The organism is Streptomyces sp. 6N223, assembly GCF_052246635.1.
Taxonomy (GTDB): Bacteria; Actinomycetota; Actinomycetes; order Streptomycetales; family Streptomycetaceae; genus Streptomyces.
In genome coordinates this window covers 1-54,422 of record NZ_JBQQCA010000007.1, presented here as the reverse complement: position 1 = coordinate 54,422, position 54,422 = coordinate 1, and the positions used below count along the sequence as shown (strand labels likewise).

Below are 54,422 nucleotides of genomic sequence, written 5' to 3'. Positions count from 1 at the left end.
GAGCCGTCACCCAACGTGGCAAGAGCATCCGCGTAACGTCGCCGATTCCGTCAGGTTTCCTGATCTGTCGGCCGCCCCGCCGCGCCGGTAGGCTCCCCGGCCATGGATGACGACCTGCTCACCCTCCTCATCGCGGTGGCGACGACCGCCGTGGCCGCCCTCGTCCTCGGCTGGATGGTGCGGAGCTACTTCTACGACCGCGCGCTGCGCCGCCTGCAGGACTTCTTCGGGCTGCCGGACAACTCCGAATGCGTGCTGGTCGTCAGCCGCGACACCACCGCCGACGGCTCGGTGGCCCGCAACGACGTCTTCGCGCTGCTGGAGCTGTCCGCGGTCGTCAAGAACTGCCGGGCCAAGGCGCAGATCATATCGGGCGAAAGCGCCCAGCAGAGTTTCGGTGAGCGCACCGAGTTCTGCATCGGCGGCCCTGTCGCGAACCGGCGGATGGCCGCCCACCTGTACTCGCTGCTGCCCGGTGTCGCGGTGAACACCGACACCGATCCCGGGCCGGACCGGGGGGCGTTCGTCATCGGCAGCGAGCGCTACCGGCTGGAGAACGGCTCGGTGGAGCACGTGCTCCTGGCGCGCCTGACGGCCGGACAGGAGGGCCGTCCGGTCTTCCTCGCCTGCGGGCAGCGGTCGATCACTCAGCAGGCCGCCGCCCGCTACCTCGCCAAGCACCACACGCGCCTGGCCCGCAAGTACGGCTCGGGCGGCAACTTCTGCCTGCTGCTGAAGGTCGTCAACTCGCAGGCGTACGGCCCGGACGTGGTCGAGCTGGTCAAGGACGTGACGAAGGCCGCCACCACGCCGCAGCCCAAGCTCACCGCAAAGGATCTTTGACATCGTTGACGCGGTGTGACCTGGTAGCCGCTGACGGGTACGTACGGCAGTGAGTCGTGCGGAAGGGAGACGGGGATGGGCGACGCCCGGCCGGTGTACCAGCGGATCGCGGATGACCTGCGGCAGCAGATCGACGAGGGGATGCTCCGAGTGGGGGCGCGGCTGCCCTCGCGCGCCGAGCTGAAGAGGACGTACGCGGCGAGCGATCAGACGGTGGACCGGGCGGTGCGGGTGCTGAAGGCCGCCGGGTACGCCACCGGGCTGTTCGGCAAGGGGGTGTTCGTCAGCGACCGCGCGCCGATCGGCTCGCTGCTGCGTTCCACCGACGCCGTGGACAGCCCGCTGGCCGCCCGCGTCAGCCTCGGACGGCGGGACGGGGCCGGCGGCGGGGGGAGGGCGAACGGCTCGTCCCCGGGCGGGCCGGACCTGGTGTGGGAGGCCACCTCGACGACGACCGTGGCGCCGCCGCTGATCGCCGAGCGGCTCAGGCTGCGCCCCGGGGACCGGGTGATGTGCACCCAGTACGAGTACCTGGCCGACCGGCGCCCGCTGCAGCTGGCCACGAGCTGGGAGCCGCTGGCCCTCACCGAGGGCACCGACGTGGCGTTCCCCGAGCGCGGCCCGTACGCGCGCCGGGGCGTGCGGGGGCGTTTCGCGGCGATCGGCATCCGCGTGGTGCGGGCCCGGGAGTCCGTGGCCTCGCGGCCCGCGACCAGCCCCGAGGCGGAGGCGCTGGGCTGCTCGCCGGGGCAGTGTGTGACGGCCGTGGAGCGCACCCACTACGACGCCGACGACCGCCCGGTGGAGACCTCGGACACGGTGGTGCCCGGCGACCGGTGGCGCCTGGAGTACGCCATCACCTTCGGCGAGTAGCGGCGGTGGAAGCGCCTGCGGCTGCGGCCACGGCTATGGCTACGGCGTGCGGCTACGGCTCGGAGGCCTCGGCGTAGACCTGGGACAGCTCGGGCGTGCCCGCCTCCGCCCACTCCTGGCCGGCGGTGACCACGTCGATCTCGCGGCCCGAGGCCATCACGACGATCGGATGGCCCTCGGGCCCGGGACCCCAGTGGGCGCCGGGCACGTGGCGCACGATGACCGTGCCCAGGTAGAGGCCCGCGTCGTTGCCGAGCCAGCGGAGCTCCTCGGGGTCGTCCCGCCAGCGGGGGAGCAGCTGGTCGAGGGCCTCGAGGGACTCGGGGGCGTCGTCGCCGAGGTCGACGCCTGCGCTGGTGGCGCGAGCCCGCAGCAGCTCGCACTCGGAGAGAAGCTGCGCCACCCCTTCGGGATCCGGCCACGCCTCGTCGGCCTTGTCGGCTGGGCGCTTGCGCCAGTTGTCCAGGAAAGGGATGTTCATAGCTCACAGGGTGGCATCCCCCACCCACTCCGCACCACCGGCGCGCTGCAACACACGGCAATCTCCGGCAATGTGCCGTTCATGTCGCCGGGTTGTTCACACGACGGTCAGGCGGCTACACATCCAGGTCGATGACGACCGGCGCGTGGTCCGAGGCGCCCTTGCCCTTGCGCTGCTCGCGGTCGACGTAGGCGTCCTTGACGGCCTCGGCGAAGGGCCGGTTGCCGTAGACCAGGTCGATGCGCATGCCCTTGTTCTTGGGGAAGCACAGCTGCCGGTAGTCCCAGTACGTGTAGGGCCGGTCGTACTTCAGCGGGCGCGGCACGACGTCGGACAGGCCCGCGTCGCGCAGCGCGGCGAGGGCCGCCCGCTCCGAGGCGGTCACGTGCGTGGCGCCCTCGAAGAGCGCTATGTCCCACACGTCCTCGTCGGCGGGGGCCACGTTGAAGTCGCCCAGCACGGCGAAGGGAACGCTCCCGGCGGCGTCGGCGGCGACGGTGGCGCGCAGCGCCTCCAGCCAGCGCAGCTTGTAGGCGTAGTGCGCGTGGTCGACGTCGCGGCCGTTGGGCACGTACACCGAGCAGACCCGCACGCCGCCGCAGGTGGCGGTCACCGCGCGCGGCTCGACGACGCCCTCGTACGCCGGGGCGTCGTCGAGGCCCGTCGACTCCCGCTCGAGGCCGACGCGGGAGAGCACGGCGACCCCGTTCCACCGGCCGGCGGCGTGCACGGCCGCCTCGTACCCCCGCTCGCGCAGCGCCTCGGCCGGGAAGGCCTCGGGCGGGCACTTGAGCTCCTGGAGGCAGAGCACGTCGGTGCCGCTGCTCTCCAGCCAGGCCAGCAGACGGTCGAGCCGGACCGTGATCGAGTTGATGTTCCATGTGGCGACGCGCATGAGGATTCCCAAGTCTTGGACAGCGGCCGTGGACGGCCTCAGAGGGCGGCGGACTCGCCCGGGGCCAGCCTCGCATAGTCCGCGCCGCCGAGCCCCGGCCCCTGCGGGCCGAGGTTGCGGCCGTAGACCGCGAGCCCGGCGTCGGAGAGCAGGCCGTCGTGGATGGCCAGGGCCCGCTCGGGCGCGAGCCGGCGGACGTAGTCCAGGATCTCGGAGAACTTGTTCCACGGGGCGTGGACCGGCAGCAGCAGGGTCCGCACCGGGCGGCCGGGGTCGGTCAGGGCGTCCCCGGGGTGGAAGAGGGCCCCGTCGTCCACGGCGTATCCGACGTTGGTGATGCGGGGGAGGTCGGGGTGGATGACGGCGTGGAGCTGGCCGTGGACCTCGACGTCGAAGCCCGCCGCGCGGAAGGTGTCGCCCTCGCCGACCTCGTGGACCCGGCCCGGGTAGGCGGGCGCCAGCCGCTCGGCGACGCTGCGCAGCGTCCACAGCTCGGTGGCGGCATCGGCGTCGAGGGCGGCACGCAGCCGCCCCTCGTCGAAGTGGTCCGGGTGCTCGTGCGTGACGAGCACCGCCTCGGCGCCGAGCGCCGCGTCCTCCTCGCTGAAGCCGCCGGGGTCGATGACGAGGGTCCGCCCCTCCTTCGTGAGCCGGACGCAGGAGTGGCCCTTCTTCGTGATCTCCATGCGGGCCATTCTGCTACGCGCCACCGACAGCGGCGCCGCCCGCTACACCCGCGTCGTGCCCGCCCGCGCCTCGCGGCGGTGGTCGCGGAAGGCGTTGACCCGGCGGGCGGTGGCGAAGAGGGGGATCACCGCGCCGAGCACGAGCTGGAGCGAGCAGCCGGTCTGCAGCAGCAGCTCGCCGCCGGGCGCGTCGAATGCCCAGGCCGCCAGCAGCGCCATGCTCAGCAGGATCCAGCACAGCATCGCCCCGGCGAGCGGGCCGCGGGGCTTGGGGTACTCCACGCGGCTCACCATCAGCCACGCCACCCCGATGATCGCCATCAGCGTCGGCGTGAAGGGGAGCTGGAGCAGCACGATCGAGACCACCGTCAGCGCCCCGAAGGGGCTCGGCATGCCCTGGAAGACGCCGTCCGGCGTGACCACGCAGGAGAACCTCGCCAGCCGCAGCACGACGGCCAGCAGCACGGTGATCGCGGCGAGCGCGGAAAGCGGCTCGTGCACGTCGCCCACGACCATGCCCCACACCAGGACGAAGTACGCCGGCGCCAGGCCGAAGCTGATCAGGTCCGAGAGGTTGTCCAGCTCGGCGCCCATGGCGGAGCTGCGCAGCTTGCGGGCGACCAGCCCGTCGAAGAGGTCGAAGACCGAGGCCAGCAGCATCAGCAGCACGGCGGTCGCGGCGTTGTTGCGCACCACACCGGCGTCGCCGCTGTGCGTCAGGTGCGGGATGAGCACGCCGGTGGTGGTGAAGTACACGGCGAGGAAGCCGCAGGTGGCGTTGGACAGCGTGAGCGTGTCCGCTATCGACAGCCGCGTCGAGAGCGGCATGTCGTCGTCCTCGTCGATCTCTCCGATCTCCCGCATGGCCGTCACGCCGCCGACCGGGCCGACGGCGCCCACGGCGCCCATCGAGCCGAAGTCGGCGACGTCGTCGTCCAGGCCGAACTCGCTCTCAGTCGCGGTCAAGACGCGTCACCCCCGCGGTGGTGCGCGCGCCGACCTCCACGGCCGGCTCGATGCCCTGCGGCAGGTAGACGTCGACGCGGGAACCGAAGCGGATCAGCCCGACCCGCTCCCCCTGCTCGACCTTGGTCCCCTCCGGCACGTACGGCACGATGCGGCGCGCCACGGCGCCCGCGATCTGCACCATCTCCAGCTCGCCGAGCTCGCACGCCAGCCGCCAGACCACGCGCTCGTTGTTCTCGCTCTCCTTGTCGAACGCCGGGACGAAGCCGCCCGGGATGTGCTCGACGGAGGTGACCGTGCCCGCCACGGGGGCGCGGTTGACGTGGACGTTGAGCGGGCTCATGAAGATCGCCACCCGCGTCCGTCCGTCCTGCCAGGGCGTGATGCTCTGCACCACGCCGTCGGCCGGGGAGATCACCCGGCCGGTGCCGATCTCCCGCTCGGGGTCGCGGAAGAACCACAGCATGGCCGCGGCGAGGGCGGTGGTGGGGACGGCGGCCGCGGCCCAGCGCCCGGAGCGGCGGGAGCGCGCCAGGCTGACGGCGGCGGCCGCCACGGTCGGCAGCAGCCACGGCGAGGCGCCGCGAGCCAGCCGCACCCGGCCGCCGGGTAGGGGGGATGAGCGGTGGGGCATGGGAGACCTTCGTTGCGGGGAAACCGCACCTTACGAAGCGGGGCGGCTACCGGAATGCTATAGGTGCGCCACGGCAACTGGGCAAGCCAGCGGGCCGGTCACGGTCACATCTCCCGCCCCTTTCTCCCCATCGCCGTGACCTGACCGGCGGCCGCGCCACCCGCCCGACACGGGGGCGACAAAGCCCGCAGCAGGCGGTGATAGGCGGATATTCGACGGCGGAGCATATAGGGAAATAGTGGTCATGCTGCCCGGTGTTCGGCGCGGCCCGCGCCCGTGGCCCGGTACTCCTCCAGCAGACGGCGCCCGATGATCATTTTCTGGATCTCGGCGGTGCCCTCCCCGATGAGGAGCATGGGCGCCTCCCGGTAGAGCCGCTCGATCTCGTACTCCTGGGAGAAGCCGTAGCCGCCGTGGATGCGGAAGGCGTGCTCCACGACCTCCTTGCAGAACTCCGCCGCCAGGTACTTGGCCATGCCCGCCTCCAGGTCGCCCCGGCCGCCCGCGTCCTTGGCCCGGGCCGCCCGGACGGTCAGTGCGTGCGCGGCCTCGACCCGGGTGGCCATCTCGGCCAGCCGGAACTGGATCGCCTGGTGCCCGGCGATCGGCCGCCCGAAGGCGCGGCGTTCCTGGGCGTAGGCGATGGCCAGCTCGAAGGCGCGCAGCGCGACGCCGCAGCCACGGGCGGCCACGTTGACGCGACCGACCTCGACGCCGTCCATCATCTGGTAGAAGCCGCGGCCGATCCCGGCCTCGCCGCCGAGGACGCGGTCGGCCGGTATCCGCAGGCCGTCCATGACGAGCTCGGTGGTGTCCACGCCCTTGTAGCCCATCTTCCGGATCGTGCCGGGAATGGTGAGCCCGGGCATGACCTCGCCGAAGCCGGGCTCCTTCTCGACGAGGAACGCCGTGAGCGCCCGGTGTCCGCCGGCGCTGTCGCCGGTGCGGCAGAGCACGGCGACGAGGCTGGCGGTGCCGCCGTTGGTGACCCACATCTTCTGGCCGGTGAGCAGGAACGCGTCTGACCCGTCCCGCGCGCGCACCGCCCGGGCGGCGATGGCCGCCACGTCCGAGCCCAGGCCGGGCTCGGACATCGAGAAGGCGCCGCGCACCTCGCCGGCCGCCATGCGCGGCAGGAGGTGCGCGCGCTGCTCCGGCGTGCCGTGGTGCTGGACGAGGTGGGCGACGATGAAGTGGGTGTTGATGATCCCCGAGACGCTCATCCAGCCGCGCGCGATCTCCTCCACGCACAGGGCGTAGGTGAGCAGCGACTCGCCCAGGCCCCCGTACTCCTCCGGGATGGTCAGCCCGAACAGGCCGAGGTCCTTCAGGCCCGCGACGATCTCGCCGGGGTACTCGTCCCGGTGCTCCAGGTCGCTGGCCACCGGGATGATCTCCTTGTCGACAAAGCTCCGCACGGTGGCGAGGATCTCCCGCTGCACGTCGGTGAGCCCCTCGGTCCGGGCCAGTCGGCGGTCGCTGCCCATGCGTCACACCCCCTCACGCGGCTCGGGGCGGCCGGGCTGCGCGCCGCCGTGCTCCGCCAGGTACCGCTCGGTCGGCACCATGACGCTGCGCCTGAAGACGCAGACCAGGGTGCCGTCCTGCTTGTGGCCCCGGGTCTCCACCGAGACCACGCCCCGGTCGGGCCGGGAGCGCGAGGGCGTCGTGGACAGGACGGTGGTCTCGCCGTAGAGGGTGTCGCCGTGGAAGACCGGGGCGATATGCCGGAGCGAGGAGACCTCCAGGTTGGCGATGGCCCGCCCCGAGACGTCGGGGACGGACATGCCGAGCAGGAGGGAGTAGACGTAGTTGCCGACGACCACGTTGCGGCCGAAGTCGGCGGTGTGCTCGGCGTAGTTGGCGTCGAGGTGCAGCGGGTGGTGGTTCATGGTCAGCAGGCAGAACAGGTGGTCGTCGGACTCGGTGACCGTCTTGCCCGGCCAGTGCCGGTAGACGTCACCGACGGCGAACTCCTCGAAGACGCGGCCGAATCTCATGGGCTGTCCTCCGGCGAAACGGTGGGTATGGCGCGCTCGTGAAGCTCACGACGCCGGGGGCTGGAAGGCGGACGTGCGGCTCAGGCCCGCCGCGCGGCCCTTCGCGGCGACGACCAGGGCCATCTTGCGGCTGGCCTCGTCGATCATCTCGTCACCGAGCATCGCGGCGCCGCGCGCGCCGCCCTCGGCGGAGGTGGTGTGGGCGTAGGCGTCCAGGATCAGCTCGGCGTGGTCGTAGTCCTCCTGCGAGGGCGAGAAGATCTCGTTCGCGGCCGCGATCTGGTCCGGGTGCAACACCCACTTGCCGTCGAAGCCGAGCGCCGCCGAGCGGAGTGCCACCTCGCGGAAGCCGTCGGCGTTGCGGATCTGGAGGTAGGGGCCGTCGATGGCCTGGAGGTCGTGGGCGCGGGCCGCCATCAGGATCCGCATCAGGATGTAGTGGTAGGCGTCGGCCGGATATCCCGGCGGCTGCTCGCCGACGACCAGGGACTTCATGTTGATGGAGGCCATGAAGTCGGCCGGCCCGAAGACGATCGTCTCCAGGCGGGGCGAGGCCGCGGCGATCTCATCGACGTTCACCAGGCCGCGGGCGTTCTCGATCTGCGCCTCGATGCCGATGCGGCCCACCGGCAGGCCCATGGTCTTCTCGATCTGGGTCAGCAGCAGGTCCAGTGCCCGCACCTGCGCCGCGTCCTGCACCTTGGGCAGCATCAGGCAGTCCAGGCTGGCGCCGGCGCCCTCGACCACGGTGACGACGTCCCGGTAGGTCCAGTGTGTGGTCCAGTCGTTCACCCGCACCACCCGCGTTGTGCCGCCCCACTCGCCCTCGTTGAGCGCCTTGACGATGGCGTGCCGCGCGCCCTCCTTCGCGAGCGGGGCGCAGGCGTCCTCCAGGTCGAGGAAGACCATGTCGGCCTCGAGACCCTGGGCCTTGGCGAGGAAGCGCTCGCTGCTGCCCGGCACGGCCAGGCAGGAGCGGCGCGGGCGCTGGGGGCGCTGCGGGAGGGGAGCGTGCTCGGTCATGAGGGGACCTCCGGGGGGTCGAGCCTGTGGGCGGCGCGGATCTCGTCGAGGACGCGGCCGATGATGTCCGTGATACCGAAGTCTTTCGCGGTGAACACCGCAGCCACCCCGCCCGCCCGCAGCGCGGCGGCGTCCGCGGCCGGGATGATGCCGCCGACGACGACGGGGATCTCGCCGGCGCCGTCCGCGCGCAGCCGTCGCAGCACCTCCGGCACCAGGCGGGCGTGGGAGCCGGAGAGGATGGACAGACCCACGCAGTGCACGTCCTCGGCGAGCGCGGCCGTGGCGATCTGCTCGGGCGTCAGCCGGATGCCCTGGTAGATCACCTCGAAACCGGCGTCGCGGGCGCGCAGCGCGATCTGCTCGGCGCCGTTGCTGTGCCCGTCCAGTCCCGGCTTGCCGACCAGCAGCCGCAGCCGGCCCGCGCCGAGCTCGCGGGCGGTGGCGGCGACGTCGCGGCGCAGCCCTACCAGCGCCGTCAGCGCCGGGCCGGGCGCGGCGACCGGGGACGGCACCGGGGCGCCGCCGACGCCGGTGGGCGCCCGGTACTCGCCGAAGACCTCCCTGAGGGCCCCGGCCCACTCGCCCGTGGTGACCCCGGCGCGGGCGCAGGCGAGGGACACGGGCATGAGGTTGCCGTCGCCCTCCGCCGTACGCCGCAGGCCGGCCAGCGCGACCCGCGCGGCGGCCCCGTCCCGGCCCCCGCGCCAGCGGTCCAGCTCCTCGATCACCCGCGCCTCGGCGCCGGGGTCGACGGTGAGGGTCGCGGCCTTCTGCCCGGCGGTCAGCGGGCTCGGCTCGGTCGCGGTGTGGCAGTTGACGCCGACGACGCGCTCGTCGCCCGCCTCGATGCGCGCGCGCCGCCGGGCGTGGGCGGCGACCAGCTCGGACTTCAGGTAGCCGGACTCGACGGCCGCGAGCGCCCCGCCCATGCCGAGGACGCGGTCGATCTCGGCGAGGGCGTCGGCGGCCATCGCCCCGGTGACCTCCTCGACGACCCGGCTGCCGGCGAACAGATCCTCGTGCTCCAGCAGGTCGCTCTCCTCGGCCAGCACCTGCTGGACGCGCAGCGACCACTGCTGGTCCCAGGGGCGCGGCAGGCCCAGCGCCTCGTTCCAGGCGGGCAGCTGCACGGCGCGGGCGCGGGCGTCCTTCGACAGCGTGACGCCGAGCATCTCCAGCACGATGCGCTGCACGTTGTTCTCCGGCTGGGCCTCGGTCAGGCCCAGGGAGTTGACCTGCACGCCGTAGCGGAAGCGGCGCTGGCGCGGGTCGGCGACGCCGTAGCGCTCGCGCGTGATGCGGTCCCAGACCCGGGCGAACGCCCGCATCTTGCACATCTCCTCGACGAAGCGGACGCCGGCGTTGACGAAGAAGGAGAAGCGGCCGACGACCTCGCCGAGGCGGTCGGCGGGGACCTCGCCCGAGGCGCGGACGGCGTCGAGAACGGCGATCGCGTTGACCATGGCGTAGGCGATCTCCTGCACGGGCGTGGCGCCCGCCTCCTGGAGGTGGTAGCCGCAGATGTTGACCGGGTTGAAGCGGGGGAGGTGGTGGACGGCGTGCGCGATCAGGTCGGTGGTGAGGCGGAGGGACGGGCCGGGCGGGAAGACGTGGGTGCCGCGGGAGAGGTACTCCTTGACGATGTCGTTCTGCGTGGTGCCGCGGAGCGCGGCGGGGTCGGCGCCCTGCTCCTCGGCGGCGGTCTGGTAGAGGGCGAGCAGCCACATGGCGGTGGCGTTGATGGTCATGGAGGTGTTGGAGCGGGCGAGCGGGATGCCGTCGAACAGCCGCCGCATGTCGCCGAGGTGGGCGACGGGCACGCCGACGCGGCCGACCTCGCCGCGGGCGAGGGGGTGGTCGGGGTCGTAGCCGGTCTGGGTCGGCAGGTCGAAGGCGACGGACAGGCCGGTCTGGCCCTTGGCGAGGTTGCGCCGGTAGAGCGCGTTGGAGTCCTCGGCGGTGGAGTGGCCGGCGTACGTGCGCATGAGCCAGGGGTGGTCGCGCCTCGGGGGCATGTCACGCGCTCCTGTGGTCGCGCGCCGAGGGGTCTTCCCCCACCCCGCCCCTTCCCGTGACCAAGGGGGCTCGGCCCCCCTGGACCCCCCGGTGGAGGGCCGGGGGCCCATCAAGGGCTTCGCCCTCGGGGCCCCGCCCGGGGCCGGACCCCGCTTCCGGGCGTTTCACGTCCCCGGGGGTCCAGGGGCCGGAGCCCTCCGGTGGGCCCTGGGGGGCAGCCCCGGCCTCGCGAAACCGGTTGATGGCGGCCAGGTGAACCTCGCGCAGCGAGGCGTCGCGGACGCCGAGGCCCTCGTGCGGGGCGAGGGCGAGGATGCCGACCTTGCCCTGGTGGCGGTTGTGGTGGACCTCGTACGCGGCCCGGCCTGTCTCCTCCAGCGGGTAGGTCCTCGACAGCGTGGGGTGGATGCGGCCCTTGGCGACGAGGCGGTTGGCCTCCCACGCCTCGCGGTAGTTCGCGAAGTGGGAGCCGATGATCCGCTTCAGGCTCATCCACAGGTAGCGGTTGTCGTAGGCGTGCTGGTAGCCGGAGGTCGAGGCGCAGGTGACGATGGTGCCGCCGCGGCGGGTGACGTAGACGCTGGCGCCGAAGGTCTCGCGGCCGGGGTGCTCGACGACGATGTCGACGTCCTCGCCGCCGGTCAGTTCGCGGATGCGGGAGCCGAAGCGCCGCCACTCGCGGGGGTCCTGGGTGTGGTCGTCCCGCCAGAAGCGGTAGTCCTCGGCGCTCCGGTCGATGACGGCCTCGGCGCCCATGCGGCGGCAGATCTCCGCCTTCGCCGGGCTGGAGACGACGCACACGGGCGTGGCGCCGCCCGCGAGCGCGAGCTGGGTGGCGTAGGAGCCGAGACCGCCGCCGGCGCCCCAGATCAGCACGCTGTCGCCCTGCTTCATGGCGGCGCCGTTGCGGGAGACGAGCTGCCGGTAGGCGGTGGAGTTGACCAGGCCGGGGACGGCGGCCTCCTCCCAGCTCAGGTGGCGGGGCTTGGGCATGAGCTGGTTGGCCTTGACCAGGGAGAGCTCGGCGAGGCCGCCGAAGTTGGTCTCGTAGCCCCAGATGCGCTGCTCGGGGTCGAGCATCGTGTCGTCGTGGCCGTCGGCCGCCTCCAGCTCCACCGACAGGCAGTGCGCTACCACCTCGTCGCCGGGGAGCCAGGCGGTGACGCCCGGGCCGGTGCGCAGCACGACCCCGGCGAGGTCGGAGCCGATGACGTGGTAGGGCAGGTCGTGGCGGGCGGCCAGCGGCGAGCGCCTGCCGTAGCGCTCCAGGAAGGCGAAGGTGGGCACGGGCTCGAAGAGCGCGCTCCACACGGAGTTGTAGTTGACCGAGCTGGCCATGACGGCGACGAGCGCCTCGCCGGGGCCGACGTCCGGCACCGGGACCTCGTCCAGGTGCAGCGAGGCGCGCGGGTCCCTGGCCTCGCCGGGCAGGCCGTGGAACATCCCGGCCTCGTCCTTGTGCACGGTGACGGCGCGGTAGGACTCCGGCAGCGGCAGCGCGCCGAACTCGGCGGAGTCCGCGTCCCCGGCGAGGATCGCGCTGGTGATCTCCTTCATGTGGTGCCTCCGAACGCACGAGGGGACGGCAGACGCCGTCGGTCCGGGGCGGTTACGTGTGACGCGGTCGTCCGGGCGGCACGCGGGTGCGTCGGGACAGCGCCCGGAACGGCCACCACGCTATGGCACGGTGTGCCGCCAAGCAAGGCACCCGGTGTCAACAATTGCGCTCTCTTGTCGTCGCCACCGCACAGATGAGCGCACGAGTTTATTGTGTGAATCTGTGAAAAATTACACAGCGCCGTCCCGCCGCCGCCGTTTCAATGCCGGGTATGGAGCCTTCGACACCCACCGGCCGCCACGACGCCACGCGGTACCTGTGCGTGGCCGCGCAGATCGACCCCCAGTTCAACGCCACGCTGCTCAAGGTGATGAGCGAGCGCCGCCGCGCCATCGCCTCCTCCCCCGAGGTCGACCTCGTCACGGTACTCAAGTACGGGCTGGCCGCCCGGCGTCGGCAGCTCGGGCGCGACGCGTGCCTGGCCGCGATCCTCCTGCTGTTCCTCCTGCTCCTGCCCTCGCTGGGCGTCGTCGCCCTCCTCTGGGGCGCGGTGCTGGGATGGCTGGTGGTCTACGGCGAGAAGCTGTGGACCTTCTACCGCGTCCTCGCCCCCGGCCTGCGCCGGGACGTCTTCGACCCCGCGCGGGCTCCCGCGCCGAACGCCCGCGCGGACGCCGCCCGGCTGACGGAGATCCGCGGCCAGACGCGGGGCAACCTGACCGTCTTCCCGCTGTACCGGCCCTTCGTCGGCTACGGCGGCACCATCCGGGCCTGGTCGCTCACCCTGAACGTCGCCACGCCGGGGGAGGGCAGGACGGTCGAGCCCTTCACCGTCCACGAGCTGTACGCCCACATGGCCACGGCGGCGGGAGAGATCGGCCTGCCCGGCACGGCGGTGGAGAACCGGCTCTTCGTGAACGGCAACGACCTGCTGCACCAGCTCGAACCCGCGCACGTGCGCGACGCCGTCCTGCCGGACCGGTTCGCCGCCCCGGCGCCCGGCGTCCCGGACGGCGTGCTCAGCTGGCTGCGCGACAACCCCCACCAGCGCACCCGCCCCTACCTCGTCGTCCGCCTCCCCGGCTGGCACGGCGAACTCGTCGTCACGCTCTTCCTCCGCTTCACGCTGCTGCCGCGCCGCGACCTGCTGCACGTGGAGGCCAGCGCCTCGCTGCTGGCTCCCGTCCGCGAGCGCTACCGCGTGGTGGACCGGCTGCTCGGGCAGCCCACCCCTCGGCAGATCCTGCGGCTCGCCCCGGGCCCGGCGGCGACGCTGGGGGGCATGGTCTCCAGCGTGCCGCGCCTGCTGGCGGCCGCGTTCGAGCCGCTGGCGGAGAACTCCAAGCGGCGCGAGGAGGAGCGCGCGATCAAGGACCGCACCTTCAACTACGGGGCGTCCGTCACCCCCCGCGAGGCGGCGAGCGACAACCTGTACTACCGGTACTTCCAGGAGCAGGATGTCGAGATGTACGACGGGCTGATCGAGCGGCGGATCTGGGACGCGCTGGTGGACTTCCTGGACGAGCACGGGGTCGACGTCAGCGAGCTGAAGGAGCGGCGGACCACCATCCTCAACAACGGCGTGTACATCACGGGGCAGGGCTCCCTCACGGCGCGGAGCGTCGCGGCGGGCACGGGCGCCCGCTCGGTGGCCATGAACTCCGTCAACCGGCTCGCCGGGCGCGTCGGCGGGGCGGGCGGTGGCCCGGGCGGTGGCACGGGCGGGACCACGAGCGGAGGCGGGCGGAGTTGAGCGGGAAACGCGATCCCATCGGCGAGAACAACGGCATCGTCATCAGCGGCGGCCGGGTCGACGCGGGCGCGATGGCGGCGGGGGAGAACGCCGTCGCCTACAGCGTCACCGGCGGAGCCGAGGGCCCGGACCGGCCGGTGGGCGGCCCGGGCGGCCCGGGGGGCGTTCCCGGCCGCCCGGACGGCGCCGCCGCCGTCCACCGCACGATCATGGTGGTGGACGTGGCCGGATTCAGCGACCCCGGACGCACCGACGCCCACCAGCTCGCCGTGCGGGAGGGCCTGTACCGCGTGCTGAGGCGGGCGTTCGACGCGGCCGGCCTCGCCTGGGACGACTGCTACACCGAGGACAGCGGCGACGGCGTGCTGCTGCTGGCGCCGCCCGAGGCGCCCAAGAGCCGCTTCGTGGAGTCCCTGCCGCAGGCGCTCGCCGCCGGGCTGCGGGAGCACAACGCCGTCCACGACGCGAGGGCGCGGATCCGCCTGCGGATGGCGCTGCACGCCGGGGAGGTCCGGCACGACCGGCAGGGCGTCGCCGGGCAGGCCGTCATCCGGGCCTGCCGGCTGGTCGACGCCGGCGTGCTGCGGTCCGCGCTCGCCGCCTCGCCCGGCGTCCTGGTCCTGATCGTGTCGCACCCCTTCTTCGACGAGGTGGTGCGGCACAGCGCCGCGGCCGACCCCGGCGCGTACCGCCAGGTCGAGGTGAGCGTGAAGGAGACCCGCGCCACGGCGTGGATCCGGGAGGCGGGGGGCTAGGGCCTGTCCGTGAGCGCTTCCTTGATGGTGCGCATGACCTCGCTCAGCGGCGCGTCGGTGCGGGCCACCGCCACCAGCACGTCGCCCTGCGCCGAGGTGACGACGGGCGGCGCCGTCGCCGGGGCCGCGGCAGGGACGGCGGCGACCTGGGGCGCGCCCCTCCTGGCCAGCGCCGGTACCGTCGCGAAGGTGTGACGCACGATCTCGAAGGCGTGGTCCAGCTCCGCCTCCACGTCCCCCTGCCCGTCGCGCCGCAGCCAGCGCCGCAGCACGTGGTTGTGGGCGGTCACCACGGCCGAGGCGGCGACCTCCGCCAGCAGCGGCTCGTCCCCGTTGTGGGAGTCCTCGTCGAAGCGCGCCAGCAGGTAGCGCGTGAACAGCCGCTCGTAGCGGGCGACCGAGGCGATCTCCCGCTCCCGCAACGCCGGCACCTCGCGCGTCAGCTTGTACCGCTCCACGGAGACCGCCGGGGCGGCGGCGTACATCTTCATGACCTCCTTGATGCCCCGGCAGACGGTGTCGATCGGGTTCTCGTGCGCGGGCGCGGCCTCCAGCACCGCCTCGGCGCGCACCAGCGTGTCGTCGTGGTCGGGGAAGATCGCCTCCTCCTTGGAGCGGAAGTGGCGGAAGAAGGTCCGCCGGGCCACCCCGGCCGCGGCGGCGATGTCGTCGACCGTGGTGGCCGCGTACCCGCGCGTGGCGAACAGCTCCATCGCGGCCGCGGCGAGCTGGCGGCGCATCTTCAGGCGCTGGGTGGAGGTCTGCGGGCGGGCGGTCTTCACGGGCTGGGCCATGCAGGGAACGTACTCCATGCCTCACACGGCCCGCTCGGGCTTTGTGCGGTCACGGCGTCGGGGCGCCGGCGTAGGCGTGGAAGCCCTGACCGGTCTTGCGGCCCAGGCAACCGGCGCGGACGAGCTGCCGCAGCAGCGGCGCCGGGGCGAGGGAGGGCTCGCCGAACTCGCGGTGGAGCGCCTCCTCGATGGCCAGCGAGACGTCCAGGCCGACGACGTCGAGCAACTCGAAGGGGCCCATCGGGTAGCCGCCGCCCAGCCGCATCGCGGTGTCGACGGCCTCCGGCGAAGCGTAGTGCTCCTCCACGAGCCTCACCGCGCTGTTGAGGCAGGGGAAGAGCAGCGCGTTGACGATGAAGCCGGCGCGGTCGCGGCAGTCCACCGGGTGCTTGCCGATGGCGGCGCAGACGGTGCGGACGGTGGCGTGGGCGGCGTCGCCGGTCAGCACGGTGCGCACCACCTCCACCAGCCGCATCGCCGGGGCCGGGTTGAAGAAGTGCATGCCGATCACGTCCTGCGGGCGTTCGGTGGCGCGGGCGCAGGCGATCACCGGGAGCGAGGAGGTGGTGGTCGCCAGCACCGCGCCGGGGGCGCAGACGGCGTCCAGGGTGGCGAAGACGCCCCGCTTGACGGGGAGTTCCTCGGCCACCGCCTCGATCACCAGCTCGGCCGGGGCCAGCTCGTCGAGGGATGCGGCGGGCGCCAGCCGCGCCAGCGCCGCCTCGCGCTCGGGGCCGGTGAGCCGGCCCTTGGCGACGGCTCGGCTCAGCGACGCGGCGATCCAGTCGAGGGCGGCGTTCGCCTTGGCGGCGCCGCGGGCCACGAGCACCACCCGGTAGCCGGCGGTGGCCATGACCTGGGCGATGCCGGTCGCCATGGTGCCGGAGCCGGCGACGCCGACCATGGCGACCGGGCGCGGGCTCACGCCCGTGGGCCGCTCGCGGGCGGGGGTGAGGCGGTCGGGCACGACGCGGGCGGCGTACGGGCGTTCGTAGGTGTAGAAGCCGCGCCCGGCCTTGCGGCCGGTCATCCCGGCCTCGGCGAGCTGGCCGAGCATGGGCGCGGGGGCGTGCAGCCGGTCGCCGGAGCGCTGGTGGAGCGCCGCCAGTACGGTACGGGCGACGTCGACGCCGATCAGGTCGAGCAACGCCAGCGGGCCCATCGGCAGCCCGCAGCCCAGCCGCATGGCGTCGTCGATGTCCTCGCGGCTGGCGTAGCGCGACTCGAACATGGCCGCCGCCTGGTTGAGGTAGCCGAACAGCAGCCCGTCGGCCAGCAGGCCCGGGCGGTCCCCGGCGGGCAGCGGCTCCTTGCCCAGCTCGCGGGCCAGGGCCGTGACGGCGGCGACCGCCCCGGGGGAGGTGAGCGCCGGGGCGACCACCTCCACCAGGCGCATCGCCGGGGCCGGGTGGAAGAAGTGCAGGCCCAGCACGCGGCCGGGGCGGGCGGTCTCGGTCGCCAGCCGCGTCACGGGCAGCGCGTTGGTGCCCGTGGCGAGGATGGCCTCCGGGCCGACGACGTCGTCGAGCGCGCCGAGGACGGCGGCCTTGAGGGCGTAGTCCTCGGGGACCACCTCGATGACGAGGTCGGCGGGCGCGGCCGCCTTGAGCGAGTCCGAGACCCGGAAGCGGGCGAGCAGGTCGCGCCGCTGGTGGCTTGTGATCAGGCGCCGGTCCACCGAGCGCTGGGTGGTGGCCTCCAGTGCGGCCACGGCGCGCCGTGCGGCGGGGCCGCTGGTCTCGACGCCGACGACCTCGCGGCCGGAGCGGACGAGCACCTCGGCGATGCCGGTGCCCATGGTGCCGAGGCCCACGACGGCGACGGTGGGCAGCAGGAGGGAGGGGGCTGAGGCTGGCTGGTGCAACGCGGGCTCCAGGGAGACGGCCGTGCGGGGGCACGGCCTCTAGTCCGCGGCGGGCCCTGTCCCGGGGCCCGCCGTGCCGACGCTGCGTCAGTAACCGCCTGAGCGGAGGTCCGCTCTCATGAGCAGATTAACTGGGCGGTAACGTCTTGGCCACCCCTCGTCGGCCGCCCATCCCTGTGGTCCGCGTCACGGCGTCCCGGCGAGCGTGCGCGCGTACCGGACCTCGGTCACCGGCACCCCGTCCATGTCCAGCACGTTCTCCGCGCCGTCGGGCCGGAAGCCGGCGCGCTCGTAGAAGCGGCGGGCGGGCGCGTTGTCGCGCAGCACCCACAGCCGCGCCCGCTCCTCGCCGCGCGCCGCCAGCCCGTCGAGGGTCGCGGCCATCAGCGCCCTGCCGACGCCCAGGCCGATGAACGCCGGGAGCACGTAGATCGCGTACAGCTCGCCCCAGCCGGGCTCCTCCCCGCCGTCCGCCGCGCCGCCGGGCTCGTCGAGGCCGTCGATCGGCCGGTACGGGCCGAAGTGGGCCCAGCCGATCACGCCCTCGCCCGCGTCCTCGGCGACGAGATGGATGCGGTCGACTGGCTTGCCGGGCAGCGAGTCGCGCAGTCCGGCCGAGACACGGCCGGTGTCCAGCCCGTCGATGACCTGCTGCGGGACGATGCCCGCGTAGGCGTGCCGCCAGCCCTGGACCCGGGCCTGGGCGACGGCGTCGGTGTCGGAGACGGTCATCTCCCGAATGGCGCAGCTCATGCCGCGCAGCCTACTTATCACCTCATCGGCGGTCACATGGGTTTTGCGCGCCGCCCGTCACCGAACGGACGCGGCCCGTCCACCCTCTCGTCGGCGCCGGTACGCCGCGGGCTGGCTTGATGGGCCACGCCCCGATCACAGGCTCACCCAGAGGTTTTGCCGACATGTCGACTGAGGTCACTCGGGTGGAGATCGCCGAGTATCTCGCTCCGCTCTTCGAACACGGCGCGGTGGACCGGGCGGACATGCTCGCCGCCGTCGCCGAGGCCCGCCCGCAGCTCGGCGACCTGCTGCGGCGGCTGCCCGAACGCTCCTTCACCTCGCTGCGCCAGGTCTGGGAACACCTGCCCCAGGTGCCGGTCGGCCTGTGAACGGCCCGCCCTCCCCTCGGCGTTCGGTCGCCACCGCCTAGGATGGCAGCGGTTCGCGAACGCAAGGTCAGAAGGACAGGAGGGGAGAGCCGTGTCCGTCGACGTCTCCGGCTGGGGGGAGCTGCCGCCCGCGTTCCTCGACCCGGGCCCGCCCTCGATCCTGGACTTCCTCGCCCGGCACGCCCCCGAGGTGCTGCCCGCCAACCGCCCGCTGCCGCCGGTGCCTGACGCCGCGTCGATTCCGCACGGCACCACGATCGTCGCCGCCGAGTACGCCGACGGCGTGATGCTGGCCGGCGACCGGCGGGTGACGCAGGCCAGCATGATCGCCCACCGCGACACCGAGAAGATCTTCGCGGCCGACGAGTTCTCGGCGGTCGGCATCGCGGGCAGCGTCGGCCTGGCCGTGGAGATGGTGCGGCTGTTCCGGCTGGAGCTCGAACACTACGAGAAGGTCGAGGGCATCCCCCTGACGCTGGCCGGCAAGGCCAACCGGCTGACGACGATGATCCGGGAGAACCTCGGCATGGCCATGCAGGGCCTGGCCGTCGTGCCGCTCTTCGCCGGCTTCGACCCGGCCGCCGGGCGCGGCCGGATCTTCTCCTTCGACATCACCGGCGACTGCCACGAGGAGCGCGCCTTCACCGGCACCGGCTCGGGGTCGGTCTTCGCCCGCGGGGCGCTGAAGAAGCTCTACCGCGAGGGCATGGCCGAGGCGGAGATCGCCACCGCCGCCATCCAGGCGCTCTACGACGCCGCCGAGGAGGACACCGCCACCGGCGGCCCGGACCTCACGCGGCGGCTCTACCCGATCGTCGCCTTCGTCACGGAGGAGGGCTACCGGCGGCTGCCCGACGAGGCCGTCGCCGAGCTCGCCCGGAACGTGCTGGAGGGCCGCCACACCCGGCCGGACGGCCCGGCGGCCCCGGCGCTGTAGGCGGCGTCCGCGGCGGCGGGGTCCGTCCCGGGCGTTCGGAGAGCCGGGCGTTCAGAGGCCGGCGCCGACCATGAGCGCGAGGTCGAGCAGACGGTTGGAGTACCCCCACTCGTTGTCGTGCCAGCCGACGACCTTGACCTGCGGGCCGAGCACCCGGGTGAGCTCGGCGTCGAAGACGCAGGAGGCGGGGTTGGTGACGATGTCGGTGCTGACGATGGGCGCCTCGGTGTAGCTGAGCAGCCCCTTGTACGGGCCGGCGGCGGCCTCGGCGTACGCCCGGTTGATCTCCCCCACGCCAGGTCGGCGGGGTCGCGCTCGGCCAGGACCGTGACGGTGGCGTTCCCGTCGGTGTCCCTGACCCGGATCGCGCCGGGCTCGGCGGCGATCTCGCCCCGGAAGGGGCCGAGGATGGAGTCGTACGCCAGCAGGTGGGCCATGGTCGCCACGTCGCCGAGGTCGTTGACCGCGACGATCTCCAGGTCGTCGTTCCGTGCGGCGGCGGCACGGAAGACGTTGCGCCCGATCCGTCCGAAGCCGTTGATGCCGAGGCGAACAGTCATGGCAACAGCATAAGCAGCTTAAATAAATTTGCGATGTATATAGTGGGTGGTGTGGACCGCACACCCGACGACGCCCTGGACGTGGGCGCCTTCACCGCGGCCGTCGAGGACTTCAACCGCTTCTGCATCCGGATCCCGGCGCTGGAGAAGCTGCCCTTCACGACGCTGTCGGTGCTGGACACCCTCGCCTTCCGCGGCCCGATGCGGCTGTCCGAGCTGACCAGGACCGAGCAGATCAGCCAGCCCGGCATCACCCAGCTCGTCACCCGGCTGGAGCGAGAGGGCCTGGTGGAACGCCGCCCCGACCCGAGCGACGGCCGTGCGGTCCTGGTCCACATCACCGAGGCCGGCCGGGAGATCGGCCGCTCGCGCCACGACGACCGCACCCGCCACCTGCGGCCGCTCCTCGCCCGGCTCACCCCCGAGGAGCGGCGGGCGCTCGCGGACGCCCTGCCCGCCCTGGCCCGGCTCGCGGAGCTCGGGCGCGGCGAGGCGTCGCCGACGTGATCTCTAGCGGTCCCTGAGGTCGGCGAGGACCGCCGTGTGGTCCGAGGGCCACACGCCGTCCACCGGCCCGTCCCCGGCGCGCCGCACCGCCCGCACCTGTCCGAGGCCCGGCCGGTGCGGCAGCCCGACGTGGATGTAGTCGATCCGGCCGCTGAACCAGGTGAAGTCCGCGATGTAGGGGTTGACCGCGTCCCAGGTGGCCCAGGGCTGGCCCGGCTCGGCGGAGCGCCAGGCGTCCAGCATCAGCTGCCCGGGCACCTCGGGCGCGGTGAGGTGGCCGCCGAAGAGCCGGAGCTCGTCGGAGTCAGGCTCGGCGTTGAAGTCCCCGGTGACGACGGGCGGGAAGGGCCCCGGGCCGCGGCGCTCGGCGACGAACCGGGCCAGCGCGCGGACCTGTTCGCAGCGCACCGCCGACCCGGCGGGCGCGGAGTGCAGGTGCGTGGTGAAGAAGGGCACCGGCAGCGGCTCCGCCTCGATCAGGGCGTACAGCGCGGTGCGCACCTCGTCCGGTCCCTCGCCCGTCGGCAGCCGCAGCACCGCGCTCTCCGCGATCGGCCACCGGCTGAGCACGGCGTTGCCGACGCCGCCGGGCACCTCGCCGAGCCGCTCGCGCCAGTGCGGCAGGAGCTCGCCCGGCGCCCAGGCCCAGTGCATGCCAAGCTCGTCGGCGAGCCACCCGGCGAGGTTCTCCCCGCCGAGCTCCCACACCTCCTGCAGCCCGACGACGTCCGGCCGCTCCTCGCGCAGCACGCCGAGGATCGCCTTGCGCCGCTGCTCCCAGGGCCCGAATCGCCACCACAGGTTCCACGTCATGATCCGCACGCGCCCGATGCTACGGTCCGGCGCATGGGGATTCGCGCGGTGGTGTGGGACATTGACGACACGCTCTACGACTACACCGGCAGCGACCGCGCGGCGGCGCTGCGGCACTTCGCCGAGGAGGGGCTGCTCGACGGCCCGGCCCTGGACGAGGCGGCCGAGGCCGCGCTCGCACGCTGGGACGTGGTGATGACGGAGACCTACCGGCGGTTCCTCGACGGCGAGCTGACCTTCGGCGCCCAACGCCGCGAGCGGGCCCGCGCCTTCCTCGGGCAGCCGCTGAGCGACGCCGAGGCCGACGCCTGGTTCGGCCGCTACCTGGACCACCGCGAGCGGACGGACGCCCTTTTCCCCGACGTGCTGCCCGCGCTCGACGCGCTGGCCGGCGGCTATCGCCACGGGCTGCTGTCCAACTCCAGCCACCCCATCCAGGACCGCAGGCTGCGCGCGCTCGGCGTCCGGGACCGCTTCGAGGTGCTGCTCTGCTCCGACCAGCTCGGGTGCGCCAAGCCCGCGCCCGAGGCGTTCCACGCCGCCTGCGAGGCGCTCGGGCTGCCCCCGGCGGCGGTGGCATACGTCGGCGACCAGCCGGAGACGGACGCGGCCGCCGCTCACGAGGCCGGGCTGCACGGCATCTGGCTCGACCGCGCCGGGCGGGGCGAGGGTGCGGGGGCGGGTGCGGCGTACGCCGACGGCGGGCCGCACCGCATCGACAGCCTGGCGGTTCTGCCGGAGCTGCTGCTCATCCTGGCCGGGCGCCCCGGGCCGCGCGCTCGGTCCGCCAGCTGAACAGCAGCTCGCCGAGGGTGCGGGACCGGTCGCGTCGCAGCCGCTCGCGCTCCTCGCGGCCCAACCCGCTCACGTCCACGGACGCCAGCGGGGTGGCGAGCACCTCCGGCCGCAGCACCCGCAGCCCGAACCAGCCGAACACCTCGGCCCAGGCCGGGGGTTCGCGGAAGCGCAGCTCGGCGGAGCCGGGGTAGGCGGGCGGCGCGGCGAACGCCACGTGGCCGGTGGCGGGGTGACAGACGATCCGGTGGCGCAGCCGCCGGTCGCTCATCGCGGCGGAGTGGAATGCCTCGGGCGCGCCGCACGCCTCGGTCAGCTCGTAGAAGGTGACGTCCGGGGTGCGGCGCGCCGCCTCGTGGCAGGCGCTCCGAAAGGTCTGCAGCGGGTCCGAGCCCGTCCTCGCGGCCACGCGCCCATCGTCTCACTCCAGGTGTTACGAAGGCGTGACGACGATGTACCTGCGCGTGACGGTCAGGCGCAGCCGCAACGGGCGGTGTCTCAGGGGCAGTCGGGGCAGCCCGGGGTGCGGCCGCCGGCGACCAGCGGGCGCTCGTCGGGGGAGGTGAGGGAGGTGGGGGAGTAGGCCATCCGGAGCCGGCCGCAGCTGCAGCGGCTCCAGACGACGGTGCCCCGGCTGGTGCGGTGCCGCGAGATCTCCACGGCAGCGCGGGGAGTTGTGGTGGGTGTCCCGGTCGGTGTCGTAGGTGTCGAACGTGTCGCTGTGGTGGCTGCTGTAGGGGTCATGCGTCCAGTGTTGGCCAGCAGATCGTTCGCGTCCATTTCACGTTTGTGGGTATGACCGTGTAAATTGACTGCATGATTGATCTGCGGCGCATCCAGGTCCTCCGCGCGGTCCACCAGCACGGCACGGTCACCGCCGCCGCGGCGGCGCTGCACCTGACGCCCTCCGCGGTCTCGCACCATCTCAAGGAGCTGGCCCGGGAGTTGAAGGTTCCGCTGATCGAGCCGCAGGGGCGGCGTATCCGGCTGACCGCCGCCGCGCTCCTGGTCATCGAGCACGGCGACGCGCTGCTGGCCCGCTGGGAGGAGGCGGACGTCGCGCTGGAGGCGTTCCGCGAGGGCGAGGCGGGCCGCCTGCGGATCTGCGGCTTCCCCAGCGCCGTCACCACCCTCATCTCCCCGGCCACGGCGCAGCTGCGCAAGACGCACCCCGGCCTGACCGTCGAGGTCAGCGAGTGCGAGACGCCCGACGGCTTCGACCTGCTGATGTCCACCGACGCCGACATCGCGGTCCTCGCCCCCTCCGAGGACTTCCCAAGTTCGGCGGACGCCCGCTTCGACTTCCAGACGCTGCTGGACGAGCCGCTCGACCTGCTGGTCCCCGCCGGACACCCCCTGGCGCAGCGCGAGTCCGTCCGGCTCGAGGAGGTCGCGGGCGAGGACTGGGTGCTGCCCGCGCCCGGGACCTGCGACCACCACCAGCGGGTCATGGTCTTCTGCGCCCTGGACGGCTTCACGCCCCGCGTCGCCCACCACGTCAAGGAGTGGGCCGCCGTCTCGGCGATGGTCTGCAACGGGCTGGGCGTCTCGCTCTACCCGCGGCTCAGTCGCATCCAGGCCGAGCACGCGGCGGTGCGCGTCCCCGTCGCCGGTGACCTGCCGCTGTACCGCCGCATCCTCAGCTGCGTACGCCAGGGCAGCCGCGAGCACCCGCTCATCCAGCGCGGACTGGCCGCGCTGCACGAGGTGATCGACACCCACCCCGCGCTCGGCGCTATGAGCACTCGGGCTACAGCCGCCCGGCCTTGACGGCGGCGAGCAGCCCGGCGAGCCGGGCGGGCGTGGTGGCGATGACGGTGGCGGGGTCGTCGCTCTCGCGGAGGAGGGCGGTGCGGTCCGCGGCGACGGCTATGTTCAGGCAGGCAGACCCTTCCTGGCAGTGCGAGGACTGCTGCCAGCGCAGCTCGACGGAGCTCGACGCTTCCGCGTTGTAGGACATCTTTTGCCAGCTCACTTCGAGGCAGTTGGACGAGTCCCCGCTGTACGAGGACTTCTGCCAGAGGCGCTGGTGTGCGTGGGGTGTCGCCGTCATCAGATACTCCGTGAGATTCGGTGAATGAGGTCGCGAGACGCTGCCTCGGGGAGGGCAATCGCCTCCATGCGAGCCAGCACCGTCCGGTACTTGATCAATTGAGCCTCGGAGTCAAGGAACTCACATCCGTGGTGCACATCCAGCTGAACGGTGTCCAGTTGAGGGACGGCTCCGTGGACATAGTCGAACGGCTGCCCGTTCCCTGGGAAGCCTCCCTGTTCGAAGGGGATGACGTGAACGGAGACGTTCTCCAGTCGGCTGACCTCAGTGATGTGAGCTAGCTGGGCGCGACTGACTTCTGCCCCGCCGAACTGCATCCGCAGCGCAGCCTCGTGAATGATCGCGGTGTAGGGGATGTGCGGTTCTTCGTGAAGGATCTTCTGTCGCCTGATCCGGAACGACAGCCGGTGTTCGATCTCGTCCTGCCGCAGTGCCGGTACCACTTCGCGGAACAGAGCGCGGGCGTGGTCCGTCGTTTGCAGAAGAGCCGGGATGTGGATCGTGAGGCCGACTCGCAGCCCGGCTGCGTAGTGTTCGAGTTCAGCGAGATCGATGAGTGCCGAAGGCAGGTACTCGCGGTACTCATCCCACCAGCCACGTGAGCGTCCCCCCGTCATGTCCGCAAGCGCGTCAACTAGTTCGGCATCCGTGCACGAGTAGTGCCGGGCCAGCGCTCGGACCCTGTCCGCGCTGACGGCGTAGCGTCCCGCTTCGATATTGCTGATCCGAGCCTGCGGACCACCCAGCAACTGCGCTGCGGCCGTGGACGTCAGCCCAGCGCGATCCCTGAGCTTGCGCAGCTCCACCCCGAGCCTCCGTTGCCTCAGCGTCAATCCCGCACTGCCTGCCATGCGATCCCATCTCGTCATCAGTGGACATCCGCCAACCACCCACACGAGTGATGCTAGAAGGTCTTCTCTTCAATCTATGGAAGATCTTACAACGCCTCTTCTATGCTGGCGTCAGCAAGCAACTCCGCTCCGTGATGGGAGATTTCCGTGACCACCGTATCGCCGGAGAACAGGGCACCCGGCCCCATCGAGCTACCGCCCTTCGACTACGACCAGGCAGTCCGCGATCTGGTCCTCGCCACCGCGCCCCGCGTCTTCGCGCTCGTCGGCGAGGAGACCGACGAGGACGGGGAACGGGACGCGTGGGTCGTCGCATGGGGGTTCGCGCACCCCGACGACGGGCCGGTGCAGGTGATCAGCGACGACGGACGCGAGGTGCTGCGGCTGAAGACCGCCGAGCGGGCCGTGTGGTGGTTCGCCCGCCTCACAGGCGGGCCGGTACGGCTGGAGTGGTTGGACGCGGTGGCGTAGGACACCCAGATCAGATCGGGGGCGAACAGACCGGTCACACCGGTCTGTTCGCCCCCGATCTCATCGCCGTCCCTCAGCCCTCGGGCGTAAGGCGCAGCAGCAGCGCCGTCGGCGTACGCGGCAGCGCGACCGTCAGCTCGCCGGTCGCCGCCGACCACGCGGCCGAGCCGGGCGGCGTGGCCGGGTGCAGGATCTCCACGCCGACGGCGCGGTCGCGAAGGTGGGGGAGTGGGAGCACCCGCTCCGGCCCGTCGCCCGGCTCGCCCGCGCGGTGCCACACCGTCAGGTACGTCACCTCGATCGCGCGCATGCCGAGCGCCAGCCACGGGTCCGTCCAGCCGGGCAGGCCCAGCGGCCAGAACGGCACCGCCCGCCGCAGCTCGCCACGAATCGACTTGTAGACCGCCACCGCGTCCCGCACCAGCGCGAGCTGCGCCTCCGACATGCGGTTCAGGTGCCCCGAGAGGTGGATCCGGCCCAGCAGCGCCCCCGCCAGCAGGAAGGCGTTCTCGTCGTCGCTGAACTCCGGCTGCGCGTACGCCCACACCGCGCCCTGCTCCGGCGGCACCGCCGTCGGCGCGGCGGCCGAGATCGGCGGGTAGTAGCGGAAGTCCTGCTGGTCGCTGGTGGACTGGAGCTGCGTGACGCGCAGCATCGCGCCGTCCATGCGCATCCCGCCCGAGGCGCAGTTCTCGATCACCAGGCCCGGGTGACGCTCCAGCAGCGCCTCCAGCCACGCCTGGAAGGCGCGGGCGTGCCCGAGGAGGCCGGCGCCGGGGCTGGTGGTGCCGCCGGTGTCGGTGCCGGGTGGCACGTTGATGTTGTAGTCGAGCTTGAGATAGCCCACGTCCCACTCGCCCACGATCCGGTCGACGGCCTCGTCCAGGTGCTTCACGGCCGCCGGGTGGCGCAGGTCCAGGTGGTAGCGGCCGTGCTCGCGCACCCGCACGCCGTCGCGCCGGAAGAACGCCGCGTCCGGCAGCGAGCGCGCGACGGGGCTGCGCACGCCCACCACCTCCGGCTCCAGCCACAGCCCCGGCACCATGCCGTGGGAGCGGATGCGGTCCAGCACCTCGTGGATGCCGCGCTCGCCGGGGAAGCGGCTGGGCGCCGCCTCCCACGCGCCGACGCTGTCCCACCAGCCGCCGCGTTCCTCGTCGTACCAGCCGGCGTCGATGACGAAGTACTCCGCGCCCGTCGTCGCCACCGCGTCGATCAGCGGCAGCAGCTTGGCGGTGGTGGGGTCGGCGCAGAGGGTGTTCATGTAGTCGTTGAAGATCACCGGCAGCCGCTCGTGGTCGGGGTGCGGGAGGCGCAGCGCCCGCCGGTAGGCGGTCAGCGCCGCCACCGCCGCCGCGAATCCTCCCTCGGCCACGGCCAGCGCGGCCGGCACGGTGGTGAAGGACTCGCCGGGCGCCAGCACCTGCGACCACTGGTGCTCGGTGTCGGTCGGGCCGAAGAGCGCGAGATACGTGCCGTGCTCCCGCTCGCCCGCCTCCCACAGCCAGCCGGTGGCGGACTCCACCTGCCACAGCCAGGCCAGGCCGTGGCCCTCCCCGGTGAGCTGGGTGAGCGCGCCCATCGGCAGGTGGCCGTCGCTCGACCAGCTGCCCCGGCCGGCGTACGCCACCCGGCCGCGGCTGTCGCGCTCGTGCGCCGCGCGGTGCAGGTCGGGCAGGCGTGTCCGCAGAGGCTCGTCGTGCCAGCGGCACTCGGCCAGCCAGTCGTTGTCGGCCCGGTGCAGCCGGAGCTCCCCGGGAGAGGGCAGCCCGCCGAGGGTGAGCGAGGAGACGGCGTAGAGGGTCTGCGGCGCGGTGCCGTGGTTGGTGACGCGGACCCGGCCGCTCACCACCGGCACGCCGTCGGGGGACTCCAGCAGCAGCTCGGCCGCCAGCCCGGTGGCGGCGTCGAGCAGGTCGACGCGCAGCAGGTGCCACAGCGTCCCGCCCCGCGTCTCGGTGGTGGCGGCGTGGCCGTTCAGCCGCAGCCGGCCGCCGACCGCCGTCTCGATGGAGCGCTGCCCGGACCAGTCGCTGCCGTGGCCGAGCGCCAGGATCTCCACGGCCGGGACGGCCGCCTCCAGCGGCAGCGGCGGCGTGCCGGGCGGGCCGAGCCGGACGGTGCGCACGGTGCCGTCGGGTGCCGGGGCGAACTCGGCGCTGAGGCTCGCGTGCCCCCAGCGGATGTGCTCGTCTGCCGCCCGTGCCGCGTGATCGGACAACGCCTGCTCCCTCGTCACTTCTGTCGCTTCGATCTCTTGACGCCCCTTGTGTGACCGGTCACAATCCTGGCATGTCTGTGACCGGTCACACAAGGCGGCCCGGCGGCAGCCGCCCGGCGAGCATCCGCGACGTCGCGACCGCGGCCGGGGTGTCTCACCAGACCGTCTCCCGTGTCATCAACGGGCACCCCAGCGTGAAGTCCTCCACCCGCGCCCGGGTGGAGGCCGCCATCGCCGAACTGGGCTTCCGGCGCAGCGCCACCGCGCACGCGCTGGCCAGCGGCAGGTCCCGGACCGTGACCGTGCTGACCTCCAACACCACGCACCACGGCTACGCCGCCGCCCTCCAGGGCATCGAGGAGGCCGCCCGCGCCGCCTCGTTCGGCGTGGGCATCGTGGTGCTGGAGTCCGACGACGAGGACGAGGTGCGCCTGGCGGTGCAGCGGGCGGGCGACGCCGGCGGCGGCCTCATCGTCATCGCCTACGACCGGCCCGGCGTGCGCGCGCTGCGTCAGGTGCCCGAGGGCCTGCCGATGGTGGCCGCCGTGGAGACCCCGGCCGAGCCGCCGCCGCCCGGCAGCCCGTGGGTGTGGACCGACGACCGCCAGGCGGCCCGCGAGGCCACCCGCCACCTGCTGAGCCTGGGTCACCCCACCGTCCACTACCTCGCCATCCCCTCCTCCACCCGCGCCCGGGGCGCCAGCCAGCGGGCCGCCGGCTGGCAGGACGCGCTGCGCGAGGCGGGCGCGCCCGTGCCCGAGCCGCTGCCCGGCGGCTGGGAGCCGGCCGACGGGTACGCCGCCGGCCGTCGCCTCGCCCGCGACCCGGACGTCACCGCCGTGCTGTGCGGCAACGACGACCTGGCGCTCGGCGTGCTGCGCGCGCTGCGCGAGGCGGGCCGCGAGGTGCCCGGCGACGTGAGCGTGGCCGGCTTCGACGACGCCCGGCACTCGGCGTTCCTCACACCCTCGCTGACGACCGTCCGGCTCGACTTCACCGGCGTGGGGCGCGCCTGCTTCGCCCTGCTGCACGGGCTGGTCGAGCAGGGCGACCCCATCACTCCCCACCCCGTGGCCACGCCGCGACTCATCGTCCGGGAGAGCACGGGCGAGCCGTCCGTCTCCCCTTGACACCCTTTCGACTTGCCGACTTATCAATTTGCCTCGGAGAGCCCGCGATGAAGAGAACAGCCACCGCAGTGGCCCTGATATGCGCCGCCGCGCTGACGCTGAGCGCGTGCAGCGACGACACCGCCAACCAGGCGTCGACCGGGGGAGGTTCCGGCGGCGCGGGCGGCGGCGAGATCGACCCGACGGCCCCGCTGGACGGCGTCGAGCTGACCTTCTGGACCGCGCAGAACACCGTCAACGCCGCCGACCAGGTCATCGAGGCGTTCGAGGAGGCCACCGGCGCCAAGGTCACCACCGAGGCCATCCCCGACCTGTACGAGCAGAACGTGCCGACCCGGCTGGCCTCCGGCGAGCGGCCCGACCTGATGTTCTGGCAGCCCAGCATCTCCACGCTCCCCTTCATCCAGCCGCAGCAGAACCTCCTCCCGCTCGACGACGAGCCGTGGGTGGATGACCTCGGCCCGATCGAGCAGTCGCTCGGCGTGATCGACGACACCCGCTACGCCGCGATCGTCACCAGCCCGGCGATGCTCGGCGTCTACTACAACAAGGACGTCTTCGCCGAGGCCGGAATCACCGAGGACGACTTCCCGACCAGCTACGACGAGCTGCTCCAGCTCGGCCACCGCGTCCAGGACGAGACCGACGCCGCGGGGTTCTACGAGGTCGGCGGCGACCAGTGGCCGCTGCAGTGGCAGGTGCAGGTGCAGCTGACCGACCTGCCCGACTCGTGGTGGGAAGGGCTCAACCGCAACGAGGAGTCCTGGACCGACCCGGCCGTCGTCGACGCGATCGAGAAGTACAACGACGAGCTGCTGGGGGCGGGCCTGGCGCAGGAGGGCTACCGCACCGCCACCTTCACCGGGCAGGCCGAGGCCCTGTGGGAGGGCAGCTCGGCGATGGCGCTGAACGTCACCTCCTTCCAGTCGCAGCTCCAGGCGCAGCACAGCACCGAGGAGATCGACGAGCGGATCGGCTGGTTCCCCATCGCCAACTCCGAGCCGCGCGGCCTGTACTCGCCGGACCAGACCAACGGCGTGGTTGCCTTCGCCACGGGCGACGAGGAGCGGCAGAACGCGGCGCGGCAGTTCCTGGCGTTCTGGCTGGGGCCCGACTACGCCGACTTCATCGACGCGCGGAAGATCCCGTCGGTCCAGCCGGACGTGCCGAACCCCGAGGGGATGCCGCAGACCGCGATCGACCAGGTGGAGGAGCTGGCGGACGCCCACGGCGTCTTCCAGGCCAAGGCGATCGTCGCGCCCAACATGCACATCGCGCTCGCCGAGATGATCTACGGCGAGCGAAGCCCGCGGGAGGTGGCGGAGTACGTGGAGAACGAGTTCGACGATGTCGCCGGGGCCCAGGGCGCGGAGGGCTTCTAGGCCGCGCGTGTCCGCCCGCGGCCCGCGTGCGGCGCGGGCGGCGGGCGCACGCCCTGAGAAGGCACCGAGACGAGAGAGGGAAAGTCCGTGGCGCACCCAGCCACCACCCCGACCGCGGCGAAGCGGGCGACGCCCGTGGCCCGGCCGCCCGCAGGGCGTCGCTCCGCTCGGCTGCCGGGGCGGATGTCCCGGGCCGCCGTGCACCACCCGTGGTGGTTCGCGCTGCCCGCGGTCGTGATCTTCGGCGGCTTCTTCCTGCTGCCCAACCTGCTGAACTTCTACTACCCGTTCACCGACTGGTCCGGCTACCACAGCCAGATCTCCTTCGTCGGCCTGGACAACTTCCGCGAGATCATCGACGACGGCACGCTGTGGCGGGCCATCCGCGTCACGCTCGTCTACGCGCTGCTCGCGGCGTTCTTCCAGAACCTCTTCGGGCTGCTGCTGGCCCTGCTGCTGGAGAAGGACACCACCTTCAACCGCGTCTTCCGGGCGCTGTTCTTCCTGCCGGTGCTGATATCCGCGCTCGCCGTCGGTTACGTCTTCCAGGCGCTGTTCGACACCGACGGCGCGGTCAACGAGACCCTCGGCGCCGAGATCCCGTGGCTGGGCTCCACCACCTGGACCATCCTGCTGGTCGCGGTGGTCCACGGCTGGAAGTGGATGGGCCTGGCCATGCTCATCTACCTCGCCGGGCTCAAGGGCATCCCCGGCGACGTGCTGGAGGCGGCGCGGGCGGACGGCGCCGGGCCGTGGCGGATGTTCTGGTCGGTGCGCTTCCCGATGCTCGCCCCGGCCGTGACCTTCAACGTCACCACCTCGCTCCTCGGCTCGATGAACACCTTCGACATCGTCCAGGCCACGACGGGCGGCGGCCCGGCGGCCTCGACCGAGGTGATGAACATCTACATGTTCCGCGTCTTCGGCCAGGGCCTGTACGCCCAGGCGTCTGCGATGAGCCTCGTCCTCTTCCTGGTCGTGGTCGCCATGGCCATCCCGCTGGTGACCGGCCTGCGGCGAAGGGAGCAGATCCTGTGACCGCCCCGACCGCCCCGACCGCCGTGAGCGCCCCCGACGTTCCCCTCGGCCCCCGCGTGTGGCGCTGGGCGCGTCCCACGATCGTCATCCTGCTGGCCCTGGTCACCATCGGCGTCCCGCTGTGGCTGGTGCTGGCCACCTCCGCCAAGCCGCAGGGCGAGGCGGTGCGCCCCAATCTCGAACCCCCCGACGCCTGGCAGCCCGCCACCAACTACGCCGACGCCGTCAGCGAGGGCGAGATGCTGCGCGGCTTCACCAACAGCCTGCTGGTGATCGTGCCCTCCGTGGCGCTGGTGCTGATCCTCGGCGCCGCCGCCGCCTGGGTCTTCGCCCGCCGGAAGGGCCGGCTCGTCGCCGCCGCCTACGCCGTGTGCATCTCCGGCCTGCTGCTGCCCCCGGCGATCATCACCATCGTGCTCCAGCTGCGCCAGCTCGACCTGGCCGGCACCCGGCCCGGCATGATCGCGGTCTACACGGCGATGTACCTGTCGACGTCCATCTTCTTCATGACCGGCTTCATCCGGGCCATCCCGTACGAGCTGGAGGAGGCCGCCCGCATGGACGGCGCCACGCCGACGCGGATCTTCCTGCGGATCATCCTGCCGCTCCTGCGGCCGGTCATCGCCACCGCGACGATCATGGTGATGCTCTACGCCTGGAGCGACATCTTCTACGCCTTCTTCGTGCTCGGCGGAGGCGACGCCGCCACGCTGCCGATCAACCTCTACCAGGTCGCCAGCGCGGAGCTCTACCTGAACAACTGGCACCTCATCTTCGCCTACGTGGTGGTGATGAGCCTGCCGATGATCGCGGTCTTCCTGGTCGCCCAGCGAAAGATCGTGTCCGGAATCACCAGTGGAGCCGTCAAGTAGCACCTCACCGAGCCCTCCGCGAGGAACCCCCACCATGCGCGGGACCCGAAAGAGAAGGAGACTGGCCCGCGCCGCCGTCGCGTTGGCGGCCGCCGGGGCCGCCGCCGTGGCCGGGACGAACCTCACCGCGGCGGCCGACGAGGACGCAGAGGCGGGCACGGCGCAGGCCGCACGTCTCACCGTCGACCTCGCCGCCGGCCAGGGCCCGGTCCTGCACGGCGCCAATGGCGCGCTCTAGGGCTTCAGCGACGACGGTGAGGGAGGGCTGCAGCACCCCAACGGCGACGCCCTCACCGTCGCCGAGTCCTTCTTCCGCAACGGCGGCGGCGACATCTACGTGAGCAGGACATCTACACCCAGTGGCCTCCGGCGTCGACGGCGACGCGCCGAACATCGACCGCGTCCAGCTCGCCCCGGTCGCACCCTGACGGGCACCTGATTCACAGCAGCGTCAGCTGCGACGCCCCGGGCGCCTCGGGCGCCCGGGAAGCGGCGGCGGCCTCCCCCCGCGAGGCCGCCGCCTCGTCCGGAATACGCCGGTGCTCGCCGGGCCGGGCCGGGCCCATGCCGTACTGGGCCGCCAGTTCGTGCACCAGCCCGGTGATCCGCCGCTGATACCAGCGCGGCGCGTACGAGCCGTCCCCGTACATCACCCGGTAGCGCCCCACCAGCTCCGGGTGGTTGCGGGCCAGCCAGCTCATGTACCACTCGCGCGCGCCGCCCGGCCGCAGGTGCAGCGCCAGCGGCGTCACCGAGGTGGCGCCCGCCGCGGCGACGGCGCGCACCGTGGCGCGCAGCTGCTCGGGGGAGTCCGTCAGGAACGGCAGCACCGGCGCCATCAGCACGCCGCACCCGATCCCCGCCTCGGCCATCGCCCGCACCACGTCAAGACGCCGCTCCGGCGCCGGGGTGCCCGGCTCCACCGATCGCCACATCGACTCGTCGACGAATCCGACCGACACCGAGATCCCCACGTCCGTCACGTCGGCCGCCTGCCGCAGCAGCGGCAGGTCGCGCAGGATCAGCGTGCCCTTGGTGAGGATCGAGAAGGGGTTGGCGTGGTCGCGCAGCGCCGAGATGATCCCCGGCATCAACCTGTAGCGGCCTTCCGCACGCTGGTAGGTGTCCACGTTGGTGCCCATGGCGATGTGCTCGCCCGTCCAGCGCCGCGCCGCCAGCTCCCGGCGCAGCAGCTGCGGGGCGTTGACCTTGACCACGATCTGCGAGTCGAACCCGGCGCCGGTGTCGAGGTCCAGGTAGCTGTGGCTTTTGCGGGCAAAACAGTACACACAGGCGTGTGAACAGCCCCGATAGGGGTTGACGGTCCAGGTGAACGCCATCCGTGAGGTGCCCGGCACCCGGTTGATGATCGAGCGCGCCCGCACCTCGTGGAAGGTGATGCCCCGGAACTCCGGAGTGTCGAACGTCCTGGTCACGACGTCGTTTCCGAAGAGCGCGGGCACGGCGTCCGCCGCCGTGTCGCTCAGGTTGTTCCAGCGCATGGGACCCTCCTCCATCACCGGGCGCAGCGTGCGCACAAGGAATAGAACATCTGTTCGCATCATTCTTGTCAACCCGATTCGGCACACCCGGCGTCCTGATGGTTGGCTTGGGGACCCGGCCCGCCCCCGGGCCGCCAGCACCACAGGAGGACAACGCCATGGCCCAGCTCGAAGCCGTCGCCGAACGCGAGATCGCGGCCCACCCGGATGACGTGTTCGACGCGATCGCCGACTACCGGGAGGTCCACCCGAGGCTTCTCCCCGAGCGCTACACCGACTTCGAGGTGCGCGAGGGCGGCGACGGCCAGGGAACCGTGCTCTTCTACCGCTTCCACGCCACCTCCCGCCGGGTGCGCGAGATGCTGCTGGATGTCACCGAGCCCGGCGAGAACGTCCTGGTGGAGACCGACCGCAACTCCACCCTCGTCACCCGCTACACCGTCACCGCGGGATCGGCCGAGGGCGCCGCCCGGGTCGCCATCCGCACCACCTGGCAGGGCGCGAGCGGCGTCGGCGGCTTCTTCGAACGCCTCTTCGCGCCCCGCGCCCTCGAAGGCACCCACCAGCAGTTCCTCGCCAACCTCGCCGCGGAGACCGAGAAGCCCGCCGGCGCCGGGACCGCCGGCGGGGAGTGAACGCCCCCCGCCCCGGCGCACGCACGCCCGCGCACGACCACTTTGGCCATTGCTTCTCCGTCCGGCGCCACCGGGGAGTAGCGTGGAAACGCTCCCCCCGGAAGGAAGGACAGATGGTGGCGCCTACGCCCGCACCGGGCCGGATCCCCCTCGCCGTGGCCATCGTGGACGGCGCGGGCGTGATCTCGCACTGGAACGCCGACGCCCACCGGCTCTTCGGCGTGCCGCCCGAGGACGCGAGGGGACGGTCGGCGTACGAGGTGCTGCCCGCCTCCAGCGTCGGAACCGCCGCCGTCGAGGTGCGGGTGGACATCACCATGGACAGCCTCGCCGACGCCGACGCGGCCGTGACCGCCGCGCTCGACGCCGCCGTGGCCCGCGCCGAGGAGCGCGCCCTCGACCGGGCGTTCGACGCCGTCGACGACGAGATCGCCCACCTCGACCCCGACCGCGGTGTGGAGATCCTCTTCGGCGCCGACGTCACCGACCTGACCGTCCCCAGCTCCGGGCGGTACTGGACGCAGGCGTGGGCGGCCGAGCCCGGCCCTCGCGACGTGCTGTGGTGGGTCTATCCGCTGCTCGGCCCCGGCGGTGCCCGCCTGCTGGCGATCGCCACGGACGGCGCCCGGATGGCCGCCCCCGGCGGCCCGGCCCACCAGGCGCAGAGCTTCGGCCCGACCTTCGCCCCGCACACGGCGTACGACCCGCCCCTCGACCGGCCCGAACCGCTCGCCGGGCGACTGCTCGCGATGCTGCCCGAGATGGGCGAGGCCGCGGGCGGGCGCGTCGCCGAGCAGGTGCTGGGCATGGGCTACCCGGCCCTGGACCTCGGCGGCGGGCGCATCGTGCCGCTCGCCCCGGGCGAGAGCTGACACACGCCGTCAACTGGCTGGCCCGCCGTGCCAGCCGGTAGCGTGACACGCCATGACGAAGATCTTGGTGTCCGCGGACATGGAGGGCGCCACGGGGGTCACCTGGCCGGCCGACTGCCTGCCCGGCACCCCCGAGTGGCAGCGCTGCCGCCCGATGTTCACCTCCGACGTGAACGCGGCCATCGCCGGGTTCTTCGACGGCGGCGCGGACGAGGTGCTCGTCAACGAGGCCCACATGACGATGCGCAACCTGCTGCTGGAGAAGCTCGACGAGCGCGCCACGATGCTGACGGGCCGCCACAAGGCCCTCAGCATGGTCGAGGGCGTGCAGCACGGCGACGTCGACGGCATCGCGTTCGTCGGCTACCACACCGGCGCCGGCGACGAGGGCGTGCTCGCCCACACCTACCTCGGCAACTCCATCACCGGCGTCTTCGTCGACGGCGTCCGCGCCAGCGAGGGCCTGCTGAACTCCCTGGTCGCCGCCGAGTACGGCACCCCGGTGGTGCTGGTCACCGGCGACGACCGCGCCTGTGCCGACGCCCAGGGCTACGCCCCCGACGCCCCCGCCGTCGCCGTGAAGGACTACGTCTCGCGCTACGCCGCCGTCTGCCGCCCGCCCGCCCGCACCGCCGCCGACATCCGCGCCGCCGCCGCCAAGGCCGTGGCGCTGGCCACCCGGCACGAGCCCGCCGAGCCCCGCGACCGCACCATCGAGGTCACCTTCGACGCCGAGCACCTGGCGGGCGCCGCCACCGTCGTCCCCGGCGTCGAGCAGACCGGGCCGCGCCGCGTCGCCTACGCCGCGCCCACCATGTACGAGGGCATCCGCTGCTTCAAGGCCGTCACCACCCTGGTCTCGGCCGCCGTGGAGGAATGGTATGGCTGAGCACGCCGACGCCCGTCCGGAGGGCATCGACGAGACGGCGCTGGCCGAGTCCGTGCGCTTCACCAGCGACCTCATCCGCGTCGACACCACCAACCGCGGCCACGGCGAGGGCCACGAGCGCCCGGCCGCCGAGTACGTCGCCGAACGCCTCACCGAGGCCGGCCTCGCCCCCGCCCTGCTGGAGAAGGCCCCCGGCCGCACCAACGTCGTCGCCCGCGTCGCCGGCACCGACCCCTCCGCCGGCGCCCTGCTGGTCCACGGCCACCTCGACGTCGTCCCCGCCGACGCCGCCGAGTGGCGCGTCCACCCCTTCTCCGGCGAGATCCGCGACGGCGTCGTCTGGGGCCGCGGCGCCATCGACATGAAGGACGCCGACGCCATGGTGCTGGCAGTCGTCCGCGCCTGGTCCCGCGCGGGCGTCAGGCCCCGCCGAGACATCGTGCTCGCCTTCACCGCCGACGAGGAGGACAGCGCCGAGTTCGGCGCCGAGTTCCTCGCCGCCCAGCACCCGGAGCTCTTCGACGGCTGCACCGAGGCCATCGGCGAGTCCGGCGGCTTCACCTTCCACCCCGGCGACGGCAGGCGCCTGTACCCGGTGGCGGCGGGGGAGCGCGGCACCGCCTGGCTGCGCCTCACCGCGCGCGGCCGCGCCGGCCACGGCTCCCGCATCAACCCCGACAACGCCGTCACCCGCCTGGCCGCCGCCGTCACCCGCATCGGCGAGCACGCCTGGCCGGTGCGGCTCACTCCCACCGTGCGCGCCGCCCTCGACTCACTCGCCGCCCTCTACGGCCTGGACGCCGCCGGCCTCGACGAGCAGGACCCCGAACGCCTCGCCCGCGCCGTCGACGGGCTGCTCGAACGCCTCGGCCGGGCCGGCGCGTTCGTCGCCCCCACCGTCCGCAACAGCGCCAACCCCACCATGCTGGAGGCCGGGTACAAGGTGAACGTCATCCCCGGCCAGGCCACCGCGTCCGTCGACGGCCGCGTCGTGCCCGGCGGCGAGGAGGAGTTCGCCGGCACCCTCGACCGCCTCACCGGCCCCGGCGTGGACTGGGAGTTCAGCCACCGCCAGATCCCGCTCACCGCGCCCGTGGACGCCCCCGCCTTCGCCGCGCTCCGCGAGGCGCTGCTGCACTTCGATCCCGAGGCCCACGTCGTGCCGTACTGCATGTCGGGCGGCACCGACGCCAAGCAGTTCTCCCGCCTCGGCCTGGCCTGCTACGGCTTCACGCCGCTGAAGCTGCCCGCGGACTTCGACTACCAGGCCATGTTCCACGGCGTCGACGAGCGCGTCACGGTCGAGGCCCTGCACTTCGGCACCCGCGTCCTCTCCCGCGCCCTGCTGGCCCTGTGACGGGAACGCCCATGCCCCGCGCCACCGCCCCGTACGGCACCTGGCCCTCGCCCATCGACGCCGCGCTGGTCGCCGCCACCGACGGCGCCCCCGAGTACCTCGGCGCGGTCGGCGACGAGCTGTGGTGGACCGCGCCCCGCCCCGGGGAGGGCGGCCGCCGCGCCCTGCTGCGGCTGCGGCCCGGCGAGCCCGGGCCCGCCACCGTGCTGCCCCCGCCGTGGAACGTCCGCAGCCGCGTCATCGAGTACGGCGGCCGGCCCTGGGCGGGCGTGCCGCGTGACGAGGGCGGGCCTCTCGTCGTCTTCAGCCACTTCGGCGACCAGCGCCTGTACGCCGTCGAGCCCGACGCCCCGGGCGGGCGCGCGGAGCCGCGCCCGCTCACCCCGGTCTCGGGCGTCGGCGGCGGCCTGCGCTGGTGCGACCCCCGGCCCCACCCGGAGCTCGGCGAGGTGTGGGGCGTGATGGAGGACTTCACCGGCCCCGCCCCCACCGACGTGCGGCGGCTGCCCGTGGCCGTGCCGCTGGACGGCTCGGCCGCCGAGGACCGCGCCGCCCTGCGCGAACTCGACGGCGACCGGCACCGCTTCGTCACCACGCCCCGGCTCTCCCCGGACGGCCGCCGCGCCGTGTGGCTGGCCTGGGATCACCCCCGCATGCCGTGGGACGGCACCGAGCTGAAGATCGCCGACGCCGCCCCCGACGGCGTCCTCACCGGCGTGCGCACCCTCGCCGGCGGCGCGGACGAGGCCGTCGCCCAGGCCGAGTGGGCGCCCGACGGCACCCTGCTGGCTGTCACCGACCGCACCGGCTGGTGGAACCTCCACACCCTCGACCCCGCCACCGGCCGGGCCACCGCCCTGTGCCCGCGGGAGGAGGAGTTCGCCGACGCGCTGTGGCACATCGGGTACCGCTGGTTCGCCCCGCTGGCCGACGGGACCATCGCCGTCCTCCACGGCCGGGGCGCGCTGCGGCTCGGCATCCTCGACCCCGCCACCGGCGAGCTGGCCGACGCCCCCGGGCCGTGGACCGAGTGGTCCCCGGCGCTGGCCGTGCACGGCACTCGCGTCACCGGCATCGCCGCAGGCCCGGACCGCCTCCACGAGATCGTCCGGCTCGACGCCGCCACCGGCCACGCCCGCGTGGTCGCCGAGGCCCACCACGACGCGGTCGACCCGGCGTACTACCCGCTCCCCGAGCGCCGCACCGTCGCCGGCCCCGGCGGGCGCGAGATCCACGCCCAGCTCCACCCGCCCCGCCACCCGGAGGTTGCGGGGCCCGAGGGCGAGGCGCCGCCGTACGTCATCTGGGCCCACGGCGGCCCCACCTCGCGCGCCCCCCTCGTGCTCGACCTGGAGATCGCCTACTTCACCTCGCGGGGCATCGGCGTCGCCGAGGTCAACTACGGCGGCTCCACCGGCCACGGCCGCGCCTACCGCGACCGGCTGAGGCAGGCGTGGGGCGTCGTGGACGTGGAGGACTGCGCCGCCGTCGCCCGCGCCCTGGCCGCCGAGGGCCGCTGCGACCCGGCGCGGCTGGCCATCCGCGGCGGCAGCGCGGGCGGCTGGACGACGGCCGCCTCCCTCGTCTCCCCGGCCGCCGAGGGGCTCTACGCCTGCGGCACCATCAAGTACCCCGTCCTGGACCTGGCGGGCTGGACCGGCGACGAGACCCACGACTTCGAGTCCCGCTACGTGGAGTCCCTGATCGGCCCGCTCGCCGAGGTCCCCGAGCGCTACCGCGACCGCTCCCCGGTCCACCACGCCGACCGGCTCGCCGTCCCCTTCCTGCTGCTCCAGGGCCTGGACGACGCCGTCTGCCCGCCCGCCCAGGCCGAACGCCTCCTCGCCGCCGTCGCGGCCCGCGGCACCCCCGTGCCCCACGCCTACCTCGCCTTCCCCGGCGAGGGCCACGGCTTCCGCCGCGCCACCACCATCCGGCGCGCCCTGGAGGCCGAACTCGCCCTGTACGCCCACGCCTTCGGCTTCGAACGCCCCGACGTGCCGCGCCTGGAGCTGCGCGGCCAGTCCCTCGGCCCGGGGAGGGGCGAGGAGTAGGCCCGCCACGCCGGGCACCCGGACATCGCGCGCGTAACCGGTGAGTAGCGGCGCGTCGATCCGCCGGCGGGCGAATCCGGCGTGCGGGGGGTCCGGCGTGCGGTTCCGGCGCATAGATCGGCCGCGCCGGGTCACCCGGATGGCGCACAGCGGTCGCCCCGCGTGGGACGGCCGCCGAGCATGAGGAGCGAAACCGCCGGACACCAGGAGGCACACCATGACCACCGCCGCCGACATCATGAGCCCCGGCGCTCAGTGGATACCCGCCACCGAGACGCTCGACCGGGCCGCCCAGCTGATGCGCGAGCTCAACGTGGGCGCGCTGCCCGTCAGCGACGTGAACGACCCGAACCAGAAGATGTGCGGCATCCTCACCGACCGCGACATCGTGGTGGGCTGCGTCGCCGCCGGGCACGACCCGTCCCGCGTCACCGCCGGCGACCTGTGCGAGGGCACCCCGCGCTGGACGAGCACCGATGCCAGCGTCGAGGAGGTGCTGCAGGAGATGGAGAGCCACCGCATCCGCCGCCTGCCGGTCGTCGACGCGAACAAGCGGCTGGTCGGCATGATCAGCGAGGCCGACCTGGCGCGGAACCTCTCCGAGCACCAGATCGCGGAGTTCGCCAACGCGGTGTACTCCTCCCCCTGACCGCGTCGCGGTGTGGACGAGCGGCAGGTGGCCCATGCTGGATTCATGACATCACGGACAAAAAGCGCGAAAGCCACCACGGAGTTCTTCACCCCAGGGCGCATCGCCCTCCTCGTGGTCGCCGCCCTGACGCTCATCTTCATCTTCGAGAACACCAGGAAGACCGAGATCCGGCTGCTGATTCCCGAGGTCACCATGCCCCTGTGGCTGGCCCTCTTCGGTCCAGCGGCCATCGGCTTCCTCTGCGGCTTCTACTTGAGGCGCCGCCGCTAGCCCTCTGCCACGGGGCGGGCGGCGGCGTCCCCGTTCGGCTCCGTTCGGCCCCGTTCGGCGTCTGTCCGGCCCCGGCCGCCGACGTGTTTCATGGCACCGATGACACCGAAGCCACGGCCCACCACGCCTACCGTCCGGCGCGCCACGCTCACCCTGCCCGTGGCGCCCCTCGGCCCCGAGAACCCCCTGCCCGCGCTGGGCTCGCCGCCCGAGGTCCACGACCCCGACGCCCTGGACCCGGCACAGCGCGCCGGACTGCCGCCCGACATGGCCGCGCAGCTCGGCTACGCCCCGCTCACCTCGGTCCTGCCCACGCCCGTCCTCGACGGCTACGGCCGCGACCGCGCCGCCACCGCGCTGCCCGCGCTCGTCATCGAGAACGACCGGCTGCGCGCCACCGTGCTGCCCGGCTACGGCGGCCGCGTCCACTCCCTCCACCACAAGCCCACCGGCCGCGAGCTGCTCTACGCCAACCCCGTCCTCCAGCCCGCCTGCTTCGCGCTCAACGGCGCCTGGTTCTCCGGCGGCATCGAGTGGAACATCGGCGCGACCGGCCACACCACCCTCTCCTGCGCCCCCGTCCACGCCGCCGCCCTCCCCGCCCCCGACGGCCGCGGCCGGATGCTGCGCCTGTGGGAGTGGGAGCGGCTGCGCGACACTCCCTTCCAGGTCGACCTGTGGCTGCCGGAGGGCTCCGACTTCCTCTACGCCGCCGTCCGCGTCCGCAACCCGCACGGCCACACCGTCCCGGTCTACTGGTGGTCCAACACGGCCGTCCCCGAGCGCCCCGCCACCCGGGTGCTGGCGCCCGCCGAGACCGCCTGGCTCTTCGGCTACGAACGCCGCCTGCGCCGCGTCCCCGTCCCGCACTGGGACGGCGCCGACCGCAGCTACCCGCTGCACAGCCGCTACCCCGCCGACTTCTTCTACGAGGTGCCGGACGGCGCGCGCCCCTGGATCGCCGCCGTCGAGGCCGACGGCACCGGCCTCGTCCAGACCTCCACCGTCTCGCCTCCCCCAGGCCCTTGGGGGCCTGGGAGGTGCCCCCATCGCGGCCGCAAGCTCTTCGTCTGGGGCTCGGGCCCCGGCGGGCGGCGCTGGCAGCGCTGGCTCACCCAGCCCGGCACCGGTGGCTACGCCGAGATCCAGGCGGGCCTGGCCCGCACCCAGCTGGAGCACGTGCCGCTCGCGCCCGGCGCCGAGCTGCACTGGCTGGAGGCGTACGGCCCGCTCGCCGCCGACCCGGCCGCCGCGCACGCCGGGGACTGGGCGGCGGCCCGCGAGCACGTGGCGGCGCGGCTCGAGGCGGCGCTGCCGCACGCCGAGGTCGAGGCCGCCCACGCCGCCTGGCTGCCCCACGCCGACCGCGACCCGGACGAGCCGCTGCACGCCGGCAGCGGCTGGGGCGCCCTGGAGGTCGCGCGCGGCGGCCACGACCTCCCCGGCACCCCCTTCGACCCGGCGACGCTGGGCCCGGCGCAGCGCCCGTGGCGGTCGTTGCTCACCACCGGCCGGCTGCCGCAGGCGCCGCTCGAGGCCCAGCCCGGCGTACCGCCCGGCCCCAGCCTGGTCTCGCCCGCCTGGCGCGAACGCCTCGAGCGAGCCCCCGGCGGGCCGCTGACCGACTACCACCTGGGCGTGGCCCGCTGGCATGCGGGCGACCGCGCCGGGGCGCGCGGCAGCTGGGAGCGTTCGCTGGCCGCCGTCCGCAGCCCGTGGCCGCTGCGCTGCCTGGCGCTGGCCGACGCCGCCGAGGGCCATCCGGGGCGGGCGGCCGGCCGGGCGCTGGCCGCCGCCGAGCTGGCGCTCGACCTGGGAGCCGGGCCCGCCGCGCTCGCCGCCCTGGCACGCGAGGCGGTCCCCGCGCTGCTGGCGTCCGGCCGCGCCGACGACGCGCTCGGCGTATGGGAGCGGCTGCCCGCCGAGGTCCGCGCCACCGGCCGGTTCCGGCTGCTGCACGCCGGGATCCTGATCGCCCGGGGCGAGAAGGCGGCGGCGCGTGCGGTCTTCGACGAGGGCTTCGAGGTCGCGGACCTGCGCGAGGGCGACGAGATCATCGGCGACACCTGGGCCGCGCTGACCGACGAGCCGCTGCCGGAGCAGTACGACTTCCGGATGCGGCCCCCGTAGACGACGGCGTATGCCGTTGAGCCGCCGTCTCATGGCCGCGGGTGGCGGGCGCGGCTGTACTTGAGCCATGACGAACGCATCAGCCCTCTCGGCGACCCTGACGCTGGTCGCGGCCGGCGCGGTGACCGGCCTGTTCTTCGCCTTCTCGGTGGCGGTGATGCCCGGCCTCGACGCCATCGACCCCGAACGCGCGGTCGCGGCTATGCAGAGCATCAACGAAAAGATCGTCAACCCCGTCTTCCTCGCCGCCTTCCTCGGCACGCCGCTCGCGGCGGCCGTCACCGGCGGCCTGCTCCTGGCGACGGGCCACCGCGCGGCGGGCGCGGCGTTCCTGGCCGCCGCCGGCGTCTACCTGCTGGGCGCGCTCATGCCGACGTTCATCGTCAACGTGCCGATGAACGACACCCTCGCCGCGGCAGGCACCCCCGACGACGCGGCCCACGCCGCCCGCCTGTGGGCCGACTACTCGCCCCGCTGGACCGCCTGGAACACGGCGCGCGGCGCCTTCAGCGCGCTGAGCCTGCTGCTGGCCGCCCTCGGCGCGTACCTGTGGGGCCGCAACGGCTAGTGCCGCGTTCACCCACGGTTCGCCAGGCTCACGCGGCTAGGGCCGGCACCGCACCTCCCCGTGCAGCACGCTGAACCAGGCGTCCGGGTGCGATCCCCAGGCGCGCCACGCCTTCGCGATGCGGTGCAGTTCGTCTGTCGTGGCGTGCCCGCCGTCCACCGCGGTGCGAGCGTAGGAAGAGGCCACCGTGCGCTCCGCCCACAGCCCGCTCCACCACTCACGCTCCCCCGGCGTGGCGAAGCACCACACCGAGGCCGAGGCGGTGACCCCGGCGAACCCGGCCTGCCGGGCCCAGGCGTGCAGTCGCCGCCCGGCCGTCGGCTCGCCGCCGTTGGCCCGGGCCACCCGCAGGTAGAGCGCGAGCCACTCGTCCATCCCGGGCACCTCGGGGAACCAGGTCATCGCCGACATGTCGGCGTCCCGCGCCGCCACCACCCCGCCCGGGCGGCACACCCGCCGCGTCTCGCGCAACGCCCCCACCGGGTCGCCCAGATGCTGCAGCACCTGGTGGGCGTGGACGACGTCGAAGGAGTCGTCGTCGAACTCCAGCGCGTGCACGTCCGCCCGTGCGAAGCGCACCCCCGTCACGCCGCGCTCCTCGGCCACGGCGCGGGCCTCGGACAGGATGTCCTCGGCGTGATCGACGGCCGTCACCGGCCCCGGCGCCACCCGCGCGGCCAGGTCCGCCGTCAGCGTCCCGGGCCCGCAGCCGACGTCGAGCAGCGCGAGCCCGGGCCGCAGCTCCGGCAGCAGATACGCCGCGGAGTTCTCCGCGGTGCGCCAGCGATGAGAACGCAGCACCGAGTCGTGGTGCCCGTGGGTGTACACGGCTTCCTGTTCCGGCATGCCGCCACACTGCCCGGCGTCTCGTGATGCGAGCAATTGGATTCCGTCATACGGACGATCGCCGGAGACCGCAGCCCGGTGAGGGGCCGCGCTGACCGGGACGCGGAGTCCGCCGCCGCACTACCGCACCCCCGTGGGCGCGTGGGACGCCCCGCCGCGCGGCTCGCGCGCGCGGCGCGCGCGGCGGAGGCGACGGGCCCGGCGCCAGGCCGGCGGCGTGGCGGCGATCAGCAGCGTCACCGCGACCGCCGCCGCGACGCCCTGCCACGGGTGGGGGAAGAGCGCCCCGCCCAGCAGGCCGATCAGCTGGTAGGTCGCCGCCCACGCCACCGCCGCCGGCAGGTTGCCGCGCAGGTAGGCGCGCAGCGGCATCCGCGCCAGCAGGCAGGCCAGCATCACCGGGATCCGCCCGGCCGGCACCAGGCGCGAGACCAGCAGCACCACCGCGCTGCCGCCCCGCTCCAGCCGTGCGCTCGCCCGCTCCAGCGGCTCGGGCGCCACCTGGCCGCGCATCCACGCCAGCCAGCGTGAGCCGTTGCGCGAGCGCACGCCCCGCTGGCCGAGCCAGTACAGCAGCGCGTCCCCGGCGTACGCCGCCCCCGTCGCGACCGCGAACACCAGCAGCGAGGACAGCGGCGCGTTGCTGTGGTGGAACGCCACGGCCGCCGCCGAGCCGACGACCGCGCCCGTCGGGATCACCGGCACCAGCGCCCCGACCATCACCAGCAGGAAGAGCGAGGGGTAGCCGATCGCCTGCTGCGCCGACTCCTGGGACACCGCCCCCGCGGCCCCGGCCGCCTCCGCCGCGACCGCCCTCATCCGTCCACCCCCAGCCGCACGCTCTCGCCGTGCCCGAGCCGGTGCACCGTCACGCCCGGCGCCAGACGGGCCGCGTGCCGGACGAACTCGTGCCCGGGGGAGTGGAACTCGTGCGGCCGCACCGACCACAGCCCCAGCGGCCAGAACGTCCCGTAGTGCACCGGCACCGCGCCGAGCGGCCGCAGCCGCGCCAGCGCCTGCGCCGCGCGCTCGGCGTTCAGGTGCCCCTGGCCCAGCCGCGGCCCCCAGCCGCCGACCGGCAGCAGCGCCATGTCCACAGGGCCCGCCTCCCGCTCCATCGCGTCGAACAGATCGGTGTCGCCCGCGTAGTACGTCCTCGCCTCCCCCTCCACCACGTACCCCAGCGCCTCCACCCTGGGCCTCCCGAACGGCAGCCGCCGCCCGTCGTGCGCCGCCGGCACCGCCCGCACCGTCACGCCGCCGACGGGCACCTTCTCCCCCGCCGCCAGCTCGCACACCTCCATCCGCGCCGCGAGCCCCCGCACGCCGGGCACCGCGCGCAGGGTGCCACGCGGCACCACCAGCAGCGTGCCGCGCCCCAGCCGGGAGAGGGAGCGAAGGTGCAGATGGTCGGCGTGCAGATGCGAAACCAGCGCGGCGTCCGGCGCATGCGCGGAGACTGGCGGGACCGGGCCGCGCCGCCGCCACAGGTGGGCGCAGCGCCGGGTGAGCAGCGGGTCGGTCAGCACGCTCGTCCCGGAATCCCGTACGGTCGCGGTGGCATGACCCCACCAGGTGATCTCGACCGGCACCGGCGTTCCTCTCTGTCGCTGCCACTGCCACTGCCCCCGAAAGCCTACGCGGCCCCATCCGGGACGGATGTGGACAATTGGAGAGCCGACAAGAGCCGACACGGGCCATGGACAGTGATGGGGGAGGGAAAGGAGGGCGAGCGGTGCGGATGACGGCCTGGCACGGCGGCGGCGCGGCGCTGCTGCCGGCGTTGCTGCGGGCGCTGGTGAGCGTGCTGGCGGTGTGGGCGGCCAGCGCCCTCACCATGGTGCTGCTCGCGCTCGTGCTGCCCGACTTCCGCCTCCAGTCGCCCGACGGCGACAGCTTCACCCGCGTCGGCGTCACCGCCGCGCTCGGTGCCGCCGCTTTCGGCCTGCTGCACGCCCTCGTCTGGCCCTGGCTGGTGCGCGCCCTGCTGCTGGTGCCCGCCCTCGCCCTCGGCCTGCTGGTCTTCCTCCTCAACGGCTCCCTGCTGTGGCTCGCCCTGAGCGCCGTCCCCGACGGCCGGGGCGACGCCACCCCCGAGACCGCCGTCGTGGTCGCCGCCGCGATGTCGCTGTCCTCCTCCGCCACCAGCACCTTCCTCGCCGTCCGCGACCCGCGCGCCCAGGCCCGCAGGCTGCGGCGCATGGCGGGCTGGAGGCTGCCGCGGACCGCGCCCGTGACGCGCACCAGCCGACCCGGCACCGTCTTCCTCCAGCTCGACGGCATCGGCTGCGAGGTGCTGTGCGAGGCCATCTCCGGCGAGTGCCCCACCATGCCCACCCTCGCCGCCCTGTGCGGCGACACGCACCGCCTCACGCCCTGGCGCACCGACTGGTCCAGCCAGACAGGCGCCTCGCAGCTCGCCATCCTGCACGGCAGCAACGAGGACGTGCCGGCGTTCCGCTGGTACGAGAAGGAGACCGGCGAGGTCATCGTCAGCAACCGGCCCTCCGCCGCCGCCGAGCTTCAGCGGCGCGCCGCCGCCCGCGCCGGCGGCCCCGGCCTGCTGGCGTGCGACGGCGCCTCGCGCGGCAACCTGTTCACCGGCGGCGCCGGGCAGGCCGCGCTGGTGCTGTCCGTCGCCGCCCGCCGCGGCCGCGAACAGCGCTCGCGCGCGGGATACTTCGCGTACTTCTCCGACCCCGCCCACGCCGGGCGCACCGCCCTCGCCTTCGCCGCCGAGCTGGTCCGTGAGGTCGGCCAGTCGCTCCGCGCCCGGCTGCGCCGCGAGCGGCCCCGCGTCAGCCGGGGCGGGCTCTACCCCTTCATCCGCGCCTTCGCGACCGTCGTCCAGCGCGACGTGGTCACCGCCGCCGTCGTCGGCGACGTGCTGACCGGCCGCACCGTCGTCTACGCCGACCTGGTGGCGTACGACGAGGTGGCCCACCACTCCGGCCCGCGCGGCCGCGACACCCGCCAGGTGCTGTCCCGGCTCGACCGCTGCGTGGAGGTGATCCTCCAGGCCATCGCGTACGCCCCCCGCCCCTACCACCTGGTGCTGCTCTCCGACCACGGCCAGAGCCACGGCGAGACCTTCCGCGCCGCCTACGGCCAGTCCCTCCAGGAGCTGGTACGCCTCGGCTGCGGGCGGCCCGTGGCCGGGCAGCCCGGGCCCGAGAGCGGCGCCGAGGCGCGCGGCGCCGCCCGCGCCGCGCTGCACCGCCCCGAGGAGCCGCCGCTGCCGCCGCCCCCGGCGGGCGACGGGCCCGCCGCGCCCGTGGTGCTCGCCTCCGGCAACCTGGGCCTGATCTCCTTCCCCGACCTGCCGGGCCGCGCCAGCCGGGAGACCATCGAACGCCGCTACCCGGGGCTGCTGCGCCGCCTCGCCGAGCACCCCGGCATCGGCTTCCTGCTGGTGCGCGGCGAACGCCACGGCCCGATCGTGCTCGGCGCGGGCGGCGCCGAACACCGCCTGGGCACCGGGGAGGTCGTCGGCGCCGACCCGCTGGCACCCTTCGGCCCGGGCGCGGCGGCGGCCGTCGCCCGCGTCGCGGGATTTCCGCACGCCGCCGACATCATGGTCAACTCCTCGGTGGATCCCGCGACGGGCGCGGTGCACGCGTTCGAGGACCAGATCGGCTCCCACGGCGGCCTCGGCGGCGAGCAGACCCGCGCCTTCCTGATGTCGCCGGTCACGCTCTCCGCGCCGACCCCTGACGGCAGCGAGCTCGCCGGCGCGGAGGCCGTCCACGGCGTGCTGCGCCGCTGGCTCGGCGAGGCCGCCCCGCAGCCCGGCCCGGTGCGGCCCACGGACGCCCCCGCCCCGGCCACCCCCTAGCGCCGCGCGAGCGGCGGGGCGCGGCCGGGTCTCCTACAGTGGCACGTGCTGACACCCCGTGAGAGGAGCCGCAGGCATGGCACCGCAGCCGTTGTCCGAGGTGGAGATCGCCGAGGCCCTGAGCGGCCTGCCCGGCTGGACGCTGGAGGGGGACCGGCTGGTGCGCAACTACGTGCTGGGCGGGCACCTTCCGGCGGTCGCGATGCTCGTGCACATCGCCACGGTGCAGGAGGAGATGAACCACCACGCCGACCTGACGCTGACGTACAACCGGCTGGGCGTCTCGGTCAACACGCACAGCGTCGGCGGCAAGGTCACCGAGCTGGACGCCCAGCTCGCCGGCCGCATCGAGGAGCTGTCCCTGGCCCACGGCGCGAGCTGACGCGCTCAGCGCCGGGTGGGGTGCCGGGGCGTGGGAGGCGAACCCCGGCCACGACGGCGGGTCTCGCGCGGGGCGGGTGGGCGGGGGAACCTCACTTCACCTCCACCCGCACCTGGTGGTAGCCCGTGGCGCCGTCGGGCAGCACGTCCACCCGTTCCGCCGTCTGCGGCGTGCCCGTCCGGTCCGTGGCCCTGACCTGAAGCAGGTGCGAGCCGGGGGCGGCATCCCACTCCCACACCCACTGCCGCCAGGTGTCGACCGTGTCCTCCTCGGCCAGCCGCGCGGCGCGCCACGGGCCCTCGTCGACGCGCACCTCGACGCGCTCGATGCCGGTGTGCTGCGCCCAGGCGACGCCCGCGACCGGCACGGTGCCCCGCCGCAGCGTGTCCGAGCCGTCCGGGGTGTCGATGCGCGACTGTGTCTTGACCGGCGCGCGGCGCGCCCAGCCCCGCTCGATCCAGTAGGCGTCGTAGTCGTCGAAGCGCGTCAGCTCCAGCTCCGACAGCCACTTGCACGCCGAGACGTAGCCGTACAGCCCCGGGACGGCCATGCGGACGGGGAAGCCGTGCTCGAACGGCAGCGGCTCGCCGTTCATGCCGACCGCGAGCAGCGCGTCCCGGCCGTCCATCACCACCTCCACCGGGCTGCCGAGCGTCATGCCGTCGACCGAGCGGGCCACGAGCTGGTCGGCCGGGCCGCCCTCGGACGGCGGCCGCACGCCCGCCTCGCGCAGCAGCTCGTCCAGGCGTACGCCGATCCACCGGGCGTTGCCGACGAGGTCGCCGCCGACCGGGTTGGAGACGCAGGCCAGGGTGATGTCGCGTTCGACGAGCTCGCGGCGCAGCAGCTCGCGGAAGCTCACCGTCATCGGGCGCGGCACGCCCCGGCCGTGGATCGTCAGCCGCCACCGGGTGGCGTCCACGTAGGGCACCGACAGCGCGGTGTCGATGCGGTAGAAGTCGGCGTTCGGCGTCAGGTGTGGGCCGAGTCCCGCCACGTCGAGCTCCGCCCCGGGCGGCACCGGCGCGGCGGGGGAGTCGGCGGCGGGCAGCGTCAGGGCGTCGCGCGAGGCCTCCGCGGCGACGGTGCTGGGCGAGCGCAGGGCCCGGCCCAGCAGCCCGGCCCCGGCGGAGGCCGCCGCGGCCGACGCCGCCGCGACGAGGAACGCCCGCCGGTCGAACGCCGTGGGCGGGCCGTCCGGATCCCTCGGGTGGAGCCTGCGGCCGAGGAACGCCAGCACCGCGGCGGCGGTCAGCGCGCCCAGCAGTGAGGGCACGGCGTCGCTGCCGCGCGCGTCGGGACGGCTCCACGCCGCCGCCGCGCCGACCAGGCCGAACAGCAGCGCCCCGCCCGAGCCCGCGGCCACCCCCGCCGTCCGGTGAACCAGCGTCAGCAGGCCGAGCCCGGCGGCGTACAGGGCGAGCAGGACGACGATGCCCACCTGGAGGGCGAGCTTGTCGTTGGTGCCGAAGGTGTCGATCGCCCAGTCCTTCACGGCGGCGGGCGTGCGGTCGATGACGGCCTCGCCCACGGCGGTGACCGGGCCGGCCTCGGGCCGCAGCGCGGTCGAGACGAACTCGGCGGCGGCCAGCCCCGCCCCGGCGGCGAGCAGCCCGGCGAGGGCGCTCAGCGCTCTGCGCGCGCCTTTCGTACTCACCCTGCCATTCGACGCCATGGCGGCGGGCGGCGGTAGCGCGAGAAACGAACGGATCGGTGACGGATCGCGCGGCCGCGCCCCCCGGGAAGGCGGTCCGGGGACAGATCAGCTAGCGCGAGGGCTTCCTGGCCCGCAGGGCCAGGACCATCGGCGAGGGGCCGCCGCCCTCCGCGAAGCGGTCCAGGACCAGGCCGGCGTCCAGCACGGCGTTCAGCAGCGCGGGCAGCGGAAAGTGCACCGCCCCCACCTTGTCCCGGATGCCCTGGTCGGTCCAGGACTCCTTCGTCCAGTGGCCGTGGAGGTAACCGGGGCGTATCACCACCGCCTCGGGGTCGGACCGGTCCGCGAACCCGCCGCAGAAGCACGGGTGGACGCCGACGTGCACGAACACCCCGCCCGGCCGCAGCACGCGCGCCGCCTCGCGCAGCACCGCCGGGTAGCCGGGCATGTCGGTGTGGACCATCGCCGCGACGACGGCCGGCACGGCCGCGTCCCGCACCGGCAGCGCCTCGGCGTTCGCGCGCGCCACCGGCAGGCGCCCGCGCGCCCGCGCGTGCCGCAGCATCCCGGCCGACAGGTCGACGCCGAGCGGCCGCCACCCCAGCTCCCGCACGGTCGCGGCGTGTACGCCCGTGCCGCAGCCGATCTCCAGGCAGGGGCGGCCCTCGCCCGCGCCGAGCAGCCCGCGCAGCGCGCGGTCGACGCCGATCGGATCCCCGCCGGCGGTCCGGGCGAGGAACTCCCCCTCGTACCAGTCCGCGATCTCGTCGTACGCCGCCGTCGGCGCCATGGCCCCGCCTCCCTTTCGTCGTCACGGGCATTCACCCGCACGCGGGGCCGGCGGGGCCAGGCGTTTCGCCAGCGGCGTGTCCGCCCCGGGCGAAACGCCGGCGCCCGGCCGGGCCGGTCAGCCCCAGTCGAACGTGTCGGGAACCGGGCCGAAGCGGGTGCCGTCCTCCAGGGCGGCGAAGGCGGCCACGTCCTCCGCGTCCAGCTCGAAGCCGAAGACGTCGATGTTCTCCTTGATCCGGGAGGGTGTCACGGACTTGGGGATGACGACGTTGCCGATCTGCAGGTGCCAGCGCAGCACCACCTGAGCCGGGCTCCTGCCGTGCTTCTCGGCGATCTTCGCCAGCCGGGCGTCGTCCAGCAGGCCCTTGCCCTGGCCGAGGGGGGACCACGCCTCGGTGGCGATCTCGTGCTCGGCGTGGAAGGACCGCACGTCGCCCTGCGGCAGGTAGGGGTGGAGCTCGATCTGGTTGACGGCCGGGATCACGCCGGTCTCCTCGATGACCCGGCGCAGGTGGTCGGGCTGGAAGTTCGACACGCCCACCGCCCTGGCGCGGCCGCTCGCCTTGAGCTCGCCGAACGCCCGCAGCACCGTCAGGTAGTCCTCGCGCATCGGCCGGGGCCAGTGGATGAGGTAGAGGTCGAGGTGGTCCAGGCCCAGGCGGGCGAGGGAGGCGTCGAACTCGCGCAGCACGGCGTCGCGCGTCCACGTCTCCTTGGCGCTGTTCCACAGCTTGGTGGTGATGAACAACTCCTCGCGGGGGATGCCGGATTCGGCCACCGCCTGGCCGACGCCCTCCTCATTGCCGTAGATCGTCGCCGTGTCGATGCTGCGGTATCCGGCCGCCAGGGCGTGGCCGACCGCGTCGGCCGCCTGGTCGGCGGGCACCTGCCAGACGCCGAAGCCGAGTTGCGGCATCGGCACGCCGTTGTTGAGGGTCACATTCGGGACGCTGCTCACGAGGGGTCGGTCCTTTTCTGCTGGTTCGTTGTGCTGTGCTTCTGTTCGCTTGCGGTCGGTCGCGGTGTCGGTCGGCGGTGTCGGTCGCGGTCGGTCGCTGTCGTCGTGTGTCGCGTTGGCCGGATCCTTGCGCCGCGCACCATCGTCCATGATCCGGGCTCACGGCGCATGCGTGGAGGCCGGGGAGGACAATGTTGGCTGTGCGAAAACTGGCCGGGCTCATCGACCCCTACATCGTGCTGCTGCTCGCCACGGTGGGCCTGGCGGCGTTGCTTCCCGCCGGCGGTTCCGCCGCCGCGGGCGTGGACGGCGCGGCCACCGGCGTCATCGGCCTGCTCTTCTTCCTCTACGGTGCCCGGCTCTCCACCCGGGAGGCGATCGAGGGGCTGAGCCACTGGCGGCTGCACCTGACCATCCTCGCCGCGACGTTCGTCGTCTTCCCGCTGCTGGGCCTGGCCGCCCGGGGACTGGTGCCCTGGCTGGTCGCCGACAAGCTGTACGACGGGCTGCTCTTCCTCTGCCTGGTGCCCTCCACCGTGCAGGCCTCGATCGCCTTCACCTCCATCGCCCGCGGCAACGTGGCCGCCGCCATCGCCGCCGGGTCGTTCTCCAGCCTGCTCGGCGCGCTGCTGACGCCGCTGCTGGCGGCGGCGTTCATCGGCTCCAGCGGCGGCTTCTCCGCCGGTACGCTCATCGCGATCGCCCTGCAGCTCCTGGCCCCCTTCCTCCTGGGCCAGCTGCTGCGCCGCTGGATCGGCGGCTTCGTGCGGCGCCACCGCGCCGTGCTGTCGCTGGTGGACCGGGGCTCCATCCTGGTCGTCGTCTACGCCGCCTTCAGCGAGGGCATGAACCAGCACATCTGGAGCGAGGTGAGCTGGCGCCGGCTGGTGGCGCTGGCCGGGGTGCTGGCGGCGCTGCTCGCCACGATGCTCCTGCTGACCGGCCGGGGTTCGCGCACGCTCCGCTTCCCGCGCGGGGACCGGATCGCCATCACCTTCGCCGGGTCGAAGAAGTCCCTGGCCACCGGGCTGCCCATGGCCAGCGTCATCTTCGGCGACGACGCGGCGCTCGCCGTGCTGCCGCTGATGATGTACCACCAGCTCCAGCTCATCGTCTGCGCCTACCTGGCCCGCCGCTGGGGCCGCCACGCACCGCCCGAGCCCGAGCCCGGACCAGAGCCGGAGGCCGGATCCGAGCCGGAGGCCAGTCGCCAGGCGCGGGCGAGGGCCGGGTCCGGGCCGGAGAAGTAGTACGGGCAGCCACCGGCAGGGGACGGCGCGGAGCGCGGTCGAGGTCCTGCCCGGCTCCGGTCCCGCCCGGAGCTTGACCTGGAGCCCGCTCCAGGTGCAACTCTTGCGGGCATGCGCGTGTACTCCCCGAGCCAGGCCGCCGCGGAGTCCGGCTTCAGCCTGGACACCCTCCGCTACTACGAGCGGATCGGCCTGCTGCACTCCATCGACCGGACCCCCGGCGGCCGCCGCCAGTACTCCGAGACCGACCTGCACTGGCTGCACCTCCTGCGCTGCCTGCGCGAGACCGGCATGCCGATCGCCGAGATGGTCCGCTTCGCCCGGCTGACCCGCGACGGCGGGGAGACGGTGCCGCAACGGCTGGACCTGCTGGAGGCGCACGACCGGCGCATCGAGGAGCGCATCACGCGGCTGCGCGACCAGCAGACCCAGATCCGCAGGAAGATCGGCATCTACCGTTCCCACAGCCAGCAGCCGTCTCCCGTCCCGGCCGCCGCCGACTAGCCCCGCCCTCCACGGCCGGCTCCCTCCCGGTTCCCGCTCGGTTCGGGTTCGAGCCTTGAGCAAATGTGACATGGAACATACATAGGGACTGAGCCACACATCGGAGAGTGGAGGAGGGCACGCCCATGGCTGACACGATCGCCGGCGTCGTCCGGGAGCGAGACCCGGGCGAACGCCGAGTGGCCCTGGTTCCCGACGCCGTGCCACGGCTGCGCGCGGCGGGGGCCGAGGTGCTCGTCGAGTCCGGAGCGGGCCAGGCGGCCTGGTTCCCCGACGACGCCTATACGGAGGCCGGGGCGGCCGTCGTGCCCCGCGACGAGCTCTACCGGCGTTCCGGCGTGGTGCTGTGCGTCAACGCCCCCGGGCCGGAGTCCCTGGCGTTCCTGCGCGGGGGGCAGACCCTCCTCGGGCTGCTGGACCCGCGCGGCAACGCCGCCCTGGCCTCCGGCTGGTCCGAGCGCGGCGTCACCGCCGTCAGCCTGGACCTGCTGCCGCGCACCCTCAGCCGCGCCCAGTCCATGGACGCGCTCACCTCGCAGGCGAACATCGCCGGCTACCGGTCCGTGCTGCTGGCCGCCTCCGCCTACCCGCGATACTTCCCGATGCTGACCACCGCGGCCGGCACCGCCCCGCCCGCCCAGGTGTTCGTGCTCGGCACCGGCGTCGCCGGGCTGCAGGCCATCGCCACTGCCCGCCGCCTCGGCGCCGTGGTGACCGCCTACGACATCCGCCCCGAGGCGCGGGCCGAGGTCGGCTCGCTCGGCGCCCGCTTCCTCGACGTGCCCGGCGTCTCCGCGGGCTCCGGCCAGGGCGGCTACGCCCGCGCGCTGCGCTCCGAGGAGGAGAACGTCCAGCAGAAGACGCTGGCCGAGCACATCGCCCGCTCCGACATCGTCATCACCACCGCCAAGGTGCCCGGACGCCGCCCGCCCCTGCTGGTCACCCGGGCCGCGCTGGAGGGCATGCGGCCCGGCTCGGTCGTCGTCGACGCGGCCGCCGGGCCGCTCGGCGGCAACGTGGAGGACTCCCTGCCCGACCACACCGAGGTGACGGACGGCGGCGTCACCGTGATCGGCGCCGGCAACCTGCCCTCCGCCATGGCCACGGCCGCCTCCACCGCGTACGCGCGCAACGTCACCGCCGCGCTCACGCACCTGCTGCGCGAGGGAGCGCTCCACATCGACCTCGACGACGAGATCCAGGCAGCCATCGTCGTCACCCACGCCGGCAGCGTCCGCACCCAGGGAGGAGAGGTCTAGTGGCTGATTCTTGCCTACTGCTGCCCAGAGTTATCTACGGTGATCAGCATGTACCGGATCGGCGAGTTCGCAGAACGAATCGGCCGTTCCCCTTCCACCGTGCGGCGGTGGG

General features: G+C 73.8%; 53 protein-coding genes and 3 pseudogenes. 29 read left to right on the top strand and 27 right to left on the bottom strand.

The annotated features are described in order from the left end of the window. Nucleotides 1-102 precede the first annotated feature (102 nt). Together ACTWQH_RS07265 and ACTWQH_RS07260 are read left to right on the top strand one after the other, a co-directional pair. Entirely contained in the window at nt 103-843 is a 741-nt protein-coding gene (locus tag ACTWQH_RS07265; RefSeq protein WP_443285524.1) for a hypothetical protein, read from the top strand. A 75-nt stretch (nt 844-918) separates the two neighbouring features. Further along, nucleotides 919-1,716 carry a GntR family transcriptional regulator gene (locus tag ACTWQH_RS07260; protein ID WP_443285523.1) on the top strand — a complete coding sequence of 266 codons (798 nt, stop codon included), beginning with the start codon at nt 919-921 and terminating at the stop codon, nt 1,714-1,716. A gap of 52 nt (nt 1,717-1,768) precedes the next feature. On the opposite strand, the gene ACTWQH_RS07255 is transcribed toward ACTWQH_RS07260, so the two are convergent. The 10 genes and pseudogenes from ACTWQH_RS07255 to ccrA all read right to left on the bottom strand — a co-directional run. Then, a complete protein-coding gene (locus ACTWQH_RS07255) occupies nt 1,769-2,197 on the bottom strand; it encodes a DUF6278 family protein (RefSeq protein WP_443285522.1) in 429 nt (142 codons plus the stop codon). Nucleotides 2,198-2,312: 115 nt separating this feature from the next. Next, nucleotides 2,313-3,092, bottom strand: a complete 780-nt coding sequence (locus tag ACTWQH_RS07250; protein ID WP_443285520.1) for an exodeoxyribonuclease III — start codon at nt 3,090-3,092, stop codon at nt 2,313-2,315. Between the two features lie 38 nt (nt 3,093-3,130). Continuing rightward, entirely contained in the window at nt 3,131-3,778 is a 648-nt protein-coding gene (locus tag ACTWQH_RS07245) for an MBL fold metallo-hydrolase (protein ID WP_443285519.1), read from the bottom strand. Nucleotides 3,779-3,820: 42 nt separating this feature from the next. Further along, the gene (gene pssA, locus ACTWQH_RS07240) at nt 3,821-4,642 is read right to left on the bottom strand and encodes a CDP-diacylglycerol--serine O-phosphatidyltransferase (RefSeq protein WP_443285600.1); all 822 of its coding nucleotides are present in this window, start codon (nt 4,640-4,642) and stop codon (nt 3,821-3,823) included. Nucleotides 4,643-4,730: 88 nt separating this feature from the next. After that, nucleotides 4,731-5,378: a phosphatidylserine decarboxylase gene (locus tag ACTWQH_RS07235; RefSeq protein ID WP_443285518.1), complete on the bottom strand. Its 648-nt coding sequence runs from the start codon at nt 5,376-5,378 to the stop codon at nt 4,731-4,733. A gap of 242 nt (nt 5,379-5,620) precedes the next feature. Continuing rightward, the gene (locus tag ACTWQH_RS07230) at nt 5,621-6,865 is read right to left on the bottom strand and encodes an acyl-CoA dehydrogenase family protein (RefSeq protein WP_443285517.1); all 1,245 of its coding nucleotides are present in this window, start codon (nt 6,863-6,865) and stop codon (nt 5,621-5,623) included. A 3-nt stretch (nt 6,866-6,868) separates the two neighbouring features. After that, nucleotides 6,869-7,378 carry a MaoC family dehydratase gene (locus tag ACTWQH_RS07225; RefSeq protein WP_443285516.1) on the bottom strand — a complete coding sequence of 170 codons (510 nt, stop codon included), beginning with the start codon at nt 7,376-7,378 and terminating at the stop codon, nt 6,869-6,871. A gap of 45 nt (nt 7,379-7,423) precedes the next feature. Then, nucleotides 7,424-8,401 carry an HpcH/HpaI aldolase/citrate lyase family protein gene (locus ACTWQH_RS07220; RefSeq protein ID WP_443285515.1) on the bottom strand — a complete coding sequence of 326 codons (978 nt, stop codon included), beginning with the start codon at nt 8,399-8,401 and terminating at the stop codon, nt 7,424-7,426. Then, entirely contained in the window at nt 8,398-10,419 is a 2,022-nt protein-coding gene (locus ACTWQH_RS07215; protein WP_443285514.1) for a protein meaA, read from the bottom strand. The genes ACTWQH_RS07220 and ACTWQH_RS07215 overlap by 4 nt, the downstream gene beginning before the upstream one ends. Nucleotides 10,420-10,648: 229 nt before the next feature. Beyond that, nucleotides 10,649-11,977: pseudogene (gene ccrA, locus ACTWQH_RS07210) on the bottom strand (crotonyl-CoA carboxylase/reductase); the annotation flags it as partial. Nucleotides 11,978-12,249: 272 nt separating this feature from the next. Between ccrA and ACTWQH_RS07205 the strand changes: the two are divergent. Next, nucleotides 12,250-13,731, top strand: a complete 1,482-nt coding sequence (locus tag ACTWQH_RS07205; RefSeq protein ID WP_443285513.1) for a hypothetical protein — start codon at nt 12,250-12,252, stop codon at nt 13,729-13,731. Next, nucleotides 13,728-14,486, top strand: a complete 759-nt coding sequence (locus tag ACTWQH_RS07200; RefSeq protein ID WP_443285512.1) for a hypothetical protein — start codon at nt 13,728-13,730, stop codon at nt 14,484-14,486. The genes ACTWQH_RS07205 and ACTWQH_RS07200 overlap by 4 nt, the downstream gene beginning before the upstream one ends. Here the strand turns inward: ACTWQH_RS07200 and ACTWQH_RS07195 are convergent. From ACTWQH_RS07195 to ACTWQH_RS07185, 3 genes are all read right to left on the bottom strand, one after another. Beyond that, nucleotides 14,483-15,298, bottom strand: a complete 816-nt coding sequence (locus tag ACTWQH_RS07195) for a TetR family transcriptional regulator (RefSeq protein WP_443285511.1) — start codon at nt 15,296-15,298, stop codon at nt 14,483-14,485. The genes ACTWQH_RS07200 and ACTWQH_RS07195 overlap by 4 nt on opposite strands. Nucleotides 15,299-15,329: 31 nt before the next feature. Further along, nucleotides 15,330-17,078, bottom strand: coding sequence for a 3-hydroxyacyl-CoA dehydrogenase family protein (locus ACTWQH_RS07190; protein WP_443285599.1), 1,749 nt, complete (start codon nt 17,076-17,078; stop codon nt 15,330-15,332). Between the two features lie 252 nt (nt 17,079-17,330). Continuing rightward, entirely contained in the window at nt 17,331-17,897 is a 567-nt protein-coding gene (locus ACTWQH_RS07185) for a GNAT family N-acetyltransferase (RefSeq protein ID WP_443285510.1), read from the bottom strand. A gap of 164 nt (nt 17,898-18,061) precedes the next feature. Here ACTWQH_RS07185 and ACTWQH_RS07180 point away from each other — a divergent pair, with 164 nt between their 5' ends. Continuing rightward, nucleotides 18,062-18,268: a hypothetical protein gene (locus tag ACTWQH_RS07180; protein ID WP_443285509.1), complete on the top strand. Its 207-nt coding sequence runs from the start codon at nt 18,062-18,064 to the stop codon at nt 18,266-18,268. Between the two features lie 91 nt (nt 18,269-18,359). Beyond that, nucleotides 18,360-19,205 (top strand): proteasome subunit beta, encoded by an 846-nt coding sequence (prcB, locus tag ACTWQH_RS07175; protein WP_443285508.1) that lies wholly within the window; start codon nt 18,360-18,362, stop codon nt 19,203-19,205. Nucleotides 19,206-19,256: 51 nt separating this feature from the next. On the opposite strand, the pseudogene ACTWQH_RS07170 reads toward prcB, so the two are convergent. Then, a pseudogene (locus ACTWQH_RS07170) lies at nt 19,257-19,765 on the bottom strand (glyceraldehyde 3-phosphate dehydrogenase NAD-binding domain-containing protein). 51 nt (nt 19,766-19,816) lie between these two features. On the opposite strand from ACTWQH_RS07170, the gene ACTWQH_RS07165 reads away from it, so the two are divergent. Continuing rightward, on the top strand, nt 19,817-20,272 hold the full coding sequence (locus ACTWQH_RS07165) for a MarR family winged helix-turn-helix transcriptional regulator (RefSeq protein WP_443285507.1): 456 nt from the start codon (nt 19,817-19,819) through the stop codon (nt 20,270-20,272). 3 nt (nt 20,273-20,275) lie between these two features. Here ACTWQH_RS07165 and ACTWQH_RS07160 read toward each other — a convergent pair whose 3' ends face one another. Continuing rightward, nucleotides 20,276-21,085 carry an endonuclease/exonuclease/phosphatase family protein gene (locus ACTWQH_RS07160; protein ID WP_443285598.1) on the bottom strand — a complete coding sequence of 270 codons (810 nt, stop codon included), beginning with the start codon at nt 21,083-21,085 and terminating at the stop codon, nt 20,276-20,278. 33 nt (nt 21,086-21,118) lie between these two features. Here ACTWQH_RS07160 and ACTWQH_RS07155 point away from each other — a divergent pair, with 33 nt between their 5' ends. Continuing rightward, the gene (locus tag ACTWQH_RS07155; RefSeq protein WP_443285506.1) at nt 21,119-21,880 is read left to right on the top strand and encodes an HAD family hydrolase; all 762 of its coding nucleotides are present in this window, start codon (nt 21,119-21,121) and stop codon (nt 21,878-21,880) included. Here the strand turns inward: ACTWQH_RS07155 and ACTWQH_RS07150 are convergent. Both ACTWQH_RS07150 and ACTWQH_RS07145 read right to left on the bottom strand, forming a co-directional pair. Continuing rightward, nucleotides 21,834-22,289: a hypothetical protein gene (locus ACTWQH_RS07150; protein WP_443285505.1), complete on the bottom strand. Its 456-nt coding sequence runs from the start codon at nt 22,287-22,289 to the stop codon at nt 21,834-21,836. The genes ACTWQH_RS07155 and ACTWQH_RS07150 overlap by 47 nt on opposite strands. An 89-nt stretch (nt 22,290-22,378) precedes the next feature. After that, nucleotides 22,379-22,540 (bottom strand): hypothetical protein, encoded by a 162-nt coding sequence (locus ACTWQH_RS07145; protein WP_443285504.1) that lies wholly within the window; start codon nt 22,538-22,540, stop codon nt 22,379-22,381. 156 nt (nt 22,541-22,696) lie between these two features. On the opposite strand from ACTWQH_RS07145, the gene ACTWQH_RS07140 reads away from it, so the two are divergent. After that, nucleotides 22,697-23,650 carry a LysR family transcriptional regulator gene (locus tag ACTWQH_RS07140; RefSeq protein WP_443285503.1) on the top strand — a complete coding sequence of 318 codons (954 nt, stop codon included), beginning with the start codon at nt 22,697-22,699 and terminating at the stop codon, nt 23,648-23,650. Here ACTWQH_RS07140 and ACTWQH_RS07135 read toward each other — a convergent pair. Together ACTWQH_RS07135 and ACTWQH_RS07130 are read right to left on the bottom strand one after the other, a co-directional pair. Further along, on the bottom strand, nt 23,631-23,933 hold the full coding sequence (locus tag ACTWQH_RS07135) for a DUF397 domain-containing protein (RefSeq protein ID WP_443285502.1): 303 nt from the start codon (nt 23,931-23,933) through the stop codon (nt 23,631-23,633). The genes ACTWQH_RS07140 and ACTWQH_RS07135 overlap by 20 nt on opposite strands. Continuing rightward, nucleotides 23,933-24,784, bottom strand: coding sequence for a helix-turn-helix domain-containing protein (locus ACTWQH_RS07130; protein ID WP_443285501.1), 852 nt, complete (start codon nt 24,782-24,784; stop codon nt 23,933-23,935). Before ACTWQH_RS07130 ends, ACTWQH_RS07135 begins: the two co-directional genes overlap by 1 nt. A 147-nt stretch (nt 24,785-24,931) precedes the next feature. On the opposite strand from ACTWQH_RS07130, the gene ACTWQH_RS07125 reads away from it, so the two are divergent. Continuing rightward, on the top strand, nt 24,932-25,255 hold the full coding sequence (locus ACTWQH_RS07125) for a hypothetical protein (RefSeq protein WP_443285500.1): 324 nt from the start codon (nt 24,932-24,934) through the stop codon (nt 25,253-25,255). 73 nt (nt 25,256-25,328) lie between these two features. Here ACTWQH_RS07125 and ACTWQH_RS07120 read toward each other — a convergent pair whose 3' ends face one another. Continuing rightward, nucleotides 25,329-27,476, bottom strand: a complete 2,148-nt coding sequence (locus tag ACTWQH_RS07120; RefSeq protein WP_443285499.1) for a glycoside hydrolase family 36 protein — start codon at nt 27,474-27,476, stop codon at nt 25,329-25,331. Between the two features lie 71 nt (nt 27,477-27,547). Here ACTWQH_RS07120 and ACTWQH_RS07115 point away from each other — a divergent pair, with 71 nt between their 5' ends. The 5 genes and pseudogenes from ACTWQH_RS07115 to ACTWQH_RS07095 all read left to right on the top strand — a co-directional run. After that, nucleotides 27,548-28,606 carry a LacI family DNA-binding transcriptional regulator gene (locus tag ACTWQH_RS07115; RefSeq protein WP_443285498.1) on the top strand — a complete coding sequence of 353 codons (1,059 nt, stop codon included), beginning with the start codon at nt 27,548-27,550 and terminating at the stop codon, nt 28,604-28,606. Nucleotides 28,607-28,653: 47 nt separating this feature from the next. Beyond that, the gene (locus ACTWQH_RS07110) at nt 28,654-29,988 is read left to right on the top strand and encodes an ABC transporter substrate-binding protein (RefSeq protein ID WP_443285497.1); all 1,335 of its coding nucleotides are present in this window, start codon (nt 28,654-28,656) and stop codon (nt 29,986-29,988) included. Nucleotides 29,989-30,171: 183 nt separating this feature from the next. Further along, nucleotides 30,172-31,026 (top strand): carbohydrate ABC transporter permease, encoded by an 855-nt coding sequence (locus ACTWQH_RS07105; protein WP_443285597.1) that lies wholly within the window; start codon nt 30,172-30,174, stop codon nt 31,024-31,026. Beyond that, a complete protein-coding gene (locus tag ACTWQH_RS07100) occupies nt 31,023-31,898 on the top strand; it encodes a carbohydrate ABC transporter permease (protein ID WP_443285496.1) in 876 nt (291 codons plus the stop codon). Before ACTWQH_RS07105 ends, ACTWQH_RS07100 begins: the two co-directional genes overlap by 4 nt. A 34-nt stretch (nt 31,899-31,932) precedes the next feature. Next, a pseudogene (locus ACTWQH_RS07095) lies at nt 31,933-32,264 on the top strand (CBM35 domain-containing protein); the annotation flags it as partial. 74 nt (nt 32,265-32,338) lie between these two features. Here ACTWQH_RS07095 and ACTWQH_RS07090 read toward each other — a convergent pair. Continuing rightward, on the bottom strand, nt 32,339-33,400 hold the full coding sequence (locus ACTWQH_RS07090) for an Rv2578c family radical SAM protein (RefSeq protein WP_443285495.1): 1,062 nt from the start codon (nt 33,398-33,400) through the stop codon (nt 32,339-32,341). A 158-nt stretch (nt 33,401-33,558) separates the two neighbouring features. On the opposite strand from ACTWQH_RS07090, the gene ACTWQH_RS07085 reads away from it, so the two are divergent. From ACTWQH_RS07085 to ACTWQH_RS07045, 9 genes are all read left to right on the top strand, one after another. Then, nucleotides 33,559-34,035, top strand: a complete 477-nt coding sequence (locus ACTWQH_RS07085; protein ID WP_443285494.1) for an SRPBCC family protein — start codon at nt 33,559-33,561, stop codon at nt 34,033-34,035. Nucleotides 34,036-34,148: 113 nt separating this feature from the next. Continuing rightward, nucleotides 34,149-34,907: a PAS domain-containing protein gene (locus ACTWQH_RS07080; protein ID WP_443285493.1), complete on the top strand. Its 759-nt coding sequence runs from the start codon at nt 34,149-34,151 to the stop codon at nt 34,905-34,907. A 52-nt stretch (nt 34,908-34,959) separates the two neighbouring features. After that, nucleotides 34,960-35,796 carry a M55 family metallopeptidase gene (locus tag ACTWQH_RS07075; RefSeq protein ID WP_443285492.1) on the top strand — a complete coding sequence of 279 codons (837 nt, stop codon included), beginning with the start codon at nt 34,960-34,962 and terminating at the stop codon, nt 35,794-35,796. Then, entirely contained in the window at nt 35,789-37,153 is a 1,365-nt protein-coding gene (locus ACTWQH_RS07070; protein ID WP_443285491.1) for a M20/M25/M40 family metallo-hydrolase, read from the top strand. Before ACTWQH_RS07075 ends, ACTWQH_RS07070 begins: the two co-directional genes overlap by 8 nt. Before the next feature lie 11 nt (nt 37,154-37,164). Continuing rightward, on the top strand, nt 37,165-39,207 hold the full coding sequence (locus ACTWQH_RS07065; RefSeq protein WP_443285490.1) for a prolyl oligopeptidase family serine peptidase: 2,043 nt from the start codon (nt 37,165-37,167) through the stop codon (nt 39,205-39,207). A 217-nt stretch (nt 39,208-39,424) separates the two neighbouring features. After that, nucleotides 39,425-39,856 (top strand): CBS domain-containing protein, encoded by a 432-nt coding sequence (locus ACTWQH_RS07060; protein ID WP_443285489.1) that lies wholly within the window; start codon nt 39,425-39,427, stop codon nt 39,854-39,856. A 45-nt stretch (nt 39,857-39,901) separates the two neighbouring features. After that, nucleotides 39,902-40,129 (top strand): hypothetical protein, encoded by a 228-nt coding sequence (locus ACTWQH_RS07055; RefSeq protein WP_443285488.1) that lies wholly within the window; start codon nt 39,902-39,904, stop codon nt 40,127-40,129. A gap of 99 nt (nt 40,130-40,228) precedes the next feature. Further along, entirely contained in the window at nt 40,229-42,259 is a 2,031-nt protein-coding gene (locus ACTWQH_RS07050) for a DUF5107 domain-containing protein (protein ID WP_443285487.1), read from the top strand. A gap of 67 nt (nt 42,260-42,326) precedes the next feature. Next, the gene (locus ACTWQH_RS07045) at nt 42,327-42,827 is read left to right on the top strand and encodes an anthrone oxygenase family protein (RefSeq protein WP_443285486.1); all 501 of its coding nucleotides are present in this window, start codon (nt 42,327-42,329) and stop codon (nt 42,825-42,827) included. Nucleotides 42,828-42,863: 36 nt separating this feature from the next. On the opposite strand, the gene ACTWQH_RS07040 is transcribed toward ACTWQH_RS07045, so the two are convergent. From ACTWQH_RS07040 to ACTWQH_RS07030, 3 genes are all read right to left on the bottom strand, one after another. Then, nucleotides 42,864-43,673, bottom strand: a complete 810-nt coding sequence (locus ACTWQH_RS07040) for a class I SAM-dependent methyltransferase (protein WP_443285485.1) — start codon at nt 43,671-43,673, stop codon at nt 42,864-42,866. Nucleotides 43,674-43,793: 120 nt separating this feature from the next. Continuing rightward, nucleotides 43,794-44,492: a DedA family protein gene (locus ACTWQH_RS07035; RefSeq protein WP_443285484.1), complete on the bottom strand. Its 699-nt coding sequence runs from the start codon at nt 44,490-44,492 to the stop codon at nt 43,794-43,796. Next, on the bottom strand, nt 44,489-45,265 hold the full coding sequence (locus ACTWQH_RS07030; protein WP_443285483.1) for an MBL fold metallo-hydrolase: 777 nt from the start codon (nt 45,263-45,265) through the stop codon (nt 44,489-44,491). Before ACTWQH_RS07030 ends, ACTWQH_RS07035 begins: the two co-directional genes overlap by 4 nt. A 149-nt stretch (nt 45,266-45,414) precedes the next feature. Between ACTWQH_RS07030 and ACTWQH_RS07025 the strand changes: the two genes are divergently transcribed. Together ACTWQH_RS07025 and ACTWQH_RS07020 are read left to right on the top strand one after the other, a co-directional pair. Continuing rightward, nucleotides 45,415-47,508 carry a phage holin family protein gene (locus ACTWQH_RS07025; RefSeq protein ID WP_443285596.1) on the top strand — a complete coding sequence of 698 codons (2,094 nt, stop codon included), beginning with the start codon at nt 45,415-45,417 and terminating at the stop codon, nt 47,506-47,508. Nucleotides 47,509-47,584: 76 nt separating this feature from the next. After that, nucleotides 47,585-47,890 carry a 4a-hydroxytetrahydrobiopterin dehydratase gene (locus ACTWQH_RS07020; protein WP_443285482.1) on the top strand — a complete coding sequence of 102 codons (306 nt, stop codon included), beginning with the start codon at nt 47,585-47,587 and terminating at the stop codon, nt 47,888-47,890. 91 nt (nt 47,891-47,981) lie between these two features. Here the strand turns inward: ACTWQH_RS07020 and ACTWQH_RS07015 are convergent, their stop codons facing one another. The 3 genes from ACTWQH_RS07015 to ACTWQH_RS07005 form a co-directional block, all read right to left on the bottom strand. Then, nucleotides 47,982-49,565 carry a molybdopterin-dependent oxidoreductase gene (locus tag ACTWQH_RS07015; protein ID WP_443285481.1) on the bottom strand — a complete coding sequence of 528 codons (1,584 nt, stop codon included), beginning with the start codon at nt 49,563-49,565 and terminating at the stop codon, nt 47,982-47,984. A 91-nt stretch (nt 49,566-49,656) separates the two neighbouring features. Continuing rightward, nucleotides 49,657-50,337 (bottom strand): class I SAM-dependent methyltransferase, encoded by a 681-nt coding sequence (locus tag ACTWQH_RS07010; RefSeq protein WP_443285480.1) that lies wholly within the window; start codon nt 50,335-50,337, stop codon nt 49,657-49,659. A gap of 117 nt (nt 50,338-50,454) precedes the next feature. Continuing rightward, the gene (locus ACTWQH_RS07005) at nt 50,455-51,297 is read right to left on the bottom strand and encodes an aldo/keto reductase (protein ID WP_443285479.1); all 843 of its coding nucleotides are present in this window, start codon (nt 51,295-51,297) and stop codon (nt 50,455-50,457) included. A gap of 200 nt (nt 51,298-51,497) precedes the next feature. On the opposite strand from ACTWQH_RS07005, the gene ACTWQH_RS07000 reads away from it, so the two are divergent. From ACTWQH_RS07000 to ACTWQH_RS06990, 3 genes are all read left to right on the top strand, one after another. Then, nucleotides 51,498-52,547 carry a bile acid:sodium symporter family protein gene (locus ACTWQH_RS07000; RefSeq protein ID WP_443285478.1) on the top strand — a complete coding sequence of 350 codons (1,050 nt, stop codon included), beginning with the start codon at nt 51,498-51,500 and terminating at the stop codon, nt 52,545-52,547. A gap of 111 nt (nt 52,548-52,658) precedes the next feature. Continuing rightward, nucleotides 52,659-53,051, top strand: a complete 393-nt coding sequence (locus tag ACTWQH_RS06995) for a MerR family transcriptional regulator (protein ID WP_443285477.1) — start codon at nt 52,659-52,661, stop codon at nt 53,049-53,051. A gap of 125 nt (nt 53,052-53,176) precedes the next feature. Then, nucleotides 53,177-54,310, top strand: a complete 1,134-nt coding sequence (locus ACTWQH_RS06990; protein WP_443285476.1) for an NAD(P) transhydrogenase subunit alpha — start codon at nt 53,177-53,179, stop codon at nt 54,308-54,310. Nucleotides 54,311-54,422 lie beyond the last annotated feature (112 nt).

Excerpts from the sequence above, each read along its gene's own strand:
- ACTWQH_RS07065 (WP_443285490.1), top strand. The coding sequence starts at position 37,165 with ATGCCCCGCGCCACCGCCCCGTACGGCACCTGGCCCTCGCCCATCGAC.
- ACTWQH_RS07115 (WP_443285498.1), top strand. The coding sequence starts at position 27,548 with ATGTCTGTGACCGGTCACACAAGGCGGCCCGGCGGCAGCCGCCCGGCG.
- ACTWQH_RS07215 (WP_443285514.1), bottom strand. The coding sequence starts at position 10,419 with ATGCCCCCGAGGCGCGACCACCCCTGGCTCATGCGCACGTACGCCGGC.
- ACTWQH_RS07010 (WP_443285480.1), bottom strand. The coding sequence starts at position 50,337 with ATGGCGCCGACGGCGGCGTACGACGAGATCGCGGACTGGTACGAGGGG.
- ACTWQH_RS07045 (WP_443285486.1), top strand. The coding sequence starts at position 42,327 with ATGACGAACGCATCAGCCCTCTCGGCGACCCTGACGCTGGTCGCGGCC.
- ACTWQH_RS07060 (WP_443285489.1), top strand. The coding sequence starts at position 39,425 with ATGACCACCGCCGCCGACATCATGAGCCCCGGCGCTCAGTGGATACCC.
- ACTWQH_RS07230 (WP_443285517.1), bottom strand. The coding sequence starts at position 6,865 with ATGGGCAGCGACCGCCGACTGGCCCGGACCGAGGGGCTCACCGACGTG.
- ACTWQH_RS07035 (WP_443285484.1), bottom strand. The coding sequence starts at position 44,492 with ATGAGGGCGGTCGCGGCGGAGGCGGCCGGGGCCGCGGGGGCGGTGTCC.
- ACTWQH_RS07235 (WP_443285518.1), bottom strand. The coding sequence starts at position 5,378 with ATGCCCCACCGCTCATCCCCCCTACCCGGCGGCCGGGTGCGGCTGGCT.
- ACTWQH_RS07105 (WP_443285597.1), top strand. The coding sequence starts at position 30,172 with ATGTCCCGGGCCGCCGTGCACCACCCGTGGTGGTTCGCGCTGCCCGCG.
- ACTWQH_RS07050 (WP_443285487.1), top strand. The coding sequence starts at position 40,229 with ATGACACCGAAGCCACGGCCCACCACGCCTACCGTCCGGCGCGCCACG.
- ACTWQH_RS07040 (WP_443285485.1), bottom strand. The coding sequence starts at position 43,673 with ATGCCGGAACAGGAAGCCGTGTACACCCACGGGCACCACGACTCGGTG.
- ACTWQH_RS07070 (WP_443285491.1), top strand. The coding sequence starts at position 35,789 with ATGGCTGAGCACGCCGACGCCCGTCCGGAGGGCATCGACGAGACGGCG.
- ACTWQH_RS07180 (WP_443285509.1), top strand. The coding sequence starts at position 18,062 with ATGTCGACTGAGGTCACTCGGGTGGAGATCGCCGAGTATCTCGCTCCG.
- ACTWQH_RS07140 (WP_443285503.1), top strand. The coding sequence starts at position 22,697 with ATGATTGATCTGCGGCGCATCCAGGTCCTCCGCGCGGTCCACCAGCAC.
- ACTWQH_RS07225 (WP_443285516.1), bottom strand. The coding sequence starts at position 7,378 with ATGAGATTCGGCCGCGTCTTCGAGGAGTTCGCCGTCGGTGACGTCTAC.
- ACTWQH_RS06990 (WP_443285476.1), top strand. The coding sequence starts at position 53,177 with ATGGCTGACACGATCGCCGGCGTCGTCCGGGAGCGAGACCCGGGCGAA.
- ACTWQH_RS07075 (WP_443285492.1), top strand. The coding sequence starts at position 34,960 with ATGACGAAGATCTTGGTGTCCGCGGACATGGAGGGCGCCACGGGGGTC.
- ACTWQH_RS07085 (WP_443285494.1), top strand. The coding sequence starts at position 33,559 with ATGGCCCAGCTCGAAGCCGTCGCCGAACGCGAGATCGCGGCCCACCCG.
- ACTWQH_RS07025 (WP_443285596.1), top strand. The coding sequence starts at position 45,415 with ATGACGGCCTGGCACGGCGGCGGCGCGGCGCTGCTGCCGGCGTTGCTG.
- ACTWQH_RS07260 (WP_443285523.1), top strand. The coding sequence starts at position 919 with ATGGGCGACGCCCGGCCGGTGTACCAGCGGATCGCGGATGACCTGCGG.
- pssA (WP_443285600.1), bottom strand. The coding sequence starts at position 4,642 with ATGCGGGAGATCGGAGAGATCGACGAGGACGACGACATGCCGCTCTCG.
- ACTWQH_RS07250 (WP_443285520.1), bottom strand. The coding sequence starts at position 3,092 with ATGCGCGTCGCCACATGGAACATCAACTCGATCACGGTCCGGCTCGAC.
- ACTWQH_RS07190 (WP_443285599.1), bottom strand. The coding sequence starts at position 17,078 with ATGGGCACCGGCATCGCCGAGGTGCTCGTCCGCTCCGGCCGCGAGGTC.
- ACTWQH_RS07020 (WP_443285482.1), top strand. The coding sequence starts at position 47,585 with ATGGCACCGCAGCCGTTGTCCGAGGTGGAGATCGCCGAGGCCCTGAGC.
- ACTWQH_RS07090 (WP_443285495.1), bottom strand. The coding sequence starts at position 33,400 with ATGCGCTGGAACAACCTGAGCGACACGGCGGCGGACGCCGTGCCCGCG.
- ACTWQH_RS06995 (WP_443285477.1), top strand. The coding sequence starts at position 52,659 with ATGCGCGTGTACTCCCCGAGCCAGGCCGCCGCGGAGTCCGGCTTCAGC.
- ACTWQH_RS07220 (WP_443285515.1), bottom strand. The coding sequence starts at position 8,401 with ATGACCGAGCACGCTCCCCTCCCGCAGCGCCCCCAGCGCCCGCGCCGC.
- ACTWQH_RS07195 (WP_443285511.1), bottom strand. The coding sequence starts at position 15,298 with ATGGAGTACGTTCCCTGCATGGCCCAGCCCGTGAAGACCGCCCGCCCG.
- ACTWQH_RS07245 (WP_443285519.1), bottom strand. The coding sequence starts at position 3,778 with ATGGAGATCACGAAGAAGGGCCACTCCTGCGTCCGGCTCACGAAGGAG.
- ACTWQH_RS07185 (WP_443285510.1), bottom strand. The coding sequence starts at position 17,897 with ATGAGCTGCGCCATTCGGGAGATGACCGTCTCCGACACCGACGCCGTC.
- ACTWQH_RS07015 (WP_443285481.1), bottom strand. The coding sequence starts at position 49,565 with ATGGCGTCGAATGGCAGGGTGAGTACGAAAGGCGCGCGCAGAGCGCTG.
- ACTWQH_RS07255 (WP_443285522.1), bottom strand. The coding sequence starts at position 2,197 with ATGAACATCCCTTTCCTGGACAACTGGCGCAAGCGCCCAGCCGACAAG.
- ACTWQH_RS07205 (WP_443285513.1), top strand. The coding sequence starts at position 12,250 with ATGGAGCCTTCGACACCCACCGGCCGCCACGACGCCACGCGGTACCTG.
- ACTWQH_RS07130 (WP_443285501.1), bottom strand. The coding sequence starts at position 24,784 with ATGGCAGGCAGTGCGGGATTGACGCTGAGGCAACGGAGGCTCGGGGTG.
- ACTWQH_RS07080 (WP_443285493.1), top strand. The coding sequence starts at position 34,149 with ATGGTGGCGCCTACGCCCGCACCGGGCCGGATCCCCCTCGCCGTGGCC.
- ACTWQH_RS07265 (WP_443285524.1), top strand. The coding sequence starts at position 103 with ATGGATGACGACCTGCTCACCCTCCTCATCGCGGTGGCGACGACCGCC.
- ACTWQH_RS07155 (WP_443285506.1), top strand. The coding sequence starts at position 21,119 with ATGGGGATTCGCGCGGTGGTGTGGGACATTGACGACACGCTCTACGAC.
- ACTWQH_RS07160 (WP_443285598.1), bottom strand. The coding sequence starts at position 21,085 with ATGACGTGGAACCTGTGGTGGCGATTCGGGCCCTGGGAGCAGCGGCGC.
- ACTWQH_RS07110 (WP_443285497.1), top strand. The coding sequence starts at position 28,654 with ATGAAGAGAACAGCCACCGCAGTGGCCCTGATATGCGCCGCCGCGCTG.
- ACTWQH_RS07055 (WP_443285488.1), top strand. The coding sequence starts at position 39,902 with ATGACATCACGGACAAAAAGCGCGAAAGCCACCACGGAGTTCTTCACC.
- ACTWQH_RS07135 (WP_443285502.1), bottom strand. The coding sequence starts at position 23,933 with ATGACGGCGACACCCCACGCACACCAGCGCCTCTGGCAGAAGTCCTCG.